The sequence below is a fragment of the Winogradskyella litoriviva genome (assembly GCF_013249065.1).
Taxonomy (GTDB): domain Bacteria; phylum Bacteroidota; class Bacteroidia; order Flavobacteriales; family Flavobacteriaceae; genus Winogradskyella; species Winogradskyella litoriviva.
Map to the genome: position 1 here is coordinate 346028 of NZ_JABRWQ010000002.1, position 57671 is coordinate 403698.

45 protein-coding genes (1 of these 45 cut by a window edge) are annotated in these 57671 nt (G+C 34.3%); 21 read left to right on the forward strand and 24 right to left on the reverse strand.

Annotated features, from left to right (window positions below):
- Positions 1–117 precede the first annotated feature (117 nt).
- Positions 118–720 carry an acyl carrier protein phosphodiesterase gene (locus HNV10_RS05495; protein WP_173300321.1) on the forward strand — a complete coding sequence of 201 codons (603 nt, stop codon included), beginning with the start codon at positions 118–120 and terminating at the stop codon, positions 718–720.
- A 57-nt stretch (positions 721–777) separates the two neighbouring features.
- A complete protein-coding gene (locus tag HNV10_RS05500) occupies positions 778–1509 on the forward strand; it encodes a hypothetical protein (protein ID WP_173300322.1) in 732 nt (243 codons plus the stop codon).
- A gap of 28 nt (positions 1510–1537) precedes the next feature.
- Here the strand turns inward: HNV10_RS05500 and HNV10_RS05505 are convergent, their stop codons facing one another.
- Positions 1538–2338, reverse strand: a complete 801-nt coding sequence (locus HNV10_RS05505; protein ID WP_173300323.1) for a lysophospholipid acyltransferase family protein — start codon at positions 2336–2338, stop codon at positions 1538–1540.
- Between the two features lie 50 nt (positions 2339–2388).
- Positions 2389–3033 carry an NUDIX hydrolase gene (locus tag HNV10_RS05510; RefSeq protein ID WP_173300324.1) on the reverse strand — a complete coding sequence of 215 codons (645 nt, stop codon included), beginning with the start codon at positions 3031–3033 and terminating at the stop codon, positions 2389–2391.
- A 2-nt stretch (positions 3034–3035) separates the two neighbouring features.
- Here HNV10_RS05510 and HNV10_RS05515 point away from each other — a divergent pair, with 2 nt between their 5' ends.
- The 4 genes from HNV10_RS05515 to HNV10_RS05530 all read left to right on the forward strand — a co-directional run bounded on the left by HNV10_RS05515 (position 3036) and on the right by HNV10_RS05530 (position 7093).
- Entirely contained in the window at positions 3036–3749 is a 714-nt protein-coding gene (locus HNV10_RS05515) for a peptidylprolyl isomerase (RefSeq protein WP_173300325.1), read from the forward strand.
- A gap of 142 nt (positions 3750–3891) precedes the next feature.
- Positions 3892–6039, forward strand: a complete 2148-nt coding sequence (locus tag HNV10_RS05520; protein WP_173300326.1) for a M3 family metallopeptidase — start codon at positions 3892–3894, stop codon at positions 6037–6039.
- Between the two features lie 42 nt (positions 6040–6081).
- A complete protein-coding gene (locus HNV10_RS05525; protein ID WP_173300327.1) occupies positions 6082–6579 on the forward strand; it encodes a hypothetical protein in 498 nt (165 codons plus the stop codon).
- The gene (locus HNV10_RS05530; RefSeq protein ID WP_173300328.1) at positions 6566–7093 is read left to right on the forward strand and encodes a hypothetical protein; all 528 of its coding nucleotides are present in this window, start codon (positions 6566–6568) and stop codon (positions 7091–7093) included. The genes HNV10_RS05525 and HNV10_RS05530 overlap by 14 nt, the downstream gene beginning before the upstream one ends.
- Here the strand turns inward: HNV10_RS05530 and HNV10_RS05535 are convergent.
- Positions 7083–8087, reverse strand: coding sequence for a sugar kinase (locus HNV10_RS05535; RefSeq protein WP_173300329.1), 1005 nt, complete (start codon positions 8085–8087; stop codon positions 7083–7085). The two genes, HNV10_RS05530 and HNV10_RS05535, sit on opposite strands and share 11 nt — an antisense overlap.
- A 116-nt stretch (positions 8088–8203) precedes the next feature.
- Between HNV10_RS05535 and HNV10_RS05540 the strand changes: the two genes are divergently transcribed.
- Complete coding sequence (locus HNV10_RS05540) at positions 8204–8731, forward strand: GNAT family N-acetyltransferase (protein WP_173300330.1); 528 nt, start codon at positions 8204–8206, stop codon at positions 8729–8731.
- Between the two features lie 84 nt (positions 8732–8815).
- Here HNV10_RS05540 and HNV10_RS05545 read toward each other — a convergent pair whose 3' ends face one another.
- The 3 genes from HNV10_RS05545 to HNV10_RS05555 all read right to left on the reverse strand — a co-directional run bounded on the left by HNV10_RS05545 (position 8816) and on the right by HNV10_RS05555 (position 13403).
- Positions 8816–9544 (reverse strand): energy transducer TonB, encoded by a 729-nt coding sequence (locus HNV10_RS05545; RefSeq protein WP_173300331.1) that lies wholly within the window; start codon positions 9542–9544, stop codon positions 8816–8818.
- A 94-nt stretch (positions 9545–9638) separates the two neighbouring features.
- The gene (locus HNV10_RS05550) at positions 9639–11789 is read right to left on the reverse strand and encodes a TonB-dependent receptor (RefSeq protein ID WP_173300332.1); all 2151 of its coding nucleotides are present in this window, start codon (positions 11787–11789) and stop codon (positions 9639–9641) included.
- A 342-nt stretch (positions 11790–12131) separates the two neighbouring features.
- A complete protein-coding gene (locus HNV10_RS05555) occupies positions 12132–13403 on the reverse strand; it encodes an NAD(P)/FAD-dependent oxidoreductase (protein ID WP_173300333.1) in 1272 nt (423 codons plus the stop codon).
- A 135-nt stretch (positions 13404–13538) separates the two neighbouring features.
- Here HNV10_RS05555 and HNV10_RS05560 point away from each other — a divergent pair, with 135 nt between their 5' ends.
- The gene (locus tag HNV10_RS05560; RefSeq protein ID WP_173300334.1) at positions 13539–14033 is read left to right on the forward strand and encodes an RNA polymerase sigma factor; all 495 of its coding nucleotides are present in this window, start codon (positions 13539–13541) and stop codon (positions 14031–14033) included.
- A 4-nt stretch (positions 14034–14037) separates the two neighbouring features.
- The gene (locus tag HNV10_RS05565) at positions 14038–14670 is read left to right on the forward strand and encodes a hypothetical protein (RefSeq protein ID WP_173300335.1); all 633 of its coding nucleotides are present in this window, start codon (positions 14038–14040) and stop codon (positions 14668–14670) included.
- 94 nt (positions 14671–14764) lie between these two features.
- Here HNV10_RS05565 and HNV10_RS05570 read toward each other — a convergent pair whose 3' ends face one another.
- Entirely contained in the window at positions 14765–15286 is a 522-nt protein-coding gene (locus HNV10_RS05570; protein WP_173300336.1) for a hypothetical protein, read from the reverse strand.
- 240 nt (positions 15287–15526) lie between these two features.
- Between HNV10_RS05570 and HNV10_RS05575 the strand changes: the two genes are divergently transcribed.
- Positions 15527–15877: a hypothetical protein gene (locus HNV10_RS05575; RefSeq protein WP_173300337.1), complete on the forward strand. Its 351-nt coding sequence runs from the start codon at positions 15527–15529 to the stop codon at positions 15875–15877.
- A 95-nt stretch (positions 15878–15972) separates the two neighbouring features.
- Here the strand turns inward: HNV10_RS05575 and HNV10_RS05580 are convergent, their stop codons facing one another.
- Both HNV10_RS05580 and HNV10_RS05585 read right to left on the reverse strand, forming a co-directional pair.
- Entirely contained in the window at positions 15973–16734 is a 762-nt protein-coding gene (locus tag HNV10_RS05580; protein ID WP_173300560.1) for an NYN domain-containing protein, read from the reverse strand.
- Between the two features lie 148 nt (positions 16735–16882).
- Entirely contained in the window at positions 16883–17290 is a 408-nt protein-coding gene (locus tag HNV10_RS05585; protein WP_173300338.1) for a DUF2452 domain-containing protein, read from the reverse strand.
- Positions 17291–17396: 106 nt separating this feature from the next.
- Between HNV10_RS05585 and HNV10_RS05590 the strand changes: the two genes are divergently transcribed.
- Both HNV10_RS05590 and HNV10_RS05595 read left to right on the forward strand, forming a co-directional pair.
- Positions 17397–17579 (forward strand): hypothetical protein, encoded by a 183-nt coding sequence (locus tag HNV10_RS05590; protein ID WP_173300339.1) that lies wholly within the window; start codon positions 17397–17399, stop codon positions 17577–17579.
- Positions 17580–18215: 636 nt separating this feature from the next.
- Positions 18216–19016, forward strand: coding sequence for a hypothetical protein (locus tag HNV10_RS05595; RefSeq protein WP_173300340.1), 801 nt, complete (start codon positions 18216–18218; stop codon positions 19014–19016).
- 269 nt (positions 19017–19285) lie between these two features.
- Here HNV10_RS05595 and HNV10_RS05600 read toward each other — a convergent pair whose 3' ends face one another.
- From HNV10_RS05600 to HNV10_RS05625, 6 genes are all read right to left on the reverse strand, one after another.
- Positions 19286–19432, reverse strand: a complete 147-nt coding sequence (locus tag HNV10_RS05600) for a hypothetical protein (RefSeq protein ID WP_173300341.1) — start codon at positions 19430–19432, stop codon at positions 19286–19288.
- 273 nt (positions 19433–19705) lie between these two features.
- Entirely contained in the window at positions 19706–22825 is a 3120-nt protein-coding gene (locus HNV10_RS05605) for a type I restriction endonuclease subunit R (RefSeq protein ID WP_173300342.1), read from the reverse strand.
- Entirely contained in the window at positions 22818–23870 is a 1053-nt protein-coding gene (locus HNV10_RS05610; RefSeq protein ID WP_173300343.1) for a PD-(D/E)XK nuclease family protein, read from the reverse strand. Before HNV10_RS05610 ends, HNV10_RS05605 begins: the two co-directional genes overlap by 8 nt.
- A gap of 4 nt (positions 23871–23874) precedes the next feature.
- Positions 23875–25035, reverse strand: coding sequence for a restriction endonuclease subunit S (locus tag HNV10_RS05615; RefSeq protein WP_173300344.1), 1161 nt, complete (start codon positions 25033–25035; stop codon positions 23875–23877).
- Positions 25032–26534, reverse strand: a complete 1503-nt coding sequence (locus HNV10_RS05620; protein WP_173300345.1) for a class I SAM-dependent DNA methyltransferase — start codon at positions 26532–26534, stop codon at positions 25032–25034. Before HNV10_RS05620 ends, HNV10_RS05615 begins: the two co-directional genes overlap by 4 nt.
- A gap of 39 nt (positions 26535–26573) precedes the next feature.
- The gene (locus HNV10_RS05625; RefSeq protein ID WP_173300063.1) at positions 26574–27308 is read right to left on the reverse strand and encodes a hypothetical protein; all 735 of its coding nucleotides are present in this window, start codon (positions 27306–27308) and stop codon (positions 26574–26576) included.
- A gap of 1484 nt (positions 27309–28792) precedes the next feature.
- Between HNV10_RS05625 and HNV10_RS17280 the strand changes: the two genes are divergently transcribed.
- Complete coding sequence (locus HNV10_RS17280) at positions 28793–28915, forward strand: hypothetical protein (RefSeq protein WP_262887126.1); 123 nt, start codon at positions 28793–28795, stop codon at positions 28913–28915.
- A gap of 340 nt (positions 28916–29255) precedes the next feature.
- Here the strand turns inward: HNV10_RS17280 and HNV10_RS05630 are convergent, their stop codons facing one another.
- On the reverse strand, positions 29256–30701 hold the full coding sequence (locus HNV10_RS05630) for a hypothetical protein (protein WP_194241022.1): 1446 nt from the start codon (positions 30699–30701) through the stop codon (positions 29256–29258).
- Positions 30702–30815: 114 nt separating this feature from the next.
- On the reverse strand, positions 30816–32393 hold the full coding sequence (locus tag HNV10_RS05635; RefSeq protein WP_173300346.1) for a T9SS type A sorting domain-containing protein: 1578 nt from the start codon (positions 32391–32393) through the stop codon (positions 30816–30818).
- Positions 32394–36012: 3619 nt separating this feature from the next.
- Between HNV10_RS05635 and HNV10_RS05640 the strand changes: the two genes are divergently transcribed.
- Both HNV10_RS05640 and HNV10_RS05645 read left to right on the forward strand, forming a co-directional pair.
- On the forward strand, positions 36013–36567 hold the full coding sequence (locus HNV10_RS05640) for a LemA family protein (RefSeq protein ID WP_173300347.1): 555 nt from the start codon (positions 36013–36015) through the stop codon (positions 36565–36567).
- 3 nt (positions 36568–36570) lie between these two features.
- Positions 36571–38295: a DUF2207 domain-containing protein gene (locus HNV10_RS05645; RefSeq protein WP_173300348.1), complete on the forward strand. Its 1725-nt coding sequence runs from the start codon at positions 36571–36573 to the stop codon at positions 38293–38295.
- 73 nt (positions 38296–38368) lie between these two features.
- On the opposite strand, the gene HNV10_RS05650 is transcribed toward HNV10_RS05645, so the two are convergent.
- The 7 genes from HNV10_RS05650 to HNV10_RS05680 form a co-directional block, all read right to left on the reverse strand.
- Positions 38369–38566: a DUF2188 domain-containing protein gene (locus tag HNV10_RS05650; RefSeq protein ID WP_317166884.1), complete on the reverse strand. Its 198-nt coding sequence runs from the start codon at positions 38564–38566 to the stop codon at positions 38369–38371.
- Between the two features lie 127 nt (positions 38567–38693).
- Positions 38694–43052 carry a T9SS type B sorting domain-containing protein gene (locus HNV10_RS05655; RefSeq protein ID WP_173300349.1) on the reverse strand — a complete coding sequence of 1453 codons (4359 nt, stop codon included), beginning with the start codon at positions 43050–43052 and terminating at the stop codon, positions 38694–38696.
- 20 nt (positions 43053–43072) lie between these two features.
- Entirely contained in the window at positions 43073–43855 is a 783-nt protein-coding gene (locus tag HNV10_RS05660) for a hypothetical protein (protein WP_173300350.1), read from the reverse strand.
- Positions 43856–44029: 174 nt separating this feature from the next.
- A complete protein-coding gene (locus HNV10_RS05665) occupies positions 44030–44614 on the reverse strand; it encodes a tetratricopeptide repeat protein (protein ID WP_173300351.1) in 585 nt (194 codons plus the stop codon).
- Between the two features lie 33 nt (positions 44615–44647).
- Positions 44648–45529 (reverse strand): TolB-like translocation protein, encoded by an 882-nt coding sequence (locus tag HNV10_RS05670; RefSeq protein ID WP_173300352.1) that lies wholly within the window; start codon positions 45527–45529, stop codon positions 44648–44650.
- Between the two features lie 12 nt (positions 45530–45541).
- A complete protein-coding gene (locus HNV10_RS05675; RefSeq protein ID WP_173300353.1) occupies positions 45542–45745 on the reverse strand; it encodes a hypothetical protein in 204 nt (67 codons plus the stop codon).
- A gap of 355 nt (positions 45746–46100) precedes the next feature.
- Entirely contained in the window at positions 46101–46715 is a 615-nt protein-coding gene (locus tag HNV10_RS05680) for a fumarylacetoacetate hydrolase family protein (RefSeq protein ID WP_173300354.1), read from the reverse strand.
- A 156-nt stretch (positions 46716–46871) separates the two neighbouring features.
- On the opposite strand from HNV10_RS05680, the gene HNV10_RS05685 reads away from it, so the two are divergent.
- The 6 genes from HNV10_RS05685 to HNV10_RS05710 all read left to right on the forward strand — a co-directional run.
- Positions 46872–47759, forward strand: a complete 888-nt coding sequence (locus HNV10_RS05685) for a phospholipase A (RefSeq protein WP_241695464.1) — start codon at positions 46872–46874, stop codon at positions 47757–47759.
- A gap of 145 nt (positions 47760–47904) precedes the next feature.
- The gene (gene uvrA / locus HNV10_RS05690; protein WP_173300355.1) at positions 47905–50733 is read left to right on the forward strand and encodes an excinuclease ABC subunit UvrA; all 2829 of its coding nucleotides are present in this window, start codon (positions 47905–47907) and stop codon (positions 50731–50733) included.
- A 112-nt stretch (positions 50734–50845) separates the two neighbouring features.
- Complete coding sequence (locus HNV10_RS05695) at positions 50846–51532, forward strand: LOG family protein (protein ID WP_173300356.1); 687 nt, start codon at positions 50846–50848, stop codon at positions 51530–51532.
- Between the two features lie 26 nt (positions 51533–51558).
- On the forward strand, positions 51559–52827 hold the full coding sequence (locus tag HNV10_RS05700; protein WP_173300357.1) for a T9SS type A sorting domain-containing protein: 1269 nt from the start codon (positions 51559–51561) through the stop codon (positions 52825–52827).
- A complete protein-coding gene (locus HNV10_RS05705) occupies positions 52820–55660 on the forward strand; it encodes a gluzincin family metallopeptidase (protein ID WP_173300358.1) in 2841 nt (946 codons plus the stop codon). Before HNV10_RS05700 ends, HNV10_RS05705 begins: the two co-directional genes overlap by 8 nt.
- A gap of 154 nt (positions 55661–55814) precedes the next feature.
- Positions 55815–57671, forward strand: the 5' portion of a protein-coding gene (locus tag HNV10_RS05710) for an alpha-ketoacid dehydrogenase subunit alpha/beta (protein WP_173300359.1). It continues 555 nt past the right edge of the window; only the first 1857 of its 2412 coding nucleotides appear in the window; its start codon is at positions 55815–55817; its stop codon lies off the right edge, out of view.

The window sequence follows — 57671 nt, forward strand, 5'->3', positions numbered from 1 at the left end:
CCATTTTAAAATCATCGTCTTTAATATTCAAATTTAAACAGAAATTAATACGGCCTAAAAAGCAAACTATTGTTTAAAAATTAAGTTGAGTTAAATTTGAATTTGTAATTTCGAACAATGAATTTTCTAGCACATATTTACCTTTCTGGAGATAACGAACTGATTACTATCGGAAACTTTGTTGGTGATGGTGTAAGAGGCAATAAGTACAAGTTATATCCTACCGAAATTCAAATTGGTATCCAATTACACAGACACATAGATACCTTTACCGATGCACACACCGTATTTAGACAATGCACCAAACGTTTACATACTGGCTATGGTCATTACAGTGGTGTTATTGTAGATATTTTTTTCGACCATTTCTTAGCCAAAAACTGGACCTCCTACTCAGACATTCCGCTCCCTGACTATATAGACAGCTTTTATAAAAGTTTAAGCAAAAACATAGACATTCTACCGCCACGTTTTAAAAGAATTTCTCCTATTATGATTGAAGGTAATTGGTTGTTGAGTTATGCAACAATTGATGGTATTCAGAAAGTTTTAAACGGCATGAATCATAGAACAGAAGGACGTTCTAAAATGAACGAAGCCACAAAAGAACTAAAAGAACATTATGAAGATTTTGAAGCTGATTTTACTCTGTTTTTTGATGAATTAATAACCTTTAGTTACAAAAAACGACTCGAAATAGAGAACGAATTTAAATTATAACCCTTTATTAAGTGACAAATTCAGTATCAACCTTAACTTCTATTAATTTTCATTGTCATGGCTAAACCAATAACTTTAAAAAAAGTACTAAAAATTACCGGAGGTGTTATCGTATTCTTCACCTTACCCACACTCCTACTCTTTGGGTTTATGTATTTAAAATACAATGAAGATATACCTACCGGAACTTTAGGAACCGAAGCAGACCAACTTGCCACAAAAATGCTTACTGCTTTAAATGAAGATGCTTATATAAATACCGATTACTTAGAATGGAGCTTTAAAGGGAGACATCATTACAAATGGTACAAAACAGATAATACCTGCGAAGTGTACTGGGATGATTTTAGCGTTATACTAGATTTTGAAAACCCAAATAATTCAAAAGTTTTTGTCTTAGAACAAGAATATAATGGTATCGAAAAACAAGATTATATACTTAAAGCTACAAACTATTTTAATAATGATTCATTTTGGTTGGTAGCGCCTTATAAAGTATTTGACGATGGCGTTGAAAGACGATTGGTTAAAACCGATAACAATAAAAATGCGCTTTTGGTGACCTATAAATCTGGCGGAACAACACCTGGAGATTCTTATCTATGGCATTTAGATGAAAACGGTAAACCGAAAAGTTTTCAAATGTGGGTCGATATTTTACCTATTAATGGTTTAGAAGCGACTTGGGAAAATTGGATAACAACAGAGACAGGTGCTCAATTACCAACGTTTCATAAACTACTCATTTTAGGTATTGAAATGAACGATGTAAAAGGATTAAACCTATAATAATAGCACAAGGTCTATTGCCTAAGTACTACATATCGCGCAATTCTCTGTTCATCCGCTCATTTTCTTCAAGTTCCTCTTGTGGAATTACTTTTAAGAATGAAGGATGCTGCTCAATAGCATATTCTATTTTTTCAACAATGCTGTCAATAGATTCATTCTCGTAATCAATTTCTAATGGTGCCTTGATTTCAAATGATTGAAAAATATTTTTCTTTTTTATTCGCAATCCCTTCTTATCAAAAGAACGTCTAAATCCATCAATAACTATAGGTACAACTATCGGTTTGTAGCGTTTTATAATATGCGCTGTCCCTTTTCTAATAGGTTTAAAAGGCGTTGTTGTGCCTTGCGGAAATGTTATTACCCAACCATCATTTAGAGCTTTTCCAATACTAGAAATATCGCTCATTTTTACTTGCCTATTAATATCTTTTCCTTGCGAACGCCATGTACGCTCAATACTAATAGAACCTACATAAGCTAAAATTTTAGGCAAAAGACCTGCCTTCATGGTTTCCTTTGCCGCAACATAATAAATATTAAGTTTTGGATTCCACAAGTAACCAATATTCTTAATAGAATCATCTCTATTGCTTAAACTCGCATTAAAAACATGGAACATAGCAATAACATCAGCAAAATAGGTCTGATGATTAGAAATAAACAATACATTGGCATCAGGAAGGTTCTTAATAATATCAGACCCTTCAATCTGTAATTCATTAAATCCTCTAAAACGTTGATGTGTTAAGGCTCCTAAGATTCTAATCAACCATTTTTTAACCCAAAGTATATGTCCAAAAGGATTCTTTTTGAATAATCCCATAGTTAGTTTTCAAATTTTTAGTCAATTACAAATGTAAACATAATGTTAAGTTATAAAACTTGTTTTAACAAGTCTTTTATTTCTCCAAGAATCATAGCAGTGGCTCCCCAAACAATTTGATTATTGAGATTAAAAGCTGGGACGTCTACTTCAATATCCAAAGAGGTTGGTACTTTGGCTGTTACAGCATTAGATTCACATAAAAATTCTGAAAGTTTCACTTCTATAATAGATTCTACTTCTTCATCTTGTTTAGAAAATTTTAAATACTCATTAGAAATTCCAATATATGGATGTACCATAAAATTACTTGGCGGAATATAAATAGGCGATATGGTTTTAATCACCTCAAATTGAGTCCGAGATACACCTATTTCTTCCTCAGTCTCTCGTATAGCTGTTTCTTGTAAATCGTTTTGATCGGCATCTTCATACTTTCCTCCAGGAAAACCAACTTGGGCAGAATGTACGCCTTTGTATGTTTTACGAAGTATTAAAACCAAGTGGGTTTCGTCATTTACATTAGGATAAAACAAAGCCATAACGCCTGCTTTTCTTGTCGATTTAGATTTTGTCTTCATTTGAGCTTCCAATTCTAATCGATATGGTGGCGACATTTTTGCATGAGAGTCTTCGCCAATAAGCTTAAGATGTTTTATTTTTACTACAGATTCTAAAAACGTACTAAATAACATTTATGAGATTTCGATTTGTGTTTCCGATGATTATCGGAATTGGATTACTATTTCTGAATTGTGAAGATAAACAATCTTCAAAAAAAAATAAGACAACAGTTGTAAAAGATTCTATTGCTGCACCAACACCAAAAAAAACAAAAACTGAAAACAATTCTGAATTCCCGAGACTTACAGATGCTAATGCCATGGAATTCTTTTTAGAATACGAAAAAGAAAACAAAGAAAACAAAGCACGCATCACTACCGATTTTGGCATCATTGAAATAATATTATATGATAAAACTAAATTCCATAGAGCCAATTTTGTCTACCTCACCAAACGCCAATATTTTGATGGAACTCAATTTTACAGAGTGGTAAAAGACTTTGTAATACAAGGTGGTAGTAGTGACGATTACGACCTTGCTAAAAAACGTCAAAAAATCGGGAAATATTTATTACCTCCAGATACCAAAAGAGGCTACACACACAAAAGAGGTGCGGTTTCTATGCCTAGTGGCGAAATTGAAAATGCCTATAAATTAGCGTCTCCTTTTCAGTTTTTTATTATTAATCGCCAAGGTGGCGCCAAATACTTAGATGGCGATTATACCGTTTTTGGAGAGGTGACCTCTGGCATGGATGTGGTGGATAAAATCAATAGCGTAAAAACAGACGAAGGTGATTGGCCACTACATAATGTCTATATTAGAAAGGTGGAGTTAATCGATTAGTGCTATGGACTATTAAACCTATTTAAAACACAATGCAGTTACCAATAATTATCAATATTTTAATAACAGTTCTGCACTAAATTCTGTATATTGTTTCTTTATTTAAAACACAACATTTTTTCCTCTCATAAAACTAACAATAATGATTTCTAAAACATTAAAATCTACCCTAATTTGCAGTATCATTTTATTATCTAGCTGTAAAGAAGAAACCAAAAAACCTATTGAAACAGCAATGAGCGACAATGTATTAATTCAAGAATGGACAGGGCCTTACCAAGGTGTTCCGGCTTTCGATATAATCTCTGTGGAAGCTATTAAACCGGCTATGGAAGAAGCGATGAAGTTAAATCTTGCCGAAATTGAAGCAATCGCCAATTCTACTGAAGCTGCAACGTTTAAAAACACCATTGCTGCCATGGAAAGTGCTGGTAAACCACTAGACCGTGTTTTTGCGTATTATGGCATTATGGGAGCTAACGTATCTTCTCCGGAGTTTAGAAAAATTCAATCCGAATTAGCACCAAAACTTTCTGACTTTAGGTCTAAAATCTCTCAGAACGAAAAACTATTCAAACGCATAAAAACCGTTTACGATGCCGCTCAAAAAACACCTTTAGATCCGCAAGAGCAACGTGTTGTAGATTTAATTTATAAACGTTTTGAAATGAATGGCGCCAATCTTAATGCCGAAAAGAAAGCGCGTTATGCTGCCATTAACAAAGAATTATCATCATTATACACGGATTTTGCAAATAACGTATTGCACGACGAAGAAAACTACATCACGTATTTAAACAAAGACCAACTCGGTGGTTTAGCGGATGGTTTTATTAAATCTGCTGCAAAAATAGCTACAGATAAAGGTCAAGATGGAAAATATGCCATCACAAATACGCGCTCTTCTATGGATCCTTTTCTAACCTATTCTACAGAACGCGAATTACGTAAACAGGTTTGGGAAAATTACTACTCTAGAGGCGACAATGGTGATGAATACGACAACAATACGATTATAGCTCAAATTTTAAATCTTAGAAAAGAACGCGTTGCGCTTATGGGTTATAAGAATTATGCAGAATGGCGCTTACAAGACCGAATGGCAAAAACACCAGAAAATGCTATGGACTTAATGCTTAAAGTTTGGCCTGCAGCAACGGCTAGAGTTAAAGAAGAAGTTGCTGACATGCAAACCGTAGCTAATGAGCTTGGTGATAAAATTACTATTGAACCTTGGGATTATAGATATTACGCAGAGAAAGTACGTAAAAAGAAATACGATTTAGATAGCGATGAAGTTAAACAATACCTACAATTAGATAAACTTACCGAAGCTATGTTTTATGTGGCTGGCGAATTATTTAACTACAAATTTACGCCTGTTGAAGAAGGTACAGTTCCTGTATTTCATGAAGATGTGAAAGTTTGGGAAGTTACCGATAAAGACTCTGGCAAAAATATTGGCCTATGGTATTTAGACCCTTATGCACGCCAAGGCAAACGTTCTGGGGCTTGGGCTACAACGTATAGAAGCTCAGCATCTTTTGAAAGCGATATGAATGTGCTAGCCTCTAACAATTCTAACTTTGTTAAGCCTGCGCCTGGTGAAGCTGTTTTGGTATCATGGGATGACGCTACTACATTTTTTCATGAATTCGGACACGCACTTCACTTCTTCTCGGCAGATGTAAAATACCCAACTTTAAATGGAGGTGTTAGAGATTATACAGAGTTTCAATCGCAATTACTAGAACGTTGGTTATCTACCGATAATGTAATCAACAAATATTTGGTGCATTATAAAACAGGTGAACCGATACCTGCTAGTTTAGTAGAAAAAATTAAGAAAGCGTCAACCTTTAACCAAGGCTTCGGAACGACAGAATACTTAGCTTCGGCACTTATGGATATGAAACTACATTTAGCAGACCCTACTGATATTGATATTGATACTTTTGAACGTGAAACTTTAAACGAATTAGGCATGCCTAAAGAATTACCAATGCGTCATAGAACACCGCAATTCGGACATGTATTTTCTGGCGAAGGATACGCAACAGCGTATTATGGTTATATGTGGGCAGATGTTTTAACAAGCGACGCGTCTGAAGCGTTTAAAGAAGCCGAAGGTGGTTTTTATGATAAAGAAGTGGCAAATAAATTGGTGAAATACTTGTTTGCGCCTCGTAATGCCATGGATCCAGCGGAAGCTTACAGAAAGTTTAGAGGACGTGATGCTAAAATTGAAGCTTTAATGCGCGATCGTGGCTTTCCTGTACCTCAAGAATAATCGTTTTTAATCTATAGAAACACCGCTTCTAATACGACATATATGAAACAAATATTAAGCCTCACAATGGTATTATTACCGCTTATCTTAATTTCTCAAAATTCAGAAAGCTATTTTCCTGTTGAAATAGGTAAAGAAAAACAACTGACTTGGTATAACGATACGTATGTAGAATCATTTACGGATTCAACAGAACTTGGTGGTGAAACATATTATGTGTATTCGCAAAAATTTAAAAACAACACCATAGAAATGCCTATAAGAATAAGTAATGACACAGTGTATCATTGGAATGAGGTAAAGAATAAGCATCAAGTCTTTTTCGGAATCAATCCAAAGGTTGGAGAGACTATTGGCATCGGAACGATTAAAAAAATTGACGCAAAACTAAAAACACCCAAAGGCAAATTAACCGACTTACTTGTTATAGAAATGACCTATTCAAATGGGGTCACAGACAAAAGGTATTACAAAAAAGGGGTTGGTTTAGTTGCTGTAAAAAGTAAAAAGGGCTTAATCTGTTATTATGTCCCAGAGTAATAATCTTAATAATACCAAATCCAAAGAATGGTTAAGTTTAATTACCGAAATATTAGCAAAAGGAAATTCGCTTTCTACCAAATACATTACTGAAGTATTAGGAACCGAAAACACCATTTACAAAAGGAATCAACGTGGTTCAAAATTTCTAAGGCCTAAAAACAAATATTTAAGCTATATCGCCATTAATCCAGATTTAGAAGACGACGAAACAGACCAGCCTATTTCCTTTTTAGTGTGCAGTGGAGAACAATTAAACCTTAAGCTAAAAGACTTATTAGATCTATTTCCAAATATGGAAATTGTTGAAAACACTTATGATGGCGGAATTCAATTATTCTTTCATCCGGTGAATAGTCGCTTTAACTTTACAGCTGTGGCTTGCCAACTTTTTACAGACTATAAAAAACTAGACGACCTAAAACATGTAAACATCAACGAAATTTCATTTATGTTTCAACCACATAAAATTAAAACAAGAGCAGGATATTCAATGTCTAATTCTAACGCATAAAACGTCCAGAAATATTACCTTCTATAATTTGTACTACATCATCAACATTACTATAATTCACATCACCTTCATAAGTGTGTTTTAAAGCACATGCGGCACACGCAAATAACATCGCTTTATAGTCATCGTAATGTTGTAAACCGTATATTAATCCTGCCGCAAAAGCATCGCCTGTACCAATACGATCTACAATGTGCGTAATGTCTAAATCTTCGGTTTCTCTAAACTCTGTTCCATTCCACATTCGAGCTCTAATCTTATGCCAAGAGGCATTTAATGAGGTTCTAATCTTATCAAATACTTTTTCTATGGAAGGGAAAACGTCCATCAATTGCTGACTCGCTTTCTGAAAATCGTCATTAGAATAACTATAAGTCGTACCCAATACTTCATTAATTTCATTAATACCACCTATAAATACATTAGAATAATGTAACAGTTCGGTTAATGCTTCTTTTGGGTCTTGACCATATTTCCATAAGCCACTTCTATAGGTGGGATCTGCAGAAACGGTTAATCCTTTCTCATTTGCTAATTTTAAGCCTTCTTTTAAAGTATCGTAAGCGCCTTGGGTTAGCGCTGGTGTAATGCCTGTCCAGTGCATCCAATTACCTTTCCGCAATGCTTTTTCCCAATCGACCATAGATGGTAAAATTTCAGAAAATGAAGAATGTGAGCGATTATAGGAAATCTGACTCGGTCGCATAACCGCACCAACTTCCAAAAAATAAACGCCCAAAGGACGTTTAGAACGCACAACAGACGATGTACTTACACCAAATTTCCTGATATAAGAAATAGCTGTATCACCTATAAAATCTTCCGAAACTACACTAATATGCTTTACATTTCCTCCAAAATTGGCAATAGATATGCCTACATTTAATTCGGTTCCGCCAAAGTAAAATTCTACAATATTAGACTGCATAAATTTTTTATTGCCTCGTGGCGAAATACGCATTAAAACTTCTCCAAACGTTATAATCTGCTTCATGTTGGTAGCTTTAGATGATTAATAAGTAATTTTAAAATCCAAAAGATACGGACTTAATTTTATTTCAATACATTTAATAGAAATAAAGTCTGAATAAAATGCTTTAATAAATAATAATGAATTCAAACCTCATAGAAACAAAACGCCTGATTCTAAGACCAATTACAAAAAATGATGTGCACGACTTTTTTGAGTTAGATGCTAACCCAAAAGTGCATCTCTTTTTAGGTAACAAACCGGTAAAAACCATTAAAGAATCGGAAGCCATGATTGATAGTATCTTAAAACAATACAAAACCAATGGCATCGGACGATTAGCTATTATCAAAAAAACAACAAATGAATGTATAGGTTGGGCTGGACTTAAATATGAAGAAAACCTAAGAAAGGAATTCAATTATTACGATTTAGGCTACCGACTAAAAGAACAGTTTTGGGGAAAGGGCTATGCAACAGAAGCGGCTATAGCGTCCTTAAACTATGGGTTTAAAGACTTAAAACTTAAAGAAATTGGAGCTGCCGCAGATGTTAATAATATGGCTTCAAACACAATTCTAAAAAAAATAGGCTTAAAGCCTGCTGGTACGTTTACTTATGAAGATACATTGTGCAATTGGTACCTTTTACAAAATCCTAATTTATAAATTAAAGCACAAAAAACGCAGTTAAAATATATGAGGTTTTAAGCTTCAAAAATCTTAACTGCGCTATTTTAAGTACCTAGTTGACTATTCTTGCAATACAAAGTTAATAGGAATACTATACGGTACACTTACGTTTCGGTCTCGTTGTCTTCCTGGCTCCATCGTTGGCAATAGACTCATTATACGTTCTGCTTCTTTCTCTAACAAATGGTTAGGCCCTCTACTTTTTATCTTAGTAATTTTCCCGTTTTTATCTATTAAAAAAAAGACGAATACTCTACCGTGAATATTAAGGTCTGCCGCTGCTTGTGGATATTTAAAGTTCTTTAATAAATGGGCTTGCATTTTCTCTTCAAAACAAGCTCTTAATTCTGCATTGGTGCCTTTACAACCAGGGAAAGTAGGCACTTTCTCTATAACTGAAAAAGGAACTTCTATATCTTCTTCGACCTCAACGACCTCAACTTCTTCTACATTAACTTCTCTTTCTTCAATAATATCATCTTGGCCTATTTCTGTACTTTTTACAACGGTTTCTTCAACCTCCGCAACATCTTCTACTATAGTAATCAATTCGGTTATCACCGGCTTTTGTGCAGGAGGTGGTGGTGGCGGAATATTAATGGTTGTAATCGGTATGTCCTCATCAAACTGATCGTCTAACATTAATACGTCAGCTTTAATCGTATCTGTATTGTAAGTCTTATGTTCTAATCCTACATATGTAAGAATCAACATTACGTTTAAGCCAACAGCAAAATACAAACTGCTGTTTCGACCTACATCGGCTTTTGGATTTTTTTTGAGTTCCATGACGTTTGATTTTATATTCTAAAGTTAATCAACAAAAACCTAAAAAATAATGATATCCGTCATGTTTAGCTTTGGCTAAAATCAACATAAATGTCTAAAGTTTATCTAATTGATTGTCGTTTTTATCCTCACTAATCGTCCAAAAGAAACCTACAAAAAAGAACTGATCGGCTGCTGGTGTTAATGCACTTCTACCAAACTGACCATTTACATCTGGTGTATTGGCGTATTGATAACCATTAATATTTCTAAACCCTAAAACATTGTTAACTGACAAATAAAGAATCTTTTGCTGATCGATTAAATAGGCCCAATTTAAACTTAGACTATTAAACGTTTTGGTGCGCTCACTTAATAACAAATCTGTATTGGGATTAGTATATGGCCTTCCGGAAGAAAAGCTATAAGACATACCTACTTGGCTCTTCCATTTGTCAATCCAATACTTCCCTACCAAAGACAAATTATGATTGGTAGCATAATTGGGTTGTGCTGCAACTTCAAAATTTTCATAGTTACGCTCGGTGTCTAAATAAGAATAACTCAACCAGTAATCTACATTTTTAATACTCGTGTTATCTCTCCAGAAAAAATCGAGACCTTGGGCATAGCCATCACCTAAAGTATTAAAGTTAGAATCAAATTGTGCAAAGTCCGTATCGTACTTTATTAAGTGGTCATAATCCTTACGGTAGGCTTCTGCTCTAAATAATTTTCCATTGTTTACATATTGATAATTAAGAATATAATGTGCTGTCTTTTGTGCTCTTAAGTGGTGTTCAAACTTTAAAACATCACTATTTGGGTTTTGAAAAAAGTGACCATAAGCTAAAGAAAACTGTCCGTTCTTTGATGCTTTATAAGCCAAAGCAGCTCTCGGAGCTAATTCTGCGGACTTAAAAATAGAACTATAATCAGCACGCAAACCAACTTTTAATGCCAAATCTTTAGAGAAAATAAGGTCGGCTTCTGTAAAACCTGCCGTGATAGTATTGTCGTAACCATAGGTCTCGTCTAAACTACCATCCTTATAGTGCTCTGTATATTCTGTAATAAATTGCTCCGCACCAAAACTGAGTTTAAATCTGCTGTTAAAACGCTTTTTTAATTTCATCTTTAAATGGGCTGAGTTTTCTGTACCATCAATATCACTGACCTCAATGCCTAATGTATTCTTCGCATACGTATAACTAACACCTGTACTCATCGTCCAGTTGGCGCCTAATACGCCTTTATAAGAGGTGTTTAAATAGAAATTACTATTGTTTAATTTAAAGTCTATACCATCTTCATAATTGATATCCTCTTGGGTAAGTTCAAATTGTGAGGTATCAAAAGCAGCATAAAACTTTAGCATACCATTATTTAACTTTTGTCTAAACACAGTTTCGCCTTGCGCTCCTCTATATGGTGTTTTCCAATCGTTTCTATCTTTAAAAACTTCGAGATAGGGTCCTAGATTAATATATGAGACATTAAAACTTAAAGACGACTTATCCCATTTCTGCGTATTGCCTAAGGTAGCACCAACACTCATAATGCCTATATCGGTTTTTTCTTGGGTAGGTTCATCTATAGTATTTAGCAACAAGACACTAGATAAGGCTTGCCCATACTCCGAAGAATAGCCGCCTGTAGAAAAGGTAATACCATCAAATAAAAATGGCGAATAACGACCTCGCGTTGGCGAATTATTTGGAGCTGGCGTATAGGGCGTAAAGACCCGTATGCCATCTATAAATATCTGCGTTTCATCTGCACTGCCACCGCGCACAAATAAACGGCCATCTTCAGATACATTAGAGGTGCCTGGTAAGGTTTGTAACGCACCCACAAAATCGCCTAAGGCACTGGCTGTGGTAACAACATCTAAAGGTTTCAAAACCGAAACCTTACTATTATCATTGGCTTCAAATGTTCCTGCACTTAATACCACAGCATCTAATGATTCTACATCTGCTCTTAATTTAATAGTTAAATCTTTGAGCTCTGATACAGGCTTAACAATAGATTTGGTTTCAAAAGATAAAAAGGACACCACTAAATTTTGGGTGCCGTTTTCTGCTGTTGAAAATGTAAAATAACCGCGCTCATCTGTAGTCACACCATCATAAGTGCCTTCTAAATACACATTGGCGCCACTAATGGGCTCGTTTTTGGCATCGATAACTTTACCTGAAATAGTGGTTTGTCCGTTAACGAGACCAAAGAGTAATAAAATGAGAATAGTGATGAGCTTGTTCATGTTTTTGATTGATTAAAAGTTCGTTTCTTAATTGATAAGACAAACTTCTACAATTTTACATGCACAAAGAATTCTATGTGACCCAACTGTATTTTTTTAATGACGAATTGAATATATTTGAAAATGGGTCTTATAAAAAATTTAGCATTCAGGTTTATAATTAGTATGAGTATCGCTTATTCAATAGCGCAACAAAGCAAGGATTTTGAAACCTTAATACTTATTATAGTATTTATTTTACTTTTTGCCTTACTCACATATATGGCTAAAAAATTTTAGCTAAGACTCCAATTACAATAGTTCTACCCACTACCAATAACGACCAACCAGCAACCAGACCATTTACTTCTTAAAGGGACGAATGATTAATCGGGCAGCTTTATCAAAATTAATGTAGTTATACGTCCAGTTGAATAATACAATCACACGGTTTCTAAAACCGACTAAAGACATTAAATGAACAAACATCCATACAAACCAAGCAAAAAAGCCACCAAATTTATAATGTTTTAAATCGACTACAGCTTTATTTCTACCAATGGTTGCCATGGATCCTTTGTCTTTATACACAAATGGTTTCAACGGTTGGTTATCTATTAATCGCAATAGGTTTTTACCTAACAAATAACCTTGTTGAATAGCAGGTTGCGCAACTTGAGGATGTCCTTTTGGATAGGCTTCCGTGGGCATTAACGCAATATCACCTATGGCAAAAATACGAGTATAACCGTCTACTTGATTATATGCGTTAACATTATAACGGTTCGCTCTTTCCATTATAGCTTCTGGTTTTAACCCATGGATTGGCGCTCCTGTTACACCTGCTGCCCAAATTAAGGTTTCAGATTCCATGGTTACACCTGTATTAGTGGTTACGGTTTTGCCATCATAATGTTTTACAATAGTACTACAACGCACCTTTACACCTAAACGCTTTAAAAACGTTTCTGCTTTTTGCGAGGCATGTTCACTCATGGGTGGCAAAACACGATCGGCACCTTCTAGTAAATGAATGTGCATATCATCAGGATTCAAATCATGATAATCTCTAGGTAAGATATTATTCTTAAGTTCGGCTATAGCACCTGCCAACTCCACGCCTGTGGGTCCTGCGCCTACAATTACAAAATTAAGATAGGCTTCGCGCGCTTCTAAAGTAGTGGCTATCGCTGCTTTTTCAAAATTCTCTAATATTAAGCTCCTAATATCTAAGGCTTGCGGAACCGATTTCATGGGCATACTATGCGTCTCAATGGCCGTATTGCCAAAATAATTGGTTTTGGTGCCTGTGGCAATTACCAAATAGTCATAACTTAAACGGCCTATAGAAGTGATAATGTCCTTAGACTCGGGTATAATTTGTTCCACTTCGGCTAAACGAAAAAAGGTATTTTTATGCTTTTTTATAATCTTACGTAACGGATATGCTATAGAATCGGGCTCTAAACCAGAACTAGATACCTGATACAACAAGGGTTGAAATGTATGATAATTGTGCTTATCTATTAAAACCACTTGCACATTTTTATTCGCTAAGGTCTTTACCAAATGTACGCCTGCAAAGCCGCCTCCTATAATAACAATTCTTGGTAAACTAGACTGAGGAATATTCATAACTTTAGGGTTGAAATTATAGTATAAAAATACGAATAATCACAATCATATGGCTGCACTATAACTTTTCTTAAATAAATTTGTAACAAAACAGAAACTCATACTACTAATGAGATAACCAACCTAACTCATCAATTGAATAAAGAACTAGAACATAGTTTTGTAGAACAGTTGCAAAAACATCAAAACATTGTACATAAGGTGTGCCGTTTGTACACTAACAATGTCGATGCGCATAACGATTTGTTCCAAGAAATCACCATACAATTATGGCGGGCTTATCCTAAATTTAGAGGCGATGCTAAATTTAGTACTTGGATGTATCGTGTGGGACTAAACACCGCAATTACGTTGTACAGAAAATCGAAACGACGAATAGATACACAGGCTTTTGATGCTGTAGAGTTTAAAATTAAAGCGGAAGACTATGATGATACAGAAGAGCAACAATTAAAACTCTTATACCAAGCAGTTCATCAATTAAATGATATTGAAAAAGCTTTGGTCCTATTGTATTTAGAGGATAAAGACTATAGGGAAATCAGTGAAACCTTAGGAATTACTGAAGTTAATGCGCGTGTTAAAATGAACCGCGTTAAAAAGAAATTAAGAACCATACTTAATCCGTAAAATTATGGATGAATTAGAATTATTAAAGAAAGACTGGAAGCAAAACGAAAATCAGTTTCAAACATTTTCGGATAGCGATATATATACAATGAGCCACAAAAAGTCATCGTCTATTGTAAAAACTTTATTTTACATTAGTTTGGCAGAATTGGTGTTTTGGATACTTATTAACTTCCTTCCCTTTGTCCTTTCGGATCGCATGAAAGCACAACTCGAAGAAATGAGCCACAGCTGGATTTACATGGGCTTAAATATATTAAGCTATGGCGTTATTATACTGTTTATTTATCTCTTATATACGGCGCACAAAGCTATCTCTGTTACAGATAATGCCAAAAAACTAATGGAGAGCATTCTTAAAACACGTAAAATAATTAAGTATTACGTGCTTTATAATTTATGTATTGCCTTATTAAGCATTCCGTTTTCACTGTACTTCTCCATTAATGAACATCCTGAAATCTCCCAACAACTCAACGCAGCAACTTCTAAAGAACTGGTGTTAATTGGTTTAATTACCGTAGTAGTAACGGCAGTGTTTCTAGGGTTAATTTGGCTGTTTTATAAACTTATTTACGGGATTCTTATAAAACGCCTCAACAGAAATTATAACGAATTGAAAAAGTTAGAAGTGTAACTTAAATTAATATAAGTTTAACTACTAAAAAAATAGCATCAAATTCATTTTTTAATGAAACATTGATGCTATTTTTTTTAGTTAAATTAATCCGTTATTTCCGCTGACCTACAAACTGCTGACTCTTCAATTTAAACAACACATTAAAGCTGGTTAAACTACCATAACTTCTAGTAATATACTGCTGCAAATCTATCTTTTCTTGTTCTTCTAAATTACTAGAGTTTATCTTTTGCTCCATAACACGCAAGCGGTCACGTACCATTGTTATTTTATGAAAGAAAGTGTCTATCGGTAATACTTTGCCTTGTAAATTAGTATCACCTGGTTCCATAATTAATTTACCGCCTTTCCATTTGTCTGCAATGGATACGACTTCAGACACGTCCGACCATTTCTTTAGTATCGACTTTAAACTTTGCTCTACTTCAAAAAAGCTGATGGTATCTACCTCATCTTCGGCAGCTTCTATCACCTCAAATTCCGAATCAATTGCAATTGTCTCTAAGCCATTGTCTATAAAAGTAACCCAATAGTGTTTTGAAGTGACATTGGTTACAACTCCTTTTCCATATGTTGTGTGATTAATCCTTGATCCTATACCTAATAATTTCATCTGTTTTTATATGCTTTAATTCTGTTATACGGGTTTCTATGATGCGCTACTTCTAATGATTTTTTCACTTTTAATGAGAAAAAACAGTACCGTTAAGCGCTATTTTAAAGGAACTAAAATAAAGAAAAAATAAAACCTAAAACGGTATTTTTCCGCAATTGTTAAGTTTTATTTAAAGCCTATTCTAATTCCTAAATTCTATTTATTTTTGCGACAATCTCAATATAAATTAATATAATTATGAAAAAACTATTATTTACACTGTTATTTTTTGGATTATGTTTTTCAGCACAAGCTAGCAACGACCCTAAAGTTGGAGATGAATTAATTATTAAAGCCCCTGTTACACAATCCTATCATTACATTAAATTCCCAAAACCAAACATTCTAATTAAACGTGGTACCGTTACGGGTTATAAAAGTGTTCGTAACAATACCGTAATTGTTAGCGCTGTTACAACCAATGATGATGGCTCTATTGAGGTAGAACTAACCAAAAAAGATGGCACTAAATTCTTTGGCTTCTTAAGTAAAGTCAAAGCGAATTACACCAAAGCCATCGACGCTAACGAACTGGCCATTGCGAAATAAAAACAGCCGTATATAAACAAAAAAGTATGCTATAAGTCGTAGCATACTTTTTTAGTTTAGTTTGTGGGTATCAACTCTTCAAACAACCCAATACACTAACGCTTCTTCCGCTTAGATGGACTTTCCTTAAGCTTTACATATATAAGTTTCTTATGGCCTCTGGAGTCTTCGCGTCGTTCTATTTCAAAATTACTGATGGACTTAATTAAAGGGGTTAACTTTTGAAAACCATAATTACGAGAATCAAAATTAGGTTGTTTCTTTTGCAATAAACTTCCCACATCACCCAAAAAGGCCCAACCATCATCATCGGCTACATCATCTATAGTTGCAGAAATAAATCTAATTTCTTTTTGCGTTATTTTATCGTAATCGTTCTTAGCGGCTTTTTCAGTTTCAGTGGATTCAGATGCACTTTCAGAATCTTTATTTTTCAGAATTTCAATATAAATAAACTTATCACAAGCCACTATAAAAGGGTTTGGTGTTTTCTTCTCACCTATACCATAGACTTTCATACCTGCTTCACGCAAACGGGTGGCCAAACGTGTAAAATCACTATCACTAGAGACTAAGCAAAACCCATCGACCTTTTCTGAATATAATATATCCATAGCATCGATAATCATAGCCGAATCTGTAGCGTTTTTTCCTGTGGTATAACCGTATTGCTGAATGGGTGTTATGGCATTTTCTAACAACATATTTTTCCACTTAGACAAATGAGGCTTGGTCCAATCGCCATAAATTCGTTTAATGGTCGGATTGCCATACTTTGCAATTTCTTCCATCATTTCTTTTACATAAGCAGATGGAATGTTATCACCATCAATTAGTACTGCTAATTTTATATCTATCACGTTTATTTGTTTTTACAGGTTGTAGTATGATCATAAAGGTAATAGGTTTCCCTGAGAAACGGCTTTAATTTATGTGTTATCAGCAGAGAACCTTTTAGGTGGAAGCAGTTATAGTATGTCCAAGCACCTTGGCCATAGCATACAACTACACCTCAACTTTTTTCCATATCAACTCACTATTAAGCTGAAAGCTGCCAATGTAATCAAAATGGCAACTCGCCGGATCAATAATAGACAAAAAGGGTTCTTCTTTTTTATCGTTATACAAATGATAGGTCTCTCCAATAAGAGGTTCAAAAGTATAACGCGCATTATACACCAATGTATTATACTCTAATTCTAGCATCATCTTCTCGTAAGCTGCCTTTAGCTCTAAATACTTGGCTTTTATTTGTTTATTGGCTTTGTTTACGTTTCTAGATTTCCAAGATGAGTTATCCGTTACCTGTATTGCTGGTGCACCAACATTAGTGGCATAGGGCTTTAAAGCCGCATCATAACGTTGTGTGTCTTGGTTAAACACCACCTGATCTGGTTTTTTCGCTTCAGACATAAATTTCGCACTTTTTACAAAGATAACTCGCCTTTAATGGCCACAAAAGTGAATTAACGTTCTTTTTTTTATTAACTTAGGCTATTAAGTATAAATAACTACAACTTTGATTAAAAAAATAGGGCCGTTAAACCTCTTTATTCTAGCAGTATGTGTTTTAATAATTGTGGTGGCAGAATACATGTTTTTAAGAGGTGACCAACTGCATGCGATTTTTATTGGACTTTGGGCACCAACGCTTTTAGGACTGGTAATCTTTATAAAACAGATATATAATGGAGGCCAATGAAATCGTTTTAACATTCTCCGTAGTTGTTTCGGCTTGCGTTATTGTTTGGGCTGTTTTAGTAATACGGGCGTACAATAAAATTGGGCGAGAGGATTAAACCAGCGTATATACTTAGGGCTACCCAAACCGTTTTGCTTAAAACGATGTGTATATAATCCCAACGCATCGCATACCCAGTACACAACTAAAGAAACAGGGTCGAATTTCCATAGCTACCTAAGACTTAAAAACACAGCATAATCACTATCACAAAAGGCTATTTACCAGCATATTACAGTATTTTCTTTATCAACTATTCATTTTTACGATATTTGTAATGCCCTTTCGGGTCAGACTTATAATTCTTCAAAAACACCCTTTATTTTTACGGTCATTTTAAAAAATTATTAGAAAATTTAACATTTTTATACAAAATGCTTATTTTCAATTACTTACGTATTAATTTATTTTTTATATGTTTGACCCACAGCTATTTACAAAATTAAAGTTTTGCTGTTTATAATATCCGGAGTTATAAATAGAAATAGCGAATCCCCAAATACCTTATTTGTCCAGAACGAGTCTGGGCATACATTAACCAGATGTGCATGTACTCTAAAATGCCAAAAGTGCTGCACGTCCTAAATATTATTTATTATGGCAAAGAATAATTCATTTATTAGACTAGAAGGAACACTTGATGGGTTAACCTTCTTCAGAAAAAACGGTGAGAATTTTGTAAAAACAAAAAGCCGTGTGAGTCGTAACCGTATTTTAAACGATCCAGCCTACAAACGAACGCGCGAAAACATGCAAGAGTTTGGTGGCGCAGCGCGCGCTAGTAAAGCCTTTAGAGAAAGTTTTGCCACCATTGCACGCCTAGTTAGTGATAGCTATGTAAGCGCGAGATTAACAGGTAAAATGCGAAGTATTATACCTAATGGTGTGGGCTTAAGAGGACAACGTACTATTAATTTGGTCGATAATTCCGAACCGTTTTTAGGACTCAACTTCAATGTAAGCAAGCCTTTTGATAGACACTTTAATGCGCCTTCCGATGGACCTGTTATTACAGCGAGTCGTGATACCGTAAACTGGTCCTTAGCCGATTTTAATACAGATACCTACGTACGTGCTCCAGAAGGGGCTTCTCACTTCAAATTGGCTTTAGCTGCTGGTTATGTGAGTAATTACGAATGGGTACCGGCTTTAAAATCTTATGAGCCTGTAGAGGAAGTGCCTAACGGTATTGGTGCCGTAACCTATAGTGATGCTATTGCCTTAGGTGGCATGGTTGGCGCTGCTACGGATTTAACGGTAGATCTAACCGCTTACGCACCAATCCCTGTTACAACAGCACTGTTTGCTAGTACAGCGATTGTATTCTACCAAATGGTGAATGGTGAGTTGTACGAATTGGCTCAAGGCCATAGTATGAAGATTGCTGTTACTGGGTAATACCCAATTAGGAGCTAAAGGCTAAAGACCTATAGCTAATACCCAAAATATCCCGTATGGTTATACTGTACGGGATTTTTTTATGCGTCATACAATCAGCTATGGCTTAATTATACAACTAACAAAAAATCAAAACAAAGGCTTACAAAACTGTTAAAGCGCTTATCGCTAATACAAGTAAATTTAGAGGGCTAAAATTTAGCACAAGTAACACAGCCTATAGAAGTTTAGGCTCAAATAACACCTCCTTAAATGAGGTCTTGATATGTTTAGATAAACATAAACGTATCTTCATCCTTAGGTAAAGCTCTAGTAATGCGTCTGGCATTGCTAACGTCTTCTTTTAACACCTCGTTTTTAGGCGCTACTGGTTTAGGCTTTAAAATAAAATCCATTAAGTGTTGTATCGGTTTCATAGCACAGAAAATTTGTTATACTAAATATACGCACTAAAACCGATTTTAGATGTCAATAAGTAACACAAATCAGCTAATAATCATAGAATTAGCAATTTTTTAACACTGTGGTAGTGTTGTGGTAAAATTGACAGATTATAAATCTAAATAAATTTTAGAAACGAATTAATAAAGAGATACATTTATAAGACTGCGCAGAAACTTTTATTATTGGTGATAACCAAAAAGGGACGAGAATCAAATCATTAAAAGCTAATAAAGGTTCTTATTGTATTATGCCTTCGCAAAAAACGCTGCCAAGTTCTCACTCTGCGCCAAAACCTTATCTGCTTCCATTTTTGCAACATCTGGTGGATACCCATAACGCATTAGAATCTTCTTAACGGTTAGTCTTAATTTTGCTCTAACATCGTCACGTTTACTCCAATCTACAGTGGCATTATTTCTAACCACATCTACAATGGTATGGATGAGCTCTTTCATCTTATCATCATCTAGAAAACTAGTAGATTCATTTTGCGATAACACAGAATAGAACGCATATTCTTCTGGTGTTAAACCTAGATCAACACTCTTTTTATCTTCTAAACGCATGTCTTTGGCTATTGCTGAAAGCTCTGCTAGTACTTGTGCCGAATCGATTTGATTGTTATGATAACGCTTAACAACAGACTCTAACATTTCTGAAAAGCGTTTGCCTTGGGCTATGTTTTTTGTTTTACGCACTCTTACCTCATCGGCCAACAACTTTTTAAGTAACTCAAACGCAACATTTTTTTGTTGCATGTTTTTGACCTCCAACAAAAACTCATCGGATAAAATACCTACAGATGGTGCTTTAATTCCTGCGGCTTCAAACACATCTATAACACCTTCGCTAGACAACGCATCATCTACAATTTGTTTGATTGCTGTTTCTACTTCATAATCTGATTTTGTACTATTGCCTGTAAACTTATTAATACGTGCTTTTACTGCTTGAAAAAACGCCACTTCATCTTTGATGTTATCGGCTTGCGGACTAGGAATAGACATAGCAAACAACTTAGAAAGTAGCGTTACTTCTTTTATAAATCTGTTTTTTACATCTTCTGTTTGTAATACAAAGTTTTGCGCACCTAATAAAATTTGAAGCTTGGTATTGGTGTCTGCTTTAAAATAAGATTGGTAATCATAGCCATGCAAAATTTGTTCTACGACTTCAAACTTTTCTAACATGCCTGCAATGGCTTCTTTTATATCTACTATAGGTGTGCCTTCGCCTCCACTTTGTAAATAGGTTGCCATAGCGTTACGTAAATCTTGACCTATACCAATATAATCCACTATTAATCCACCTGGTTTGTCTTTGTATACACGGTTTACACGCGCAATGGCTTGCATTAAATTAGCACCTTGCATCTTTTTATCAATATACATGGTGTGCAGATTTGGTGCATCAAAACCTGTGAGCCACATGTCTCTTACAATTACCATTTGTAAAGGATCGTTCGGGTCTTTTATACGTGCTGCTAACACTTTTCGTTGTGCTTTTGTAGTGTGATGCGGTTGCAGTATGGCTTCATCATCACTAGTACTTGTCATAATGACTTTTATAGCGCCTTTATCTAAATCATCATGATGCCAATCTGGCCTCAAGGCTATAATCTCGTTATAGAGTTTGGCGCAAATTTTACGACTCATACTCACAATCATGGCTTTGCCTTCAAACACTTGTTGTCGTGCTTCAAAATGTGATACTAAGTCTGTTGCAATGTCTTTTAATCTATCGTCTTTACCTATAATTTTTTCTATAGCTGCACTTTTGGTTTTTGCTTTTTCTATTTGCTCTTCGCTTGCGCCTTCAATAGCATCTATTTGTGCATCTATAGATTTGGTAACTTCTTCGTTGAGTTTAATTTTTACCAAACGTGACTCATAACTAATAGGCACCGTTGCGCCATCATCTACCGCTTGTTTAATATCGTACACATCTATGTACTCTCCAAAAACGGCTGGTGTAGATTTATCTTCTTTTTCAATGGGTGTTCCTGTAAAACCTATATACGAAGCATTAGGTAAGGCATCGCGTAAATATTTAGCGTTACCATATCTAATTTCCGAACCTTCTTCTACATCTACAACGCGTGCTTTAAAACCATACTGACTTCTATGTGCTTCGTCTGCAACTACAACTATGTTTGTACGTTCAGATAATGTATCAAACACATTACCTTCTTCTGGTGAGAATTTTTGAATGGTTGTAAATATTACGCCTCCACCAGACACATTTAATAGTTCTTTTATGTGGTCTCTACTTTGTGCTTGTACAGGTGTTTGCCTTAGTAATTCTTTACAGTTTCCAAAGGTTGCAAAGAGTTGGTCGTCTAAATCGTTACGGTCTGTTAACACCACAATGGTTGGGTTTTCCATTTGAGTGTGCGTTACTATTTGCCCTGAGTAAAACACCATAGATAAGGACTTACCAGAACCTTGGGTATGCCAAACGACACCTACTTTACGATCACCTTCTTTACTATCTGTAGCTCTAATAGTTTGCGCTACTGCTTTTTGTACGGCGTAATATTGATGGTAAGCCGCAACTTTTTTAATTTTAATTTGAAAAATTAAACCTGTCTTCTCATCTTTTTTTTCTTCTTGCTCAAAAACGGTACAGTAGCGAATTAACTCTACTACCGTTTTTTTGTTAAGCATGTACTCGGTTAGAATTTGTAATTCTGTTCTTGGGTCGTTGTCTGTTTTTATTGGCGCTTTCCAAGATAAAAATCGAGAAAAAGGTGCCGATACACTAGAGGTTTTGGCGTCTATACCATCGCTAATTACACAAATGCTATTGTAATAAAAAATACTTGGTACAGCGGTTTTATAGTTTTGTATTTGCCTGTAGGCTTTTTTAACCGTTGCGTTCTCGTCTGTTGCATTTTTTAGCTCAACAAATACTAAAGGCAAACCGTTGATATAGATGACTACATCAAAGCGTTTTTCGTTGTTATTTTCTTTAACTACTAATTGATTAACTACCCAAAATTGGTTGTTTTGTGGCTGAGCCACATCTAATAATTTTACATTAATCCCTTTTGTTCTACCGTCTTTGTGATACTCAACGGTAACACCATTCGTTAACATAGTATGGAAACGCTCATTGTTTTCCATAAGGTCTTGTGTCCCTAGATTAACAATCTTATTGTAAGCTTCAACGCGTGCCGATTCTGGTACCTCTGGATTTAATTGTTGCAACGCATTTTTTAATTGTTGCTCTAACAAGACAGACTCAAAACCTTCCCGTTGTGGGTTATCGCTATAAGGTGCAATGTCTGGACCATAAAAATACGTGTATCCTTGACCAACTAATTGGTCTATAAAAGCTTGTTCTATCTTGTCTTCATTAAGCATCTTTATATTCTTGTGTGAATTTTTGACTAATTGATTTAATTTTCTTCAATAACAAGACTACATCTTTATAACACATGTTATGGTCTATATCTTTAATCTCAACCAATTTTATTGTCTTTTTTGCAGGTTTAAAATGTGCTTTTTTATGTACTATATTTTCATTGTCTAAATATGGTTTAAAAGCGCCATAGATTTTATTTCTGTTTTTATTATTTTTCTGCTCAATATCCTTCAAACCAATACGGTAACTTATTATTATTCTACCTCGAGAAAATTGCACATCGGAATAAATTTCTAAATTTAGAAGCTTACCACTCTCTACATCCCTAATCGAAAACTTACTTCCTCCATACCAAAAAGCCAATAAAGCTTCTCTTTTATTACCTACAGAACCCCAACCTGCATTAAAATGATTTTTGTATTCATGAAAAAAGCGTGAGCACGTCCACCAATTCCAATCTTTTAAAGGTGCTGTTACATATGCATTTGCATCCTCATCTGCATTGTCATACTCCTTTTCTTTTTCCAGAATATAGCCATGATATTGCGTCAATACATCATTACTAATTTGAGCTACATTATCTTTCTTTAATACCTTTAGTAAATCTTTTACAGTATAATGATGATATTTATTTTCTTTAACACGTGTTAAATTAACCTGATAACCTGTTTTAAAATAAATTGGTACAATTATAGTTTCACTATTAAGTTCTTTTACTTTATTAACATAGCGAGCTAATTGATTATTATGCTCTATGGTATGTACTTTATCTTCAATTATAACACCATAACTTTTGCTATCCATTATAAAACTAACAAACACATCTATTTTATGAAATTGTGTTTTAATTTTTAAATCTGAGATTTCATTAAGTTGTATGCTTTGTTTTGTTAACAAAGATTCTAAAAACTTTAAGCTTAATTGATGTAATGGCTCGTTTACTGCTTTGTATTTGGCATCTGACCAAGATAAAAGCCAAGCTATAAAAGCATCTTGACTTAATTCGCTTGTTGCATAATTAAATATATTGGGTTGATTTGGCATATTTTCACTTTTTAAACCCATTAACCCGTATCTCACCACGCATTAACTTAGGTAATAAAGCATCTCTAGTTTGGGTTAAGGTTTGGATTTGTTTGTTGTTTGAAGTTATCTTGATTGTTAGTTTATCAACAACTTTATCAAATTGTTGTATTAAGTCTAATACAGGAATAACTACAGGCATTGAAAGTAAATGTGGAACTTTGATACTAGGCTGTACTGAACTTATATCTAAATTTATTATTAACTTTTGATTTCTTTTCAATAATTCATACAAGAAATTTCCCGATGTATTACTTCTTAAAGCAACTATATTTTGAGCAACGGTAATTTTTTCGTCAAAAACTTGAGCTAACTGTCCAATACTTCCTACTGTAGATAATAAAATATCTCCATTTATTGGATGCCCTTTTCTAAACCAATTTTGATAAGTTTTCTCATCAACGAACTTTTTACCAACACTTAAATTTATATTTCTATCATCACCAGTAATAGAGTTAACTTCTATTAAAGGATGGCTATCAATACTTTCATCTACCAAAGGAGGTGTCTTTCCTCTATTATCAATTACAAATTCTACTAAATCATTAATTTCACCAACACTCCAACCATCTGGCAACTCATCACCAATTTGGTATTTACCAAACCACTCCTTAAAAATAGTTTGTGCGGTTTGTTCTAAGGTTTGGTTTTGTGCGCGTAGGTTTTCTATTTTATCATCAAAAGCGGTTAAGACGTTGGCTATGGCTTTTTGTTCTTGGATGTTTGATGGTATTTTAATTGATAAGGGATGAATATGATTTCTGTTTAAAGTAGGAACTCCTGAACCAGAATTATACCTTTCAAAAGGAAAAATCTTCAATAAATAATAAATAAACTTAACATTGTTAGAATAAAATTCTTTAATCCAAAGCGTTGTATTTAATGGCCAAAAATCTTTATCAACATAAAAAACATTTCCTAGGGAACCACTTCTACCTGTAACAATCCCAGGTGCTTTCACTTTAAATTCTTTATGTGTTTCATCCTGTCCGTTTGAAACCATTAAAGGATAATCTCCTTTTTCCCTATCTTTCTTTGGCAAATCAAAACCTCTTTGAAAAAACGCAACTTCTCCTAAAGTAGTTTCCTTCCAACCATTAGGTAATATATCATCTACACTACTCATAATCTAAACCCAATATTAGCCAGTTGTGTTTTAATTTCTTGGTTTAGGGCTTCCTCTTCTTGCATTTGTTGTTGCAAGGTCGCGGTAAGGTCTGCCATTTTATCTAAGAATGGGATACCATCGTCTTCTTCGTCTGGTATGCCTACATAACGTCCTGGCGTTAGGACATGGTTGTGTTTGCGTATAGCGTCTAGGGTTGCAGCTTTGCAGTAGCCTTTTATGTCTTGATAATCACCTTCTTTTTTCCAATTTAAATAGGTATCTGTTATTTTGGTGATGTCTTCTTCGGTAAAATCGCGGTGTACTCGGCTTTTCATAAAGCCCATTTCTGAGGCATCGATAAACAAGACTTCGTTGGTGTTGGTTCTACCTCTGCGCAAGTACCAAATACAAGCAGGAATACCTGTGTTATAAAACAGTTGTTTGGGTAAGGCTACAATACACTCTACCAAACCTGCTTCTACTAAGGTTTTACGTATATCGCCTTCGCCAGAGGTATTAGAACTTAAAGAGCCATTAGCTAAAACGGTTGCCATAACACCACGCGGCGATAAATGATACAACATGTGTTGCATCCACCCAAAATTGGCATTACCGTTTGGTGGTGTTCCGTATTGCCAGCGTGCATCGTCTTGTAAAATATCAATTCCCCATTCTTTTTGGTTAAATGGTGGATTGGCGAGTATATAATCTGCTTTTAAATCTGGGTGTGCATCTTTAAGAAAAGAACCTTCGGTGTTCCAAGACACAAACTTGCTGTTAATGTTACGTATGGCAAGGTTCATACGCGAGAGTTTCCATGTGGTTTGGTTGCTTTCTTGTCCGTATACGGTTATGTCTTTAATGTTACCAGAGTGTGCAGTAACAAATTTTTCAGACATAATAAACATACCACCAGAACCCGAAGCAGGATCGTAAATACGCCCTTTGTACGGTTCTATCATTTCTACCATGAGTTTTACAATGGCTTTTGGTGTGTAGAATTGCCCACCTTTTTTACCTTCGGCATTGGCGAATTCGCCTAAAAAGTATTCGTACACACGACCAAAGAGGTCTTTAGAGTTTTCGTTTTCGGCTTGTAACTCGGTATTAGATATTAAATCGATGAGTTCCCCTAAAGCGGTTTTGTCTAAATTGGCTTTACCGTATACTTGCGGTAACACGTTTTTAAGTTCTTTGTTTTCTTTTTCTACCGCTTCCATGGCTTCGTCAATGGTTTGACCAATGCTTGGTAATTTGGCTTGTGCATGTATGTGCGACCAACGTGCTAGTTTAGGCACAAAAAAGGTGTTTTCTGCAATGTACTCGTCTCTGTCTTCTGCATCTGAGTATTCATCTGCTACTAGTTTTTGGTAGAGCTCATCAAAAGATTCTGAAATGTATTTTAAGAATATAAGTCCAAGTACTACGTGCTTATACTCGGCTGCGTCAATGTTTTTACGTAATTTATCTGCTGCTTTGAACAGGTCTTGCTCAAAGGTATTTTTGGTTTTTGCCATGTATTAGTTTAGTTGATATAATCTCTTTAAAATTAAATATTAAACATTCTCAAAGAATTTTACTGCGTATTTACAGTATTCTATAATTTTATCTTTATCGGTATCAAATTCTATTCTATTGCCTAAATAGTTTCGGCTAGATTCAGTAATTTCTTTACCTTCTTGAAGCTCTTGGAAAGATATACATTTTATATGCTTTTTTGAAACTAAAACAATTAAAGCGTTTTGATAAGGATAATCCCCTTTTCTATCAATATCTATTAACTTAAAACAACCGTTGGCTCTAAATTTAACTTCGATAAAATGAGCTCGTCCATCTTTATAAACCACCAAATCGGGCATTCGTTTAATTTCCATGGCAACATCATCCTTAACACCTTTTAATAATTCCATTATACCAGGAATGGTATTTTCCATTCCGTATTTAAAAACTTGAAATCCCAAGCTTAAAAACAACTCCTCTATTATGGTTTCTGCTATTCTGCCTTTAATAAGATTATACACCCATGTATTAGCGGTATCATTCTTTTTTACTTTTTGCTTTTCTACAATAGTATTATTCCTTTTGTAGCTAATTGAGTCGTCACCTTGAAAAGGTAAATCTTCAGCAGCAATCACATTTTTATTTTTTCGTTTTTTGTAATTAGATGTCTTTTTTACAGGAAATGGTAGGTCTTCCTCAACTACGTTACTGTTATTCTCTTTTTTATAGCATTTATAACAGAGACCACCATTAAATTTGGTGTAATCGCCGCAATTAATACATTGTGCCATTTAGTAGGTTTTTTTTTAGTTAAAATATGTTTAATTATAAGCTAATAATATTCTTATTGTTTTGTAAAAGCAACAAAATAAAGGGATAAACAAGAATTATTTCTAAGGGACAATAAAGATATAAAAACCCTGAACTAATCAAAAGCGAAACTACAGAATTTTCTCAATTCCAAATTACGGAAAACCGTACCTGTGAAGCAATATTATAATACGCAGTAAACACAAAATAATAAACCAAAAAACCTCAGCCAATAAACAAGCAAAACCCATATTCCAAAACCATCAAAAACCAACAATTTCAAGAAAAATAAGCCCACAACCATAACTCATTCACCACAAAACATAAAAGCAGCAAATAAGAAAGTAAAATCAAGAACAACAGAAAACAAGCAACACCCAAATTCCGACAGCGTCGGAACCAACGATTTTCAGAAATAATGAGCAACACATAAAGTTAATTTACAACATCAAGGATTGGGAGACAATTACAATAAAGAACCCAAAACACTAATACAGTAGCGAATGGTGCTTTGACAAATGCGATAGCATTCACGAATTCCGATTAAAAAAATATTAACCCATGAGTAATTTCCTAACAAATCGTTTTGAAATCAAAGATTCACGAAGTCCTATATAAATAATTTAAATCCGCTGAGTACTTTTTGGTTCGTTTTGCATCAAGACAAATGCAAGAGCATTCACGACTTCCGATTTAATAATTATTCAAACAGTATGTTAAGCAGCAAATAAGAAACCAAAAACTAAAATCAAGAACAACAGAAAACAAGCAACACCCATATTCCGACACCGTCGGAAGCAACGATTTTCAGAAATAATGAGCCAGAACTATTAATAAAAACTCAAATCAAGGATGGAACCAACATATCAATTATAACCTTAAACAACCATGTATTAGCGAATGGTGCTTGCAATTTCCTTATAAATCGTTTTGACTTTTTGGTTCGTTTTGTGTCAAGACAAAATGAACATAATAAACAATAAAGAACCCAAAAGATTAATGCAGTAGCGAATGGTGCTTTGACAAATGCGAGAGCATTCACGAATTCCGTTTAAAAAATATTAACCCATAAATAATTTCCTAACAAATCGTTTTGAAATCAAAGATTCACGAAGTCCTATAAAAATAATTTAAATCCGCTGAGTACTTTTTGGTTCGTTTTGCATCAAGGCAAATGCGATAGCATTCATGACTTCCGATTTAATAATTATTCAAACAATATTTTAAGCAGCAAAGAAGAAAGCAAAAACTAAAATCAAGAACAACAGAAAACAAGCAAAACCTATATTCCGACACCGTCGGAACCGACGATTTTCAGAAATAATGAGCAACACATAAAGTTAATTTACAACATCAAGGATTGAAAGACAATTAAAATAAAGACCCCAAAACATTAATGTCTTAGCGAATGGTGCTTTGACAAATGCGATAGCATTCACGAATTCCGATTAAAAAATATTAACCCATGAGTAATTTCCTAACAAATCGTTTTGATCTTTTGGTTCGTTTTGCATCAAGGCAAAATGAACATAAAATAAAGCAACACCCAAATTCCGACACCGTCGGAACCAACGATTTTCAGAAATAATGAGCAACACATAAAGTTAATTTACAACATCAAGGATTGGAAGACAATTTCAATAAAGACCCCAAAACATTAATGCTGTAGCGAATGGCACTTTAACAAATAAGATAGCATTCACGAATTCCGATTAAAAAATATTAACCCATGAGTAATTTCCTAACAAATCGTTTTGATCTTTTGGTTCGTTTTGCATCAAGGCAAATGCAATAACATTCAAGACTTCCGATTTAATAAAATAAAAATCACACGAACTAAAATGAACATATAAAAAAACCTTCAATCCAAAGACTGAAGGCTTTAACCTAAAAAATTAATTAACATTAAGACGTCAAAACACGTTCTTCTAGCGCGCTGTTAAATTTAAAGAAACAGTAAGCATATTTCCTGACCCAGAATAACGCTCTGCGTAAATCTCTATATAATCATCTTTTTCTAATTCTACAGTACCAATAACAGGTAATGCTAAAATTCCAGAACCTGTATAATAACCATAAACTTTTGTCTCAGGTAAAACCACACCATTTTTAGCTAAATAAAGAATCAATATAAAATCTGCAGACGATTGGTAAGACACCGAAGTAGCTACTTGAAAATACCGGGTCTTATGACCTTTATAAATAATCTTGTTGTTACCATCTCTTGTAAAACGAAGTAAATTATTAGACGTCGTAGCGCCATTAACTTTAGTTCTAGAAGATGTACCTGTACCTGTAAACGAGGTGACTTCTCCACTACCTACGGAAGCGGCTAAATTAATATCTCCTGTAGCGGCAGCATCACTTTCTAAAGGAATACCTGGAGAATCTACAGTCCAATCTGCACTAAAATAATAGCCATCGTACGATCCTGTACTATAACCATTGATATATCCTGATGCATTAGTGGTTGTACCAGAAAACACAGTTCCTGTTAAAACGGCTTCACCTACAGTAAGACTAGGATCACTAACGTCTAAGGCTACATCCGAGCCATTCACTGTACTAAAACCACTCGCTTTTTCTATAAATCCAAAGCTCCCTGTAAAAGTTTCAAAAGTTCCGTTATTACTGCTTAACCAGCCTTGTGTATTTAATAATAATTGTCCAATATTAGAAAACGTAATACCATCTGCATTGTTTATATATTGATTAATGTTACCAAAATATAAGCCTATACCCGAAACAGAACCCACACTTGTAGTCATACCGTCTACAATTAGATTTTGAACAATAAGCGACGAGCTAGAGGCTATACCTGGACCTGTAATATTAAACGCCTTGGCGCCTTTTAAAGTTAGATTTCTAATACTTCCACCTGTATTGCCCTCAAAAATAACACCAGATGAAGATAGTACATCTTCACCCACATCTTGCCCTGATATGTAGGCATTGTTTAGGTTTATAGGATGCGTTAACGCTATAGTCCCATTAATTTCATACAATGTATTAGTATCTAATAAATAACTAGAACCTCCAGCGGCTAATTCAGGCGCTAAATCTGCTGCAGATTTTATTAATTTATAGTTATCGCGTTTTACACTGGTATTGTTTGCTAATTCAATCCATGTAGTGGATGCTGTATTATAATAGAAAAAAGCTGCTTCATCGGTATCAAAAACCAAGAGGCTTTCTGCAGGACTCACAATGGCGGTGCGCTCTAGGGTGGTCATTCTTGGGGCTAACAAGCCTTGTGAGGTTGAACTTAAATCTAATAAAGACGATGCGTCTGGAGATTCTGTACCGATTCCTACTTGCGCGTAAGATAATCCGGTAACTAATAGGCTAATTACAAATAATTTTAAATGTCTCATTGGTTAGGGTATTGAGAGGTTAATAAAAATTGAGGATAACAATGAATATCATGTATCCTTATCATAATGCTTACTTAAGTAGCATTGCTTATAAATTAAAATGTGTGATTTTTGTTATTGAAGAATGACTTTAGTAGTACGTTCTTGGGCTGCATTCTTTAACTTAACGACATAGATGCCAGTGCTTAAGTTATCCGCTTCAATTGTATTTACACGAGAGCCTTCTTTTAAAAATGTGGTTGAAATTAATCGGCCTTGAATGTCGTAAATTGAAACTTGAGAATCTGCTAAAAGCAAGCCATGGATATAAACAGTTTGTTCGCTTGCTTTAATTTGTAAACTAGCCATCTGCAAATCATCCATAGAGAGTGACTGTACGCCTATTCTAAGATAAAAACGTCCTGTCCCATCAATATTTGCACTAGGTGTAATACTGTAATCGTCGGTGTTTAATAAGGTAAATGTATTGGTGAGGTTATCCTCCAAATACACATCATACTGGTCTGAGAGTGAACTGTTTTCTATACTAAAAGTCACTTCTTCACCTTGAACAGCTTTTAAGCCAAGCGGAATTACAACTGCGTTCTGACTATCAAAACCAAGACTTTGTATAGACATATTTTGACCTAGATTACTGTCAACTAATTGAGAGTATAATACTAAACTGTTATTAAAACCATCAAAAAGTGCGGCATCATAACCTGGATCTAATCCTACGGTAGAATGCTCATTAAAGTAAATTTCTGTGGCATACCTTGTGGTAGTATTTTCAACTTGTAAACGTAACATCTCATTCTGACTGGCAGTTCTGCCTAAAATAAAATCGTCAGTACCTGTTAAAGTTCGCATGGCCATGGTAAAACTTATTTGACCCGTGGCATTACTAGGATTATTGGCGACTAAAAACCCTTGACCAGGCGCAATATTTACACCGCTATTGGTTAAGTTATTAATAACCGTAAAATTCCCAAAAGTTCCGGGACCAACACCGACATTAGTGCCGCTATGATAACCGTAAATGGCAGTTGCTTCTGGATCTAAAACCGCTGAGTTTTGAGATAAAAACTGAAGCGAATTGATATACGTTGGGTAAGGATTACCTACCAAATTCCATCGGTTGGTATTCGTAGAAATAGCTACCGTTTCTGTTACCGTAGACACTGTACCCGTAAAACGAACAGTTTGCCCTGTGTAACTCGCAGCTCTATAACCAGCACCTCGGTTAAGGGCTACACTAGCATCTGTTGCGGTGTTATAATTTATATAATTCTGCGTGGTATTACTATAAGGTCCAAAAGCATAAAGCGTGGCAACTGTAGGCGAATGCGGAATAACATCCGAATTGACAGTTGTACCATCGGTGTAACCTAAAAAGTCACTTAAAGTAACTGTTCCTGGCACTTTTACGGGCATAGAAATTAAATCGTTTCCTCCACTTTCTCCAGAGGAACCAATGACGCTCACATAACGATCGTAATTAACGATGAGTGAAGCATCCAAATCCTCATTGAGATACAACGTGGAAAAGCGATTTGAGGTTGATTTTAAGTTGATTTGTTCAGCAGAAACGGTTGTCGCTGAAGATACGTAGACGGATGTACCTGCACTAACGTGCATAGTACTTGTTAGATCCTGAGCATTGGTGCATACACCAAAAACCAGCGCTAACAGCGTAGGATAAATGATTTTCATGTTTAATAAGATTAGGGACTCGCAATAAACATATTAATTCTTAATTATCAGACATTTATTTTAAAATTTTAATGAATTAATGGTGTTTTTTTTCGTTTTAAAACAAAGGTGTTTGTAGGATAATTCGATAAATTTTTGCCGATGTATTAAACATTAAAACAAGCTTAAAACCTAATAACCATTTCAATAATCCTGTGGTAGAAACATAGCGTACTTACAACCCTAAAAGATTAGACATAACCCTGTTATGAATAGTGAATAAAATCTAAAAATAATAGTTCAAAAAATTGGAGCATTTAGAACGAAGAGACAAAACTAAAAAGAAACCTTATTTTGTAATAAAATTCAACAAAAAACCGCAAATACAAATTGTGTTATTTTCTCACAAAAATTATTACTATTTCGTCAATTTCTGTCCTTTTATCTATAATTCGAGGTTCAAAATCCATTTAATTTTGAAAAATATTCGAAAAAACAACCCTCTTTTGAGTCATTTTCGTTGAAGGTTTTAAACTTTTAGCCCTAAATCATAAGTCAAACAACTAACAATCGAGGACATATAGATGCCATAGCAATGCATTAAACAAGACTCAGCATATGCGCAGCAAAATTCACGAATTCCGATTTAATATTTATTCAAACAGTATGTTAAGCAGTAATTTAAATCACAGTAAACATTCAATACAATAAAACAAAAGACCACAGCCAATAAATAAGCAACACCCATATTCCGACAACGTCGGAACCAACGATTTTCAGAAATAATGAGCAACACATAAAGTTAATTTACAACATCAAGGATTGAAAGACAATTAAAATAAAGACCCCAAAACATTAATGTCTTAGCGAATGGTGCTTTGACAAATGCGATAGCATTCAAGACTTCAGATTCAATATTAATTCAAACAGTATGTTAAACAGTAAACATTCAATACAATAAAACAAAAAACCACAGCCAATAAAAAAGCAACACCCAAATTCCGACACCGTCGGAAGCAACGATTTTTAGAAATAATGAGTCAGAACTATTAATAAAAACTCAAATCAAGGATGGAACCAACATATCAATTATAACCTTAAACACCCATGTATTAGCGAATGGTACCTTAAGTAATTTCCTAACAAATCGTTTTGATCTTTTGGTTCGTTTTGCATCAAGGCAAAATGAACATAAAATAAAGCAACACCCAAATTCCGACAACGTCGGAACCAACGATTTTCAGAAATAATGAGCAATACATAAAGTTAATTTACAACATCTAGGATTGGAAGACAATTTCAATAAAGAACCCAAAACATTAATGTCTTAGCGAATGGTGCTTTGACAAATGCAAGAGCATTCAAGAGTTCCGATTTAATAATTATTCAAACCGTATGTTAAGCAGCAAATAAGAAAGCAAAAACTAAAATCAAGAACAACAGAAAACAAGCAACACCCATATTCCGACACCGTCGGAACCAACGATTTTCAGAAATAATGAGCAACACATAAAGTTAATTTACAACATCAAGGATTGAAAGACAATTAAAATAAAGAACCCAAAACATTAATGTCTTAGCGAATGGTGCTTTGACAAATGCGATAGCATTCAAGACTTCAGATTCAATATTAATTCAAACAGTATGTTAAACAGTAAACATTCAATACAATAAAACAAAAAACCACAGCCAATAAAAAAGCAACACCCAAATTCCGACACCGTCGGAAGCAACGATTTTTAGAAATAATGAGTCAGAACTATTAATAAAAACTCAAATCAAGGATGGAACCAACATATCAATTATAACCTTAAACACCCATGTATTAGCGAATGGTACCTTAAGTAATTTCCTAACAAATCGTTTTGATCTTTTGGTTCGTTTTGCATCAAGGCAAAATGAACATAAAATAAAGCAACACCCAAATTCCGACAACGTCGGAACCAACGATTTTCAGAAATAATGAGCCAGAACTATTAATAAAAACTCAAATCAAGGATGGAACCAACATATCAATTATAACCTTAAACACCCATGTATTAGCGAATGGTGCTTTGACAAATGCGATAGCATTCACGAATTCCGATTAAAAAATATTAACCCATGAGTAATTTCCTAACAAATCGTTTTGATCTTTTGGTTCGTTTTGCATCAAGACAAATGCGATAGCATTCATGACTTCCGATTTAATAAAATAAAAATCACAGGAACTAAAATGAACATAATAATCTATAAATAACCCATGAGTAATTCCCTTACAAATCATTTTAATCTTTTAGGCAGCCTGTCCTGAGTATTACTGAAATGAAAATATATTTTCATTGAAAGTACCTTGTGCAACAAGCCGAAGGGTTTTGCATCAAGGCAAAGACCACAGCATTCACGACTTCCGATTTAATAATTAATCAAACTGTATGTTAAGCAGCAAATAAGAAAGTAAAAACTAAAATCAAGAACAACAGAAAACAAGCAACACCCAAATTCCGACACCGTCGGAACCAACGATTTTCAGAAATAATGAGCAACACATAAAGTTAATTTACAACATCTAGGATTGGAAGACAATTAAAATAAAGACCCCAAAACATTAATGTCTTAGCGAATGGTGCTTTGACAAATGCGATAGCATTCAAGACTTCAGATTCAATATTAATTCAAACAGTATGTTAAACAGCAAACATTCAATAAAATAAAACAAAAGACCATAGCCAATAAACAAGCAAAACCCATATTCCGACACCGTCGGAACCAACGATTTTCAGAAATAATGAGCCAGAACTATTAATAAAAACTCAAATCAAGGATGGAACCAACATATCAATTATAACCTTAAACACACATGTATTAGCGAATGGTACCTTAAGTAATTTCCTAACAAATCGTTTTGATCTTTTGGTTCGTTTTGCATCAAGGCAAAATGAACATAATAATCTATTAATAACCCATGAGTACTTCCCTAACAAATCATTTTAATCTTTTGGGTAGCCTGTCCTGAGCATTACTGAAATGAAAATATATTTTCATTGAAAGTACCTTGTGCAACAAGCCGAAGGGTTTTGCATCAAGGCAAAGACCACAGCATTCACGACTTCCGATTTAATAATTATTCAAACCGTATGTTAAGCAGCAAATAAGAAAGTAAAAACTAAAATCAAGAACAACAGAAAACAAGCAACACCCATATTCCGACACCGTCGGAACCAACGATTTTCAGAAATAATGAGCCAGAACTATTAATAAAAACTCAAATCAAGGATGGAACCAATATATCATTTATAACCTTAAACACCCATGTAATAGCGAATGGTACCTTAAGTAATTTCCTAATAAATCGTTTTGATCTTTTGGTTCGTTTTGTGTCAAGACAAATGCGAGAGCATTCATGACTTCCGATTTAATAAAATAAAAATCACAGGAACTAAAATGAACATAATAAATATTTTAAAAATAACCAACCCCCAATATTTTATAATAAAACCTATAATGAAGTGAATGAAGAAGCAAAAATATCCAATCCTCTTAACAATCAATAGCAAACAAAAAAAACAAAGAAACAAAAACAACACACCCCCTTTACACCCTAACCATAGTATTTTATATTAATTTTTAATACCTTTAAATCCTATTAAAATCAAATACTATGATAATCCTATACGCATTAATTGGCCTTGTTGTTTTGTTCGCATTTTACGGTGTTGGCGTTTACAACAGATTGGTAAAACTAAGCACACTTGTAGCCGAAGCCTGGAGTGGCATTGACGTGCAATTAAAAAAACGCTATAATTTAATCCCAAATTTAGTAGAAACTATAAAAGGATACGCCAGTCATGAAAAAGAAACCTTTGAAAATGTCACTAAAGCAAGAAACCAAGCACAAAATGCAACTTCCGTCGAAGGACAACAAACTGCCGAAAACCAACTCAACAAAGCATTATTAAACTTATACGCCGTCGCTGAACAATATCCTGATCTAAAAGCGAATGAAAACTTTTTAAACCTACAAAACGAATTATCAGTTATAGAAGCTGACATCGAAAAATCAAGACGCTATTATAATGGCACTACGCGCGATTATAACATTCTAATTGATTCGTTTCCTTCAAACATTATAGCAGGAATGAGTAACTTCAAAAAAGCAGAATTTTTTGAAATTGAACTAGAAGCAGAACGACAAAATCCACAAGTAAAATTCTAAGCATTGCGAAAACTCGTTGTAATTATTCTAATAGTGACCAATACATGGGCAATGTGGTCGCAAAGCGAAAAGGTCTTGTCTTTTCATTCAAATATAGTTGTAGACACCTCTAGCAGCATCACTGTACAAGAGTCCATTAAAATTTATGCCAATGGCACTATTTTCAAAAGAGGCATTACGCGGACCATCCCAACGGTAGGTATCGATAGTTTGGGACGTAAAGTAGCGCTCGATTTTAAAGTCCTAGCTGTAGAAAAAGAAGGAAGCGCCTCAAAATACCACACCAAAAAAGGACATGAAGAAACCACTATATATGTAGGCGACAAAGATGTATTTCTAAGTGAAGGCGAATACAACTATACCATTACCTATAGCATGAGCGGGCAAATTCGCTTTTTCGAAAATTACGACGAACTTTATTGGAATGTTAATGGATTCGGTTGGGCCTTACCTATTGGGCAGGTATCCAGCACCATCACACTGCCGCACAACGGTAATATTATTCAACAAGCTTGTTACACCGGACGCTATGGCAGCAATAGCTCTAACTGTAGCGCAACACCCTTATCCGAGCAAAGCATAAGGTTTACTGCAGATAATTTAAACCCTCGCGAAAACTTAACCGTAGCTGTAGGGTTTAGCAAAGGGGTGGTAAACCAACCGCCACCACCGCCACCACCAACATTTTTTCAAGCGTATGGCACGCTAATTTTAAGCGGATGCATCAGTTTAGCCCTCTTGTTTTACTACGGATTCACCTGGTTAAAATTTGGTGTAGACCCACCTAAACCTACTGTAATACCACAATGGAAAGTACCCAATGATATGACACCTGCTTCTGTAGGTATGATAGACAAGCTACGCTATCATAGCGATTTAATAACAGGCTCCATTTTAAATTTAGCCGTAAAAGGGTATCTTAAAATTGAAGAATATACAGAAGAACGGATTTTCGGATTATTTAAAAACAAATCCTTTATAATCCATAAACTAAAGGACAATTCAGGCATGCTCAATGCCGAAGAAAAAACACTCTTTATAAATTTATTCTCCGATACAAATAAAGTAACCTTAAATGGCAAGTATGATGCTGAAATAGAAACTGCAGTAACAGCCTATAGAACATCATTAAAAGACCAACATAACAGCATAATTTACCAAGGCTTTAATTTTAAATTTTGGATAATCCCAATCCTCACTATTATTGCTTATATCGTGTCTTTTATCATACTCATGTCAGAATACTTTAAAGGCAAAGACGACGTCACTATATTCACTGCTTTCCTAGTGTTTAATATAATATTCTTTTTAATTTACCAATACTTAATACGAAAACCGAGTATCGAAAAATTAAAACTAAAAGCAACCATTGACGGATTTAAAATGTACATGAGTGCTGCTGAAGAAAAACAAATTGCTCACTTTAATCCACCCGATTTAACACCTGCAATTTTTGAAAAACTATTGCCTTATGCCATTGTATTAGGTGCTGAAGATGTCTGGGGCGAAAAGTTTCAGAACCTCATCAACAAATCTATGATGGACCAACGGTATCAACCCACTTGGTATGTAGGGCATGTGTCTAACTTCTCAACCTTTAACCATACCTTAAATGCGTCCTTGTCCAATTCCATTAGCAAGTCAGCGACACCACCATCAAGTAGTGGTTCGGGTGGCGGCGGATTCTCTGGCGGTGGCGGAGGAGGCGGAGGCGGTGGTGGCTGGTAGTTGCCAAGTTATAGACGCACAATCTAATCCGTTGCTATATATTCTATGGTTATATATTAAAGTACGTTAACGGTTATGGTATGCCGGATTCATACGCATAGCTAATGCGTTCGAGTATGCCGCTAATTTTACGGTAAATAATGACATCAGCATCATAACGCTTAACCATTTTTTTAGCTTTAATAATAGCCGTACGTTGCTTACGATGTTTTGACGTCACACGTTTATTACCTTGGCGTCTTACCGCCCAACCATCTTCATAAGGAACCACATGCTGATGCCATGTTCGTTTTCTGGTAGGACTACAAAACTTGTATATAATCTCGCAATTTAGCCAGAGTATATTAACTATTTTTATGAAGAGGTCTGCAAAGTAGATTAAACTCTGTTATTACTACTCAACGTTTTAATGAGAAATGCCCACGGTATGTTTTACCATTTTGTCTTTCTAAAATAAACCAATAATCATTAGAAGGCAAAACACTGCCATTATATGTTCCACCCCAACCAATATCTGTCGGTCTTAGTTGTTTCACTAATTTTCCGTAACGATCAAAAATGTAGATTTTGTTATTAGGCTCTCTAATGGAGTTTATTATTTGCCAAGTATCATTGTACCCATCATTATTGGGTGTAAAAAATTTGGGGTAATATAGAAGATAAACAGATTCTGTAACAATGCCACAACCATTTTTATCTCTTACATAAATGGTATATTCATCAACTGAAAGATTTGTAAATTCATTAGAGTCCTGATAAAGCAATCCATCAAGTGAATATTCATAATCCCCATCTCCTTCAACAAAAACTGTAATTGAATTGTCATTTTGTGTCCAATCTACAGTTTCAATACCTGTGATAGTAGCACTATTGGAATTCGAAACTGACACAGTTTTAGTAGTACTACAACTTAAGTTGCCATAAATATTAGTCGCTGTTATTTCATAAGCTCCTGTTGTAGCTACAATAATTGACTGACTCGTTTCTCCTGTTGACCAAAGATATTCGTCATAGCCACTATCAGCGATAATTTCCAACGTATTTTCTTCACAAATAAACCATTGATCTTGCATCTCCAATATAGGTTGTTCATTAACGATAATTTGAAAAGAAGTCGTAGTATAGCAATCTGAATAATCATTGTTTTCCAATCTTACATAAATAGTCTGCGGATTTTCAGTATTTGTATAATTTTCTGATATCGTGTTTGTATTGTTTTCTGCGTTTGTTAGAGTTAAATGATAGGTTATAGTATTATCCATATCAGATTGACCATTAAGAATTATTGAATTTTGAACACTTAAATCAAAAGCCTCTATACCATCATTAGTTTCATCGTCACATACCAAAATATCTTCTGGTTGATTGGCTATAGGCAAATAATGCACACCTAATTCAAAAGTCGTAATTTCAAAGCAATCAGGGTTATTGACATTTTGTATTTTTGCAAAAATAGTTTGGGAACTTGAACTAACTATATAACTATTCGAAAGTGGATTCATATTATTCTGAGCATCCATATTATTTTCAAAATAAAAAACTTCAAATTTACTTTGGGATTGTCCATTTAATATTTGAGAATCGTAATAGGATAGCAAAAAAATATGTTCTCCATCATTACCTATATCATCACAGACAAAATCATTAGCAATAGGATTTGCCGTCGGTTGCTCGCTAACTATAAAGTTAATTGTAGTTTCATCATAGCAAATAGCGCTTAACTGATTTTCTACTCTAGCAGTCATTGTTTGAGTATCGGTGATAAATGGATTAGGCAATGGACTTGGTAGTAGATTTCCACTCTCATCAATATAAGTTACTATCATTCCCGTTTGTCCATTTAAAACAGAAGCTTCTACATTAGAGGTGTCGAAAGCAAATTGTCCATCGTTATCATCGTCACATTCTATAAAATCAGAGACAGCATAGGCAACCACAGCAGAACCTACTGTAAACATAATCTGTGTTTCATCGAAACAAGCACCATCGAGGTCTAGTGAGGTGGCATTGGTAACTCTTGCTGTAATAGTTTGTGTTGCTGTTGAAAAAGGATTTGGTAATGGACTTGGTAAAGGATTGCCTAAACCGTCAAAATATGCAATAATAACATTAGTTTGCCCATTAAGTAATGTTGTTTCAATATTAGATGTGTCAAAAGCATAAATGCTGTCACCATCGTCATCACATTGCTCAGAAACCACAACGGAATGTGCTATTGGAACGGTTTCTACGTGCAAAGTTATGTGGTGCCCTAAACCCAAACAGTCGTTGTCTAAAGCACTGTCTACACGAATAAATACATCTTGCTGATTAGGATAACCAATATTTTGATAATTAGTAATATTTGTAATGGGATTGATTTCTGATAATGCATCGGCTTGATTGCGGTAATAATTTATAATGAGTTGTTGTCCTACCGGAAATAGTCCCTGAATTTCGGTATTTACCAAACCAAGGTCAAAGGTCGCAATACCATCTGTAGTATCTGGTCCATGATCACACTGATAAAAGTCTCGTGTATAAGTATTAGGTATTTGAGTGGTAGAAACCACTAAGTTAACTTGGGATGTTATATAGCAATTATTTAAATTTTCTAGCCGAGCCCAAACCATATCTATACTAACAGTTTGGTTCGTATAAGTAGTTGTGTTTGTTATTGGATTGTTTCCACTTTCGGCATCAGATTGAGTCTCATAAAAGCTAATAGTTTCATTTAAATGGTTGGTAGATATTTCAGCATTAACTTCTGTTAGATTGAATATTGAAAAACCATCTAAATCATCATCGCATTGCCTCAAATTTACAATTGCAGCGACAGTAGGTAATTCAAAAACCTCGATTGAAAATGAAGTTTGTTCCACACAATTTGAATAATTGTTATTAACCACTTGAACATAAATTGTTTCTGTTGGATTAGTATTTTGGTAGGCAGAAGGGGTGTTAATTTGATTTGTTAAAGCTGAATCTGTAAAATAACTAACCGTAAAATCAATTGCTGATTGTCCATTTAAGATGGTTGCTTCATTTTGTGTTAAATCAAATTCTATGATACCATCTACATCTGTACCGAGGCTAGTATTATCACAAAAAGACAAACTTGGAATATCATTAACAGGTGTTGGTGATTCAAATACTTGTATGTTAAAAGTTGTAGTAGCTTCGCAGTCTGCATTATTGATGTTTTTTACACTAGCAATTATGGTCTGTGAAGTATAAGTTGTTGTGTTGGTGTAATTGCCTGGGTCTGTGATAGGATTATCATTCATATAATCTGTCATAGATGTATAATAGGTTACATCGAATATAGATGTGCTTTGTCCATTTAAAATAGAGCTTTCATTTTGAGTTAAATCAAAACTGTAGAAGCCATCATTATCATCATCACAGATTAATATATCTTGCGGTTGGGTTGTTGTAGGTTGTTCGTATATGATCACTGTAATTGTCGATGAAGCGGTTTCTGCATCTATCGTTACATTAACCGATACCTCATAAGTTCCAGGTGCAGAAAACACATGAGTAGGTGCTAAATCTGTTGAGGTATTATTCGTTCCAGAGGCTAGATCATCAAAATTCCAAGTGGCACTATCCACCAAATCTACCAAATTAAAAGAGGTACTTTCTCCAAAGCATACATTTTGAAATTCTATGTCATCAATTCTAAAAAAAGATTGAATAAAGGGAGGCAATCCAAGTTGTCCAGTTCTTCCTTCTAAAAATACAGCATCCGTTATATAATTACATCCAAGACCAACTACATCTGGATTTTCAATTACATCTAAATACCCTGCAATCTTAGTAATGTACAACTTACTATCTGGTCCAAGTTGTATTGCAGAATAATTCATGGAATTATCAATTTGGATAAGAAATTCAGAATTAATAATGTCTGCACTACTGCCTGCATTCAAGTCATATTGATAAACTCTGCCACCATAACCACTTACATATAATACGTTACTACTGGGCGAAAACTCTACTCCATAAACCGCATTTACATTTGGTAAAATTGTTAGCGGATTAGAAACTGCACCTGTTGTAGGGTTGAAATCAAAAAGTTGAACTTCATCAAGACCTCCACGTCTTGCCGCAGCTACCTTACTACCATTTGGCGAAATTTTTATTTGTCCAATACTATCTTGTGCATCTGTAATAACTGTACCAGCAGCACTTATTATTGGAGTCGTATTAACACCAGATGCTGTAATCTCGTAAGCAATAAATTCATTACTATTAAGCTTATGACTTAATACCCAAAATCCTGTACCGCTACTATTCTTAACAGCAGTTAATTTTTCAGTAGTTGGCGTGTGCAACAGAATATTTTTATTTAAAGTTATACCCCCTAATCCGCCATCTAATGTCAAATCTACTTCGGAATATTGAATGCCGTTGGCTCCAATAAAACCTTGGTCAACAGTGAAAATATAGTAGACATTAGCGTCATTGGGCTTGGGTACTACGAGAGCCGAATGCGTACTAGACTCATGTCCGTTTAAACCCGTGCCATTTAACATAACGCCATGGTTTCTATTCCAAACGGTTACACCATCTGAATAAAACAATAAATTACCATTAGCGTCAGATATTGTAGAACACCCTTCAAGAGTGTTTAGTTGCCCATTCAACAATGCAACTGGGCTACCAGAATTAAAATCTAAACCTGCATTTTCCCCAAAATACCAAATATTGGCTTCTTTTTGACTGTAGCTAACATTTGATAGTAATAGTAGTATAAGTAGGTATAACCACTTCATGAAATTTTCTTTAAAATTTGTTACCAATCTATAGCAACTGTAAAGTTTAAATCTATACTTGGCTCATCTACAGTAATATTAATAGGTTGTGTATCTATATAATCTGCAATTGGCATTACTATCTCAGAAGGTGGGCCTAACATTAAATCTTGTGCAAACTCACCATCTGTATCTAAAAAGCCAATATATGCAGATACTTCGTCAATATTTACATATAAATCTTCATTTTGTAAATTCCAAGTTAGGCTACTCTCATTATAATGGGTTACGGAGCGGTACCAAAACCAAGATAAGCTCGGCGCACTAGGTCTTAAGCCAGTTAATAAATTTACAGGTGGTTTTAATAAACCGAAAGACACATCTGCCAAATGGTTAATGTTTGAGCTTGGAAACTCATCATCCCAAGTATTGCCCAAATTAAAAAAGCTGTTAAGTTGTATCTGCTCTAATTTAACAGCATTACCTCTAACCACATTTACCGTTATAGACTCTGTAACCTCAACATTGTCTGTGTTTTTTGCTGTGAAATATATGGTTTGCTGCCCTAAATTATTAAAGCTAAAATACCTAGGCGTTGCACTACCTAAATCATTATAATTAGTAACACTGGTCTCAAAATTATCTAAAGACACTTTAAGACTTTGCATTGGCTCATTAGCATTTACCATAACGTCTAATCTAGCATCTACCTCTATCTCTTCTATAGCGGATAAGGTTAATGTAAAATTAGACGGATCATCATCATCTGATGAGCTACAGGCTATATTTAGCAATACAAAAAGTCCTAATATTATTTTTTTCATTTTTACTTCAGTAATACAGATTCTTTGCATACCATTAGTTATTATTTATTTTAAGTTGTTAACTTCATGAAACTTTCATTTTCTAAAGCTATCGAGTCTATAGTAAGTTACAAACTTTCAGGACTACTTTTCTTTTAAAAAATTTTAATTTTTGCTTTAAATTCTAAGGTTATATTAGTTTCTTTTAACAGCATTCAAGTTTTTAGAGTCAATTGCCTTTATTTTGCTGTTAATTTTTTCAACTATTGGTTTAGGTAATATATTCAGATTATTGTTATACAATATAGCCTTCCGATAATCTATAAGTGCTTCTTTCATTTTCCCTTCTAATTCTAATATATTCCCTCTTTGCCAATAAGCAAATGGATAGCCAGGAAGTTCTTCAATAAATATGTCTAATTCAATCTTTGCTTTAGTTAAATTCTTCTCTAAAATGTATGAAGTTACTTTACTCATTCTAGGGTCAGGATTTTTAGGGTTCAAGCTAATTGATTTATCAAAAAACGCCCTACTCAATTCATATTTTTGAATACGTAGATAGGCATAACCTAATTCGTTGTGAGCAATACCATTAACTCCTGTTCCGCAATTCCCAAGACTATCTAACTCTATTGCTTTTTCAAGTAAATTAATAGATTTATTATAAGCTCCATGAGTAATATACTGATGAGCTTTTTTATATAGAGTGTTTGGTGTTTTAGTTTGTGAAAATGTCATTTGGCAAAATAAAACGGTAATAATTAGTAATACCTTATTCATAATTCATTAAAATTTAAATGTAACAAAAGTAAGTTAATGATATTTGTAGCCATTATCAATATGTAATTGACCTTTCTCAATAATTTTTTTATTTTTAATTACTAAAAAGTTGGTGTATTCCAATAAATAATTACCAGTATATTTATTGCCTTTTACAACTAATTCTTCATTGTTTTTAAAATATACACGAAAAGCATGATAATTATTAAGGGAATTCAAGTCAAACATTATCTCTTGTTTCCCTGTTTTAATGTTGTAGACATATACTTTATTGTGAAATAGATAAGTAATTAGCTTGCCATCTTTTGAGATTACTGGAGAATAAATGCCTTTACATTCAAATACTTTGGTATGCAGTTTTTTATTTTTAATATCTAAAACATAAGCCCACCCTTTAGATGAAAACACTAAAATATCATTTTTAGAAATAGGGTGTTCAGAAATTCCATAATTCCCTTTAGGTAAATTATCAATTAGGATAGTTAATTCATTAGATTTTAAATTAATGCGTATCAATTCTGTTGTACTGTTTTTAGTATCGGTAGTTCGAAATGCCATTAAATAATTGTTATCATATCCAATAAACCAGTATTTAAATGCCTTGTTTATGTTTGTAAACGATAGTTCATTAATGATTTCGTGGTGTTTATTCATAACAATGAAAACCGAAGTACTATCTTTTTCTATAACTCCAAATGAGTCTGTATGATTACGCCTATCTAAATCACAATTATAAATAAAATTACCGCTATAAACTTCGTAAGCATTTTTTTTACCAATACTCAAAGGGTTACAAGTTTCTTCTTTAAACAAATATTCGGTATTGTAAAAAAATGAATTATCTATCATTTTATTGTTACTGCATCCAAAAATTAAAATCACTACAAGTATTAAAATAAAATTATTACTTTTCATAATCATAAACTCTTATTCATTATAAATCACTACACCAGGAAATCTATTAGGTGCAGGAATACCAAAAGCTAGAAATGGATTTAATCCAACACCTTCAATAGCGCCAAGAACCGATACACACACGTACAAAATGATAGGCTCCTTATAACCCAAAACCTTAAAAATGGCCTGTATAAGTTGCTGAATAGCGTCAATAAGATGCTTTTGTTTTGGCATAGCTTTGCTTAATCTCCCAGCTAAGATAAGTCTAAATAGTATTAACCGCCGACGTCGAAAACCAAAACCAATTAAATATCCATCAATTTTACCTCAAACAGACCCTAAATAGACCTCAGCACTCCTTCGGGTTTCCCTCGGGTCTCCTTCGGGTATGCGTCGGGTATGCGTCGGGTATGCGTCGGGTTAGCTATACTTTTTTCCTACAAAAATTATAGATTACAATAATAACACCTATATCTGCATAATAAACCACAGATTAGCAACAGTAAATTAACACAACAAACTAAAACACTATAAAAACAAAAAGCCCTTGTATAAACAAGAGCTTTTTAATTATAAAATAAGATGAAGGTTACACCAATTTAAAATCCAACAACAACTCTCCTTCTATAGAGGCTTGCAAATGATCACCTTTAACATTAGTGCCTTTACCAGCAGCAGGTGTACCTGTAAATATAAGATCACCTTCTTCTAAAGTCATAAACGTAGACACATACGCAATGATTTCAGCAAAACTATAAATCATAAGACTGGTATGCCCTACTTGTTTTTGTGCACCGTTTATTTTTAAATCAAAATTAATAGCTGCCAAATCTGGGAAGTTAGAAACTGGTTTAAAGTTAGAGATTGGTGATGCACCATCAAAGCCTTTTGCCAAAGCCCAAGGCCCTTTATTGGCTCTACTTGCCGCTAATACATCTGCTGCTGTATAATCAATACCCACAGCAATCTCTGAGATATAAGCGTTAGCATCTTCTAGACTGATGTTTTTACCTTGTTTACCTATTTTAGCCACAAGTTCTACCTCGTACACCAATTCATTGGTCACACTAGGGAAATCTATAGATTTATTATCTGTAACTAAAGTAGATTCTGGTTTTGTAAATATAGTTTGTGCACCTGTTTTTGCTGCACTAAGTTCCGATTTATCGTTTACGTAGTTTTTACCAATGCCAATGATTTTCATGCTAATAAGATTGTTTAGTTTTTAATAGCGTAAAGGTAAGGAATGGTAGTGAAACCAAATACCACAAAATGATAATTTTAATACATAAAAAAGACGCCAAGCATTTGTGGTTTAGAAATTATAAAATAGCTTTGTTTAGAAAGCTAAAACCACCAAATGATTAAAACCAACTTAAGTCTTCTTTTTACAGTGTTCTTATGTTTTGCAAGTACGGCTCAAGAACATATTAAGCCACCAATGCAATTAAAATCTATAGCTTCGGTATGGGATTTAGACAAGGCTAACAAACAAGGTACGTTTAAAATAACACCTTATAAACCCATCTACTTTTCGGCTTCTCGGTGGTCCGACAGCCCTAATCAATTGCCGTATAGTGAAAACAGTGATTACACCTTAACAGATCCTGTGGACTACAACAGTATGGAAATAAAATTTCAGCTCAGTTTTAAAACCAAGTTAGCAGAGTCTATTTTGTTTGGTGAAGGCGATTTGTGGGTAGGCTTTACACAAGTGGCGCATTGGCAGATTTATAATACGGATATTTCTAGACCCTTTAGAGAACTCAATTATGAACCCGAATTAATATTAACCTATCCATTAAACCTAAAGTTAGCTGGACTGACTTTAAAAATGGCAAGTGTGCGTTTAAACCATCAGTCTAATGGACGCGACTTACCACGTTCACGTAGCTGGAACCGCGTAATCTTTAATTTAGCCATGGAATGCAAAAACCTCACCTTATATTTAAGTCCTTGGATAAGAGTACCAGACGATGAAGACGAAAACCCTTTGATTACAAGCTACATAGGCAACGGCAGAGTTACTGCTATTTATAAACTAAAAAAGCATACCTTTTATGCTATTGCTACCAATACCTTTACGCTAAACGATAATCGCGGTAGCCTACAATTTAACTACCTCTACCCTATTAATGATAATCTTAATTTACATGCCCAAATGTTCTCGGGTTATGGCGAAACCTTAATAGACTATAACCATTACCAAAATACAATTGGCATAGGCGTGTCGTTTTCTAATTGGTAAGTAAACACCTTATGGCAATTATAGCTTGTATAACAAGAAACCTTTACACACAACTAATAACCAAGTTTAAAGCTTCACAAAAAATTAAGAACTAAATCCTTACCTTTGCAACTTTGCTAAAACAAAGAACGATTTTAAGACATCTATGAGCCAATTCAACGATTCTATTGAAGTAAAAGGAGCACGCGTTCACAACCTTAAAAATATAGACGTTACCATTCCTAGAGAAAAACTTGTGGTTATTACAGGTTTATCTGGTAGTGGCAAATCTTCATTGGCTTTTGATACCATATATGCTGAAGGCCAACGTCGTTATATTGAAACGTTTTCGGCTTATGCACGTCAGTTTTTAGGAAGTTTAGAACGCCCAGATGTTGATAAAATCGATGGGCTATCACCCGTAATTGCCATAGAACAAAAAACAACCAGTAAGTCACCACGTTCTACCGTAGGAACTATTACTGAAATATATGACTTTTTACGTTTGCTCTATGCCAGAGCTGCCGATGCTTACAGTTTTGAAACTGGTGAGCAAATGGTAAGCTACAATGATGAACAAATCAAAGATCTAATCTTAGAGTCTTATAAAGGCAAACGCATTAATATTTTATCGCCTGTAATAAGGTCGCGTAAAGGGCATTACCGAGAGTTGTTTGAGCAAATTGCCAAGCAAGGTTTTGTAAAAGTAAGAACCGATGGTGAGATTGTAGATATAGAAAAAGGTATGAAGCTAGATCGTTACAAAACTCACGATATTGAGATTGTAATAGACCGCTTAAAAATTGACGAATCTCAAGATAATGAGAAGCGTTTAATGGAATCTATAAATACAGCCATGTATCATGGTGAGGATGTGTTGATGGTAATAGACCAAGACACCAATGAACCACGTTTTTTTAGCCGGAATTTAATGTGTCCATCGTCTGGCATATCATACCCAAACCCAGAACCCAACAACTTCTCTTTTAACTCTCCAAAAGGGGCTTGTTCTAATTGTAATGGTATTGGTGAATTGTATGTGGTTAACGACCAAAAGTTGGTGCCAGATGAGTCACTATCTATAAAAAACGGTGCCTTAGCACCACATGGTCCACAAAAGAAAAGCTGGATTTTTAAACAGTTTGAAACTATAGCACAGCGTTTTGAATTCTCTTTAAACGATGCCTGGAAAGACATCCCAGAAGAAGCTAAAAACGTTATTTTACATGGTGGCAAGGATCAATTTACAGTAGAGAGTAAACTATTAGGTGTTTCTAGAGATTATAAAATAGATTTTGAAGGCGTTGCCAATTTTATTGAAAGTCAATACAACTCTAACTCCACATCATTAGTCCGATGGGCTAAAGAATATATGGACAAAATAGAATGTCCGGTTTGTGAAGGATCGCGCTTACGAAAAGAATCCCTTTACTTTAAAGTGGATGGCAAAAGTATTGCCGATTTGGTGCATATGGATGTTGTAGAATTAGACCTGTGGTTAGAAAATCTCACCGAGCGTCTTACCCCTAAACAACAACAAATTTCTTCAGAAATTATAAAAGAAATAAAAAGTAGAGTGCAGTTTTTACTCGATGTTGGTCTTACCTATTTATCATTAAACCGCAGTTCTAAATCACTATCTGGAGGCGAAGCCCAACGCATACGGTTAGCCACGCAAATAGGCTCGCAATTGGTTGGTGTGTTATATATTTTAGATGAACCAAGTATAGGCTTACATCAGCGCGATAACGAAAAACTGATTAATTCTTTAGTATCGCTTAGAGATGTTGGTAATTCTGTAATTGTGGTTGAGCATGATAAAGACATGATAGAACGTGCTGACCATGTCATAGATATTGGGCCTTTTGCTGGTAAACATGGTGGCGAAATTATTAGTGAAGGCACACCCGAAGACCTAATAAAACAGCATACCTTAACCGCTGCCTATCTTAACGGTGAGAAGGCAATTGAGATTCCTAAAGTTAGAAGAAAAGGCAACGGAAAACAACTGGTATTAAAAGGGTGCACAGGGAACAACCTAAAAAATATAGATGTAGCGTTTCCACTAGGTCAAATGATTGGTGTAACTGGTGTTTCTGGGAGTGGGAAATCGACCTTAATTAACGAAACGCTTTACCCTATCTTAAATGCACACTATTTTAATGGTGTTAAAAAACCAATGCCTTATAAAAGCATTAAAGGCTTAGAGCATTTAGATAAGGTTATAGATATTAATCAGTCGCCTATTGGTAGAACACCAAGAAGTAATCCGGCAACCTACACCAAAACCTTTGATGAAATAAGGAGTTTGTTTTCTAAGATTCCTGAAGCAATGATACGTGGGTACAAACCTGGGCGCTTTAGTTTTAATGTAAAAGGCGGACGTTGCGAAACTTGCCAAGGTGGTGGCTTGCGTGTTATTGAAATGAATTTCTTACCAGATGTTTATGTAGAATGTGAAACCTGCCAAGGCAAACGATTTAACAGAGAAACTCTCGAAATTAGATACAAAGGAAAATCAATAAGTGATGTCTTAAATATGACGATTGAGGAAGCTGTTAGTTTCTTTGAGCACATCCCTAAAATCTATAGAAAACTAAAAACTATTGAAGACGTCGGACTGGGCTATATTACACTTGGCCAGCAGAGTACCACGCTTTCTGGTGGTGAAGCCCAACGTATTAAGTTAGCTACAGAATTAAGCAAGCGAGATACAGGTAATACCTTTTATATTTTAGACGAACCCACAACAGGTTTACACTTTGAAGATATAAGGGTTTTAATGAAAGTACTTAATAAGCTTGCAGACAAAGGGAATACGGTGTTGATTATAGAGCACAATCTCGATGTTATAAAAACGGTAGACTACATTATAGATATTGGTTATGAAGGAGGAAAAGGTGGCGGAAATGTTGTTGCCAAAGGTACACCAGAACAACTCGTAAAAGACAAAAAGAGTTACACAGCAAAATTTTTGAAAAAAGAATTGAATTAACAATATATTGTAATTTGTCTTTGCCCTAATAACCATAAAAATACTAAATTAGCGAGTTGTCAAAATTAGTGACACAAGAATATACTAAGATAACTACAGAACAAAATTATATATGCATAGAGAAAGTAAAAGTAAAGGCTGGAATGAAATAAAAACAAATGACTCTTGGGCGATTTTTAAAATCATGGGAGAGTTTGTAAACGGCTACGAAAAACTAAGTAAAATAGGACCTTGTGTCTCTATTTTTGGATCAGCAAGAACTAAACCAGACCATAAATATTATAAACTAGCAGAAGAAGTAGCTGAAAAAATAGTAGACCAAGGCTATGGTGTTATAACAGGAGGTGGACCAGGTATTATGGAAGCTGGAAACAAAGGCGCACATATTGCTGGTGGAACTTCAGTAGGTTTAAATATTGAATTACCTTTTGAACAACATGACAATCCTTACATTGATAGCGACAAGAGTTTAGATTTTGACTATTTCTTTGTTAGAAAAGTGATGTTTGTAAAATACTCTCAAGGGTTCGTTGTAATGCCAGGCGGCTTTGGAACTTTAGATGAATTATTTGAAGCTATTACCTTAATACAAACCCATAAAATAGAAACCTTTCCTATTATTTTAGTAGGCAGAGAATTCTGGGAAGGTCTAATGGATTGGGTTAAATCTACCTTGTTAGGTGCTGGTAATATCAGTGAAAAAGATTTAGACCTTATTCACCTTGTAGACACAGGTGATGAAGTTATTGAAATATTAAATACATTTTATAAAGAATACGACCTGAGTCCTAACTTTTAAGAAAACCTTTTTTTTAATTCACTGCTATGAAAAAGAAAATTTTCGGTTTTTTTATCATTATTCTGCTTTCACTTTCTAACGTTTCTGCTCAAGAAACATTTAAAGTGATGTTTTATAATTTATTAAATTACCCATTAGAAGATGCTGTGCCCAACAGAATTAATGATTTGGCATACATCCTCTATGATTATCAACCCGATTTGTTTTTAGTCTGCGAGCTCAATAATATTTCTGGCGCTGTTGATGTATTAACAACAGCACAAGCTGCCATTAGTCCAGATTTTGATATGGCTACTTATGTCTCTAATACCTCAGATGACACTTATGGCGACCAAAATGATTTACAGAATTTACTTCTATTTGATAGCACTAAATTTACTTTAGAAGAAGAAATTATTGTTCCGACGTCTATAAGGGACTTTAACATTTATCGCTTAAAACTAAACACAATAAATCAAGACACCAATCCAATAGAATTATACGTTATTGTTTGTCATTTAAAAGCTTCTAGCGGAACCACAAATGCTCAAAAACGTTATGAAATGGTTCAAGATTTAGAAGCTTATTTAAATACGTTGCCGGTAAATACCAACGTGCTGTTGGGTGGCGATTTAAATTTATACACATCGAGTGAAACAGCATTTCAAACCTTAATAAATACTAGTAATCATATTACTTTTGTTGATCCTGCAAACCGTGTTGGTAGTTGGCACAATAATTCAAATTATATAGACGTCTTTTCCCAATCTACACGTACACAAACAGGTATGGGTGGCACCACAGGTGGTTTTGATGATCGTTTTGACTTTATTCTAACTTCAGAAAACATGCTAGATACAGCAGACGTTACTTATGTGCCAGACACCTATCGAGTATATGGCAATAATGGACTAGTATCTTGTTGGAATAAAGCCATCAATTCTTCCGATTGCGAAACCACAGGTTCACAGTTTTCGTATACCTTAAGAAACCATTTACACAATTTTAGCGATCATTTACCTATTACTTTATCATTAGAAACCACAGAATCTTTTTTAGATGTAAATGAATTTGAAACTACGGCCAGCTTGCGTTTAGACCGTACTCTTATAAACGACATCTTAACGGTTAATTTTCCTCTTCATATGGATAAACAAACTCTAATTATTTATAACAGTTTAGGCCAGAAAGTAAAAACGTTTAAAACCAATTTAGACGCCAAACAATACTTTAATGTATCTAATTTACAAACAGGACTTTATTATTTAAAGCTCAATACTGGTAATTTTAATCCTATTAAATTTATAATTGAATAAAACTGTAATCATATCTGTCTTACTTTTGGTTTTGAGCTTTACTGGTGTTGCTCAAAACGCAATAGATATTTCTGCTCATGTAGATGTAGAGACGAGAACCATTAGTATTACCCAAACCATCATCTATAAAAACGAATCCAATACTACACTAAAAGACATTTATTTAAGCGACTGGAATAATAGTTACTCTACAAAAACCACACCTTTAGCCAAACGATTTGAAGAAGAGTTTAGTACTAAATTTCATTTAGCAAAAAGCGAACAACGCGGTTATACCGTTGTTACCTCTATAAGTGATGAGACTAAAACAGAATTAGAATATACACGATTAAAAGCACATCCAGATGTTATAAAAGTTATCTTAAACAAGCCGCTTCCACCTGGTGCTTCTTACCACATTGACCTCAATTATTGTTTATTAGTACCAGATGCTACTTTTACGGATTACGGTTTTACCAAAGACGAGAATTTTGATTTAAAATATTGGTACATTACACCTGCCGTTTATGATGGCGAATGGCATTACTACAGCAATAAAAACTTAGATGATTTATTTATCCCTAAATCAGACATAAGACTTAAAATTACTTACCCAAGCAACTACAAAGTAACGTCAGAATTAGATTTTAATAATTTAGAACCAGATTTAAAAAACCGCACCCAAACCCTCACGTTATTTGGTAAAGACCGAATAGACACTTATTTAGCTATAGAAAAATTTCCAACTTTTGGTTTTGTACGTACCGATGATTTTACCATTGGTTCCAATATCTACGAAAGAGAAGTATCAGCGCCAGAAAAAGCAATTGTGACTGATAGAATTACACGCTTTTTAGCTCAAAACTTAGGTGAATATCCTCATAAGGTCTTATTGGTTAATCGCATTGATTACCAAAAAAATCCGTTATATGGCTTAAATCAATTACCTGATTTTTTTAGGCCTTTTCCTAATGACTTTCAATACGAATTAAAACTGCTAAAAACCGCTTTAAAAAAGTATCTAGATAACACCTTACTCCTCAACCCTAGAAAAGAACACTGGTTAAGCGAAGGACTTCAAATTTACTTTTTAATTAAATATGTTGAAGAAAATTATCCTGATAAAAAACTACTAGGAACCCTTGCCGATGTATGGGGAATAAGAGCCTTTCATGCTTCGGATTTAGACTTTAACTTTCAGTATTTTCTGTATTCTATGGAAATTGCTAGAAAAAACAGGGATCAACCTATTGCCACTTCAAAAGATTCATTAACAAAATTTAATGCTAACATTGCTGGGAAATATAAGGCAGGCGTCGGACTTAATTACTTAGATCATTTTACAAATGACATTAACTTATCGCAACAGATAACGGAATTTTTAAAAGCCTATCAATTGAAATCTGTTGAGATTAATGATTTTGAAAACTATATCAGTTCAAAAACCGATAAAAATATAGATTGGTTCTTTACAGATTATATTAAAACGCGGAAAAAAATTGATTTTAAGATTTCGTCTATTATAACAACGGAAGATTCTTTAAAGCTAACTATAAAGAACAAGCGAAATAATAGGATGCCGATTTCTCTGTTTAAATTAAAAAACGATTCTGTAATAGATAAATTATGGATTGAAAACATACAAGATAAAAAAACAATATCTTTAGCAAAAGACAGTACCGAGAAATTTGTCTTAGACTATGATAATGTTATCCCAGAATACAACCAACGGGACAATTACAAATCTGTTAACGGTGTTATTTTTAATAATAAACCATTACAAATAAGATTATTTAAAGATGTAGAAGATCCAAATTACAATCAGATATTTTTTATGCCATTGGTAGAATTTAATAATATCTACGATGGATTAACTCTAGGAACTAAGCTGTATAATAAGACGATTTTAAGAAAGCGATTAAATTATCGTTTTTCACCACAATACGCTACAAAATCACGATCACTAACAGGATCAACGTCCATATTTTACACGCATAATTTAGAGAATCAAAACCTGTATGACATCACTTATGGTATCACGGCAGGATATCAATCTTTTGCAGAAGATGCTTTTTTTACTAGAATAAGACCATCCATTTCATTCAGCTTTAGAAACGACAAAGACTTTAGGTCTAATGCCACAGATAATATAACGGCAAGATATGTTAGTATTCATAGAGAACTTGGAGAAGATGCCTCTATCATTGTAAATGAGCCAGATTATGGCGTATTTAATCTGCGTTACACACATTATAATCCAGGCATCATTAATTTCTCAAGATTCAATACGGATTTTCAGCTCGCAGATAAATTTAGTAAACTGTCTGTTAATTATGAATTTAGAAAACTAACAAAAGGCAATAGAAATATCAATTTTAGATTTTATGCTGGGCTCTTCTTAGATAATAAAACGGATCCGAATTCTAGCTATTTTAGTTTTGCCTTAGACCGACCAACGGATTACCTTTTTGATTTAAATTATTTGGGGCGTTCCGAAGCCGCAGGATTATTTAGTCAGCAAATTATAATTGCAGAAGGTGGTTTTAAATCGCAATTAGAGCCAGAATTTGCAAATCAATGGATGACCACTGCTAATTTTAGTACATCTATTTGGAGATATATTCAAGCCTATGGCGATTTAGGTTTAGTAAAAAACAAGTTTAAGAATGCAAAATTTGTTTACGACTCTGGCATTAGATTAAATCTAGTAGAAGATTATTTTGAAATCTACCTGCCAATTTACTCTAACCTTGGTTGGGAAATTGCACAACCAAATTATGATCGCAGTATTCGCTTTATGTTTACAGTAGACCCACAAGTACTTCTCGGTCTATTTAGAAGAAAATGGTATTAACAAATTCTTATTGAATTGTTAAATTACTTAAAGATTTTGAATAATTACTAAATAAAATTGCTTTTTTATGATAATTCCTTATTATTATAACAACTTCTAGTATTGCATAGCATCTTTAAATTTTGTACTTTTGTTAGATATTAGCTAGACCTACATGAAGACCAAACCCGATACTAAAACAGAAATTACATTTGAAGATTTTAAAGCAGAAGTTTTAAATGATTATAAACTTGCTGTAACCAGTAGAGAATGTAGTTTATTAGGTCGTAGAGAAGTTTTAACAGGTAAAGCTAAATTTGGAATATTCGGTGACGGAAAAGAAATTCCGCAAATTGCTTGGGCCAAAGCTTTTGAAAATGGTGATTTTAGATCTGGTTATTATAGAGATCAGACATTTATGATGGCTATTGGTGAATTAACCGTTCATCAATTTTTTGCTGGTCTATATGCCAATACTGATTTAAAAGAAGAACCTATGTCTGCAGGTAGGCAAATGGGTGGCCATTTTGCCACACACAGTTTAGATGCCAATGGTCAATGGAACAATTTAACCGAACAAAAAAACTCTAGTGCAGATATTTCACCAACGGCAGGCCAAATGCCTAGACTTTTAGGTTTGGCACAAGCCTCTAAAATTTACAGAAACGTAGAAGGCATTGACACCACCAATTTCTCAAAATCAGGTAATGAAATTGCTTGGGGAACGATAGGGAATGCTAGTACAAGTGAAGGTCTGTTTTTTGAGACCATAAACGCTGCAGGTGTCTTACAAGTTCCGATGATTATTAGTATTTGGGATGACAATTATGGCATTTCTGTACATGCAAAGCATCAAACAACAAAAGAAAACATTTCTGAAATATTAAAAGGTTTTCAGCGTACTGAAGACCAAAAAGGTTACGAGATATTTAGAGTAAATGGCTGGAATTATCCTGAATTAATGGATACATACCAACGTGCAGCAATGATTTCTAGAAAAGAGCATGTTCCTGTAATGATTCATGTTCAAGAATTAACGCAACCACAAGGTCATTCAACCTCTGGCTCTCATGAGCGCTATAAAGATTTAGAACGATTAACTTGGGAAGCAGAATATGATTGTAACGCACAAATGCGTAAATGGATGGTATCTAATAATATCGCAACAGACGATGAATTATTAGATTTAGAACGCAACATTAAAAGAGAAGTTAGATTAGCTAAAAAAGAAGCATGGTTAACATTTATTTCACCAATACTCGAAGAATCTAAAGCAGCTATAAATTTATTAAACCAATTAGCCACTACTAGTGCAAATGGTGTTTTTATTAGAAAACTAATATCAGATTTAGAAACCATAGAAGAACCTTTAAGAAGAGATATATTGTCTGCAGCACGCAAAGCCTTACGCTATGTAGTATCTGAATCATCTCCAACTAAAGTGGCTCTTCAGAATTGGATAAATCATTATATAGAAACCATACAACCAAAATACAGTTCGCATTTACATAGCGAGTCTAATCAAAATGCGCTTCACCAGAATGAAGTATTACCCACTTATGATGATAACGCAACCGAAGTTGATGGGCGTGTAGTGTTAAGAGAGAATTTTGATGCTATTTTTAAAACACATCCTGAAAGCCTCATTTTTGGAGAAGATGCAGGGTTTATTGGTGATGTTAACCAAGGTTTAGAAGGACTACAAGAAAAATATGGCGAATTAAGAGTTTCTGATACAGGTATTAGGGAAGCCACAATTATAGGTCAAGGCATAGGAATGAGTATGCGTGGTTTAAGACCCATTGCAGAAATTCAATATTTAGATTACATTATGTATGCACTTCAAATAATGAGTGATGACTTGGCAACGGTACAATATAGAACTAAAGGCCGCCAAAAAGCACCATTAATTGTAAGAACACGTGGTCATAGATTAGAAGGTATATGGCACTCTGGTTCTCAAATGGGTGGTATATTAAATCTTGTTAGAGGTATCCATGTTTTAGTGCCAAGAAACATGACCAAAGCTGCT

Coding starts and splice junctions, on each gene's coding strand:
- HNV10_RS05495 (WP_173300321.1), top strand. CDS start 118: ATGAATTTTCTAGCACATATTTACCTTTCTGGAGATAACGAACTGATT.
- HNV10_RS05500 (WP_173300322.1), top strand. CDS start 778: ATGGCTAAACCAATAACTTTAAAAAAAGTACTAAAAATTACCGGAGGT.
- HNV10_RS05505 (WP_173300323.1), bottom strand. CDS start 2,338: ATGGGATTATTCAAAAAGAATCCTTTTGGACATATACTTTGGGTTAAA.
- HNV10_RS05510 (WP_173300324.1), bottom strand. CDS start 3,033: ATGTTATTTAGTACGTTTTTAGAATCTGTAGTAAAAATAAAACATCTT.
- HNV10_RS05515 (WP_173300325.1), top strand. CDS start 3,036: ATGAGATTTCGATTTGTGTTTCCGATGATTATCGGAATTGGATTACTA.
- HNV10_RS05520 (WP_173300326.1), top strand. CDS start 3,892: ATGATTTCTAAAACATTAAAATCTACCCTAATTTGCAGTATCATTTTA.
- HNV10_RS05525 (WP_173300327.1), top strand. CDS start 6,082: ATGAAACAAATATTAAGCCTCACAATGGTATTATTACCGCTTATCTTA.
- HNV10_RS05530 (WP_173300328.1), top strand. CDS start 6,566: ATGTCCCAGAGTAATAATCTTAATAATACCAAATCCAAAGAATGGTTA.
- HNV10_RS05535 (WP_173300329.1), bottom strand. CDS start 8,087: ATGAAGCAGATTATAACGTTTGGAGAAGTTTTAATGCGTATTTCGCCA.
- HNV10_RS05540 (WP_173300330.1), top strand. CDS start 8,204: ATGAATTCAAACCTCATAGAAACAAAACGCCTGATTCTAAGACCAATT.
- HNV10_RS05545 (WP_173300331.1), bottom strand. CDS start 9,544: ATGGAACTCAAAAAAAATCCAAAAGCCGATGTAGGTCGAAACAGCAGT.
- HNV10_RS05550 (WP_173300332.1), bottom strand. CDS start 11,789: ATGAACAAGCTCATCACTATTCTCATTTTATTACTCTTTGGTCTCGTT.
- HNV10_RS05555 (WP_173300333.1), bottom strand. CDS start 13,403: ATGAATATTCCTCAGTCTAGTTTACCAAGAATTGTTATTATAGGAGGC.
- HNV10_RS05565 (WP_173300335.1), top strand. CDS start 14,038: ATGGATGAATTAGAATTATTAAAGAAAGACTGGAAGCAAAACGAAAAT.
- HNV10_RS05570 (WP_173300336.1), bottom strand. CDS start 15,286: ATGAAATTATTAGGTATAGGATCAAGGATTAATCACACAACATATGGA.
- HNV10_RS05575 (WP_173300337.1), top strand. CDS start 15,527: ATGAAAAAACTATTATTTACACTGTTATTTTTTGGATTATGTTTTTCA.
- HNV10_RS05585 (WP_173300338.1), bottom strand. CDS start 17,290: ATGTCTGAAGCGAAAAAACCAGATCAGGTGGTGTTTAACCAAGACACA.
- HNV10_RS05595 (WP_173300340.1), top strand. CDS start 18,216: ATGGCAAAGAATAATTCATTTATTAGACTAGAAGGAACACTTGATGGG.
- HNV10_RS05600 (WP_173300341.1), bottom strand. CDS start 19,432: ATGAAACCGATACAACACTTAATGGATTTTATTTTAAAGCCTAAACCA.
- HNV10_RS05605 (WP_173300342.1), bottom strand. CDS start 22,825: ATGCTTAATGAAGACAAGATAGAACAAGCTTTTATAGACCAATTAGTT.
- HNV10_RS05610 (WP_173300343.1), bottom strand. CDS start 23,870: ATGCCAAATCAACCCAATATATTTAATTATGCAACAAGCGAATTAAGT.
- HNV10_RS05615 (WP_173300344.1), bottom strand. CDS start 25,035: ATGAGTAGTGTAGATGATATATTACCTAATGGTTGGAAGGAAACTACT.
- HNV10_RS05620 (WP_173300345.1), bottom strand. CDS start 26,534: ATGGCAAAAACCAAAAATACCTTTGAGCAAGACCTGTTCAAAGCAGCA.
- HNV10_RS05625 (WP_173300063.1), bottom strand. CDS start 27,308: ATGGCACAATGTATTAATTGCGGCGATTACACCAAATTTAATGGTGGT.
- HNV10_RS17280 (WP_262887126.1), top strand. CDS start 28,793: ATGAGTAATTTCCTAACAAATCGTTTTGATCTTTTGGTTCGTTTTGCA.
- HNV10_RS05630 (WP_194241022.1), bottom strand. CDS start 30,701: ATGAGACATTTAAAATTATTTGTAATTAGCCTATTAGTTACCGGATTA.
- HNV10_RS05635 (WP_173300346.1), bottom strand. CDS start 32,393: ATGAAAATCATTTATCCTACGCTGTTAGCGCTGGTTTTTGGTGTATGC.
- HNV10_RS05640 (WP_173300347.1), top strand. CDS start 36,013: ATGATAATCCTATACGCATTAATTGGCCTTGTTGTTTTGTTCGCATTT.
- HNV10_RS05655 (WP_173300349.1), bottom strand. CDS start 43,052: ATGAAGTGGTTATACCTACTTATACTACTATTACTATCAAATGTTAGC.
- HNV10_RS05660 (WP_173300350.1), bottom strand. CDS start 43,855: ATGAAAAAAATAATATTAGGACTTTTTGTATTGCTAAATATAGCCTGT.
- HNV10_RS05665 (WP_173300351.1), bottom strand. CDS start 44,614: ATGAATAAGGTATTACTAATTATTACCGTTTTATTTTGCCAAATGACA.
- HNV10_RS05670 (WP_173300352.1), bottom strand. CDS start 45,529: ATGAAAAGTAATAATTTTATTTTAATACTTGTAGTGATTTTAATTTTT.
- HNV10_RS05675 (WP_173300353.1), bottom strand. CDS start 45,745: ATGCCAAAACAAAAGCATCTTATTGACGCTATTCAGCAACTTATACAG.
- HNV10_RS05680 (WP_173300354.1), bottom strand. CDS start 46,715: ATGAAAATCATTGGCATTGGTAAAAACTACGTAAACGATAAATCGGAA.
- HNV10_RS05685 (WP_241695464.1), top strand. CDS start 46,872: ATGATTAAAACCAACTTAAGTCTTCTTTTTACAGTGTTCTTATGTTTT.
- uvrA (WP_173300355.1), top strand. CDS start 47,905: ATGAGCCAATTCAACGATTCTATTGAAGTAAAAGGAGCACGCGTTCAC.
- HNV10_RS05695 (WP_173300356.1), top strand. CDS start 50,846: ATGCATAGAGAAAGTAAAAGTAAAGGCTGGAATGAAATAAAAACAAAT.
- HNV10_RS05700 (WP_173300357.1), top strand. CDS start 51,559: ATGAAAAAGAAAATTTTCGGTTTTTTTATCATTATTCTGCTTTCACTT.